At 71.0% G+C, this 57,671-nt stretch carries 47 protein-coding genes and 1 pseudogene (1 of these 48 running past the window's edge); 21 read left to right on the top strand and 27 right to left on the bottom strand.

Annotation, left to right across the window (positions count from 1 at the left end):
- The 3 genes in view from P696_RS0128040 to P696_RS0128030 are tightly spaced (at most 7 nt apart) and all read left to right on the top strand, a layout consistent with a single transcriptional unit that may run on beyond the window.
- Positions 1 to 192 carry the 3' portion of a serpin family protein gene (locus tag P696_RS0128040; protein ID WP_026414920.1) on the top strand. The gene continues 1,056 nt to the left of window position 1, outside the view, so the window shows 192 of its 1,248 coding nt (coding positions 1,057-1,248); its start codon lies off the left edge, out of view; it ends in the stop codon at positions 190 to 192.
- Positions 193 to 199: 7 nt separating this feature from the next.
- Complete coding sequence (locus P696_RS48655; RefSeq protein ID WP_034487404.1) at positions 200 to 781, top strand: hypothetical protein; 582 nt, start codon at positions 200 to 202, stop codon at positions 779 to 781.
- The gene (locus P696_RS0128030; protein ID WP_026414919.1) at positions 778 to 1,227 is read left to right on the top strand and encodes a peroxiredoxin; all 450 of its coding nucleotides are present in this window, start codon (positions 778 to 780) and stop codon (positions 1,225 to 1,227) included. Before P696_RS48655 ends, P696_RS0128030 begins: the two co-directional genes overlap by 4 nt.
- Before the next feature lie 204 nt (positions 1,228 to 1,431).
- On the opposite strand, the gene P696_RS56280 is transcribed toward P696_RS0128030, so the two are convergent.
- Together P696_RS56280 and P696_RS0128020 are read right to left on the bottom strand one after the other, a co-directional pair.
- Positions 1,432 to 1,713, bottom strand: a complete 282-nt coding sequence (locus P696_RS56280) for a hypothetical protein (RefSeq protein ID WP_157429967.1) — start codon at positions 1,711 to 1,713, stop codon at positions 1,432 to 1,434.
- A 493-nt stretch (positions 1,714 to 2,206) separates the two neighbouring features.
- Positions 2,207 to 3,829: a CocE/NonD family hydrolase gene (locus P696_RS0128020; protein ID WP_034487335.1), complete on the bottom strand. Its 1,623-nt coding sequence runs from the start codon at positions 3,827 to 3,829 to the stop codon at positions 2,207 to 2,209.
- Between the two features lie 168 nt (positions 3,830 to 3,997).
- On the opposite strand from P696_RS0128020, the gene P696_RS48650 reads away from it, so the two are divergent.
- Entirely contained in the window at positions 3,998 to 5,068 is a 1,071-nt protein-coding gene (locus tag P696_RS48650) for a mechanosensitive ion channel family protein (protein ID WP_051468271.1), read from the top strand.
- A 128-nt stretch (positions 5,069 to 5,196) separates the two neighbouring features.
- Here the strand turns inward: P696_RS48650 and P696_RS0128010 are convergent, their stop codons facing one another.
- Entirely contained in the window at positions 5,197 to 5,742 is a 546-nt protein-coding gene (locus P696_RS0128010; protein WP_170026599.1) for a TetR/AcrR family transcriptional regulator, read from the bottom strand.
- A gap of 1,087 nt (positions 5,743 to 6,829) precedes the next feature.
- Here P696_RS0128010 and P696_RS48645 point away from each other — a divergent pair.
- Positions 6,830 to 8,287 carry an MFS transporter gene (locus tag P696_RS48645; RefSeq protein ID WP_034487332.1) on the top strand — a complete coding sequence of 486 codons (1,458 nt, stop codon included), beginning with the start codon at positions 6,830 to 6,832 and terminating at the stop codon, positions 8,285 to 8,287.
- 166 nt (positions 8,288 to 8,453) lie between these two features.
- On the opposite strand, the gene P696_RS59125 is transcribed toward P696_RS48645, so the two are convergent.
- The 9 genes and pseudogenes from P696_RS59125 to P696_RS48630 all read right to left on the bottom strand — a co-directional run bounded on the left by P696_RS59125 (position 8,454) and on the right by P696_RS48630 (position 19,429).
- A complete protein-coding gene (locus P696_RS59125; RefSeq protein ID WP_157429966.1) occupies positions 8,454 to 9,389 on the bottom strand; it encodes an ATP-binding protein in 936 nt (311 codons plus the stop codon).
- 150 nt (positions 9,390 to 9,539) lie between these two features.
- Positions 9,540 to 10,136: a 3'-5' exonuclease gene (locus P696_RS0127995; protein ID WP_026414914.1), complete on the bottom strand. Its 597-nt coding sequence runs from the start codon at positions 10,134 to 10,136 to the stop codon at positions 9,540 to 9,542.
- Between the two features lie 127 nt (positions 10,137 to 10,263).
- Positions 10,264 to 10,941 carry a lysophospholipid acyltransferase family protein gene (locus P696_RS0127990; protein ID WP_026414913.1) on the bottom strand — a complete coding sequence of 226 codons (678 nt, stop codon included), beginning with the start codon at positions 10,939 to 10,941 and terminating at the stop codon, positions 10,264 to 10,266.
- Positions 10,942 to 11,268: 327 nt separating this feature from the next.
- Positions 11,269 to 11,901, bottom strand: a complete 633-nt coding sequence (locus P696_RS0127985; RefSeq protein ID WP_026414912.1) for a GOLPH3/VPS74 family protein — start codon at positions 11,899 to 11,901, stop codon at positions 11,269 to 11,271.
- A 164-nt stretch (positions 11,902 to 12,065) separates the two neighbouring features.
- Positions 12,066 to 12,314, bottom strand: a pseudogene (locus P696_RS48640) (type II toxin-antitoxin system antitoxin); the annotation flags it as partial.
- Between the two features lie 3 nt (positions 12,315 to 12,317).
- Positions 12,318 to 13,223: an SPFH domain-containing protein gene (locus P696_RS0127975; protein WP_026414911.1), complete on the bottom strand. Its 906-nt coding sequence runs from the start codon at positions 13,221 to 13,223 to the stop codon at positions 12,318 to 12,320.
- A gap of 107 nt (positions 13,224 to 13,330) precedes the next feature.
- Positions 13,331 to 14,914, bottom strand: coding sequence for an MFS transporter (locus P696_RS48635; protein WP_051468270.1), 1,584 nt, complete (start codon positions 14,912 to 14,914; stop codon positions 13,331 to 13,333).
- Positions 14,915 to 15,057: 143 nt separating this feature from the next.
- The gene (locus tag P696_RS0127965; protein WP_026414910.1) at positions 15,058 to 18,207 is read right to left on the bottom strand and encodes an AfsR/SARP family transcriptional regulator; all 3,150 of its coding nucleotides are present in this window, start codon (positions 18,205 to 18,207) and stop codon (positions 15,058 to 15,060) included.
- 28 nt (positions 18,208 to 18,235) lie between these two features.
- Positions 18,236 to 19,429, bottom strand: a complete 1,194-nt coding sequence (locus P696_RS48630) for an MFS transporter (protein ID WP_051468269.1) — start codon at positions 19,427 to 19,429, stop codon at positions 18,236 to 18,238.
- A 49-nt stretch (positions 19,430 to 19,478) separates the two neighbouring features.
- Here P696_RS48630 and P696_RS0127955 point away from each other — a divergent pair, with 49 nt between their 5' ends.
- A complete protein-coding gene (locus P696_RS0127955; protein ID WP_026414909.1) occupies positions 19,479 to 19,826 on the top strand; it encodes a MerR family transcriptional regulator in 348 nt (115 codons plus the stop codon).
- 98 nt (positions 19,827 to 19,924) lie between these two features.
- Positions 19,925 to 22,033 carry a tetratricopeptide repeat protein gene (locus tag P696_RS0127950; RefSeq protein WP_026414908.1) on the top strand — a complete coding sequence of 703 codons (2,109 nt, stop codon included), beginning with the start codon at positions 19,925 to 19,927 and terminating at the stop codon, positions 22,031 to 22,033.
- Here P696_RS0127950 and P696_RS48625 read toward each other — a convergent pair.
- The 5 genes from P696_RS48625 to P696_RS0127925 all read right to left on the bottom strand — a co-directional run bounded on the left by P696_RS48625 (position 22,026) and on the right by P696_RS0127925 (position 27,723).
- Complete coding sequence (locus tag P696_RS48625; RefSeq protein WP_157429965.1) at positions 22,026 to 23,675, bottom strand: hypothetical protein; 1,650 nt, start codon at positions 23,673 to 23,675, stop codon at positions 22,026 to 22,028. The two genes, P696_RS0127950 and P696_RS48625, sit on opposite strands and share 8 nt — an antisense overlap.
- A 69-nt stretch (positions 23,676 to 23,744) precedes the next feature.
- Positions 23,745 to 25,562 (bottom strand): DUF2075 domain-containing protein, encoded by a 1,818-nt coding sequence (locus tag P696_RS48620; protein ID WP_051468289.1) that lies wholly within the window; start codon positions 25,560 to 25,562, stop codon positions 23,745 to 23,747.
- Positions 25,563 to 25,780: 218 nt separating this feature from the next.
- On the bottom strand, positions 25,781 to 26,143 hold the full coding sequence (locus tag P696_RS0127935; RefSeq protein ID WP_034487329.1) for a nucleotide pyrophosphohydrolase: 363 nt from the start codon (positions 26,141 to 26,143) through the stop codon (positions 25,781 to 25,783).
- 125 nt (positions 26,144 to 26,268) lie between these two features.
- A complete protein-coding gene (locus tag P696_RS0127930) occupies positions 26,269 to 26,523 on the bottom strand; it encodes a hypothetical protein (protein WP_026414906.1) in 255 nt (84 codons plus the stop codon).
- 165 nt (positions 26,524 to 26,688) lie between these two features.
- Positions 26,689 to 27,723 carry an ABC-2 transporter permease gene (locus P696_RS0127925; RefSeq protein ID WP_026414905.1) on the bottom strand — a complete coding sequence of 345 codons (1,035 nt, stop codon included), beginning with the start codon at positions 27,721 to 27,723 and terminating at the stop codon, positions 26,689 to 26,691.
- A 60-nt stretch (positions 27,724 to 27,783) separates the two neighbouring features.
- Between P696_RS0127925 and P696_RS0127920 the strand changes: the two genes are divergently transcribed.
- Genes P696_RS0127920 through P696_RS48615 form a run of 3 tightly spaced genes read left to right on the top strand, consistent with a single transcriptional unit; the run spans position 27,784 to position 31,240 of the window.
- On the top strand, positions 27,784 to 28,236 hold the full coding sequence (locus P696_RS0127920; protein WP_064744136.1) for a MarR family winged helix-turn-helix transcriptional regulator: 453 nt from the start codon (positions 27,784 to 27,786) through the stop codon (positions 28,234 to 28,236).
- Between the two features lie 19 nt (positions 28,237 to 28,255).
- Complete coding sequence (locus P696_RS0127915) at positions 28,256 to 28,972, top strand: nucleotidyltransferase family protein (protein ID WP_051468267.1); 717 nt, start codon at positions 28,256 to 28,258, stop codon at positions 28,970 to 28,972.
- Between the two features lie 60 nt (positions 28,973 to 29,032).
- The gene (locus tag P696_RS48615) at positions 29,033 to 31,240 is read left to right on the top strand and encodes a molybdopterin-dependent oxidoreductase (protein WP_051468266.1); all 2,208 of its coding nucleotides are present in this window, start codon (positions 29,033 to 29,035) and stop codon (positions 31,238 to 31,240) included.
- A 60-nt stretch (positions 31,241 to 31,300) separates the two neighbouring features.
- Here the strand turns inward: P696_RS48615 and P696_RS57025 are convergent, their stop codons facing one another.
- Entirely contained in the window at positions 31,301 to 31,813 is a 513-nt protein-coding gene (locus P696_RS57025; RefSeq protein WP_034487327.1) for a hypothetical protein, read from the bottom strand.
- Between the two features lie 338 nt (positions 31,814 to 32,151).
- On the opposite strand from P696_RS57025, the gene P696_RS54935 reads away from it, so the two are divergent.
- The 4 genes from P696_RS54935 (at position 32,152) to P696_RS0127885 (ending at position 35,561) form a co-directional block, all read left to right on the top strand.
- Positions 32,152 to 33,105, top strand: coding sequence for a DedA family protein (locus tag P696_RS54935; protein ID WP_084338267.1), 954 nt, complete (start codon positions 32,152 to 32,154; stop codon positions 33,103 to 33,105).
- 48 nt (positions 33,106 to 33,153) lie between these two features.
- Positions 33,154 to 34,272: a sensor histidine kinase gene (locus tag P696_RS0127895; protein ID WP_051468265.1), complete on the top strand. Its 1,119-nt coding sequence runs from the start codon at positions 33,154 to 33,156 to the stop codon at positions 34,270 to 34,272.
- Positions 34,273 to 34,300: 28 nt separating this feature from the next.
- Complete coding sequence (locus P696_RS0127890) at positions 34,301 to 34,951, top strand: response regulator transcription factor (protein WP_026414901.1); 651 nt, start codon at positions 34,301 to 34,303, stop codon at positions 34,949 to 34,951.
- A 91-nt stretch (positions 34,952 to 35,042) separates the two neighbouring features.
- Complete coding sequence (locus tag P696_RS0127885; RefSeq protein ID WP_026414900.1) at positions 35,043 to 35,561, top strand: YbaK/EbsC family protein; 519 nt, start codon at positions 35,043 to 35,045, stop codon at positions 35,559 to 35,561.
- A gap of 14 nt (positions 35,562 to 35,575) precedes the next feature.
- On the opposite strand, the gene P696_RS48600 is transcribed toward P696_RS0127885, so the two are convergent.
- On the bottom strand, positions 35,576 to 36,112 hold the full coding sequence (locus tag P696_RS48600) for a MarR family winged helix-turn-helix transcriptional regulator (protein ID WP_084338265.1): 537 nt from the start codon (positions 36,110 to 36,112) through the stop codon (positions 35,576 to 35,578).
- A gap of 131 nt (positions 36,113 to 36,243) precedes the next feature.
- On the opposite strand from P696_RS48600, the gene P696_RS0127875 reads away from it, so the two are divergent.
- Together P696_RS0127875 and P696_RS0127870 are read left to right on the top strand one after the other, a co-directional pair.
- Positions 36,244 to 36,708, top strand: coding sequence for a DoxX family protein (locus P696_RS0127875; RefSeq protein WP_211245881.1), 465 nt, complete (start codon positions 36,244 to 36,246; stop codon positions 36,706 to 36,708).
- A 279-nt stretch (positions 36,709 to 36,987) separates the two neighbouring features.
- Complete coding sequence (locus tag P696_RS0127870) at positions 36,988 to 38,406, top strand: alpha,alpha-trehalose-phosphate synthase (UDP-forming) (RefSeq protein WP_026414898.1); 1,419 nt, start codon at positions 36,988 to 36,990, stop codon at positions 38,404 to 38,406.
- A gap of 166 nt (positions 38,407 to 38,572) precedes the next feature.
- On the opposite strand, the gene P696_RS53040 is transcribed toward P696_RS0127870, so the two are convergent.
- Positions 38,573 to 39,181: an ATP-binding protein gene (locus P696_RS53040; protein WP_026414897.1), complete on the bottom strand. Its 609-nt coding sequence runs from the start codon at positions 39,179 to 39,181 to the stop codon at positions 38,573 to 38,575.
- A 226-nt stretch (positions 39,182 to 39,407) separates the two neighbouring features.
- On the opposite strand from P696_RS53040, the gene P696_RS0127860 reads away from it, so the two are divergent.
- The 3 genes from P696_RS0127860 to P696_RS48590 all read left to right on the top strand — a co-directional run bounded on the left by P696_RS0127860 (position 39,408) and on the right by P696_RS48590 (position 42,363).
- A complete protein-coding gene (locus tag P696_RS0127860; RefSeq protein ID WP_051468263.1) occupies positions 39,408 to 39,638 on the top strand; it encodes a DUF397 domain-containing protein in 231 nt (76 codons plus the stop codon).
- A 320-nt stretch (positions 39,639 to 39,958) separates the two neighbouring features.
- Positions 39,959 to 41,512, top strand: coding sequence for an acyl-CoA synthetase (locus P696_RS0127855; RefSeq protein WP_026414895.1), 1,554 nt, complete (start codon positions 39,959 to 39,961; stop codon positions 41,510 to 41,512).
- An 86-nt stretch (positions 41,513 to 41,598) separates the two neighbouring features.
- Entirely contained in the window at positions 41,599 to 42,363 is a 765-nt protein-coding gene (locus P696_RS48590) for a dienelactone hydrolase family protein (protein WP_051468262.1), read from the top strand.
- A gap of 150 nt (positions 42,364 to 42,513) precedes the next feature.
- Here P696_RS48590 and P696_RS0127845 read toward each other — a convergent pair whose 3' ends face one another.
- Entirely contained in the window at positions 42,514 to 43,986 is a 1,473-nt protein-coding gene (locus P696_RS0127845; RefSeq protein WP_245627841.1) for a DHA2 family efflux MFS transporter permease subunit, read from the bottom strand.
- Positions 43,987 to 44,428: 442 nt separating this feature from the next.
- On the opposite strand from P696_RS0127845, the gene P696_RS0127840 reads away from it, so the two are divergent.
- A complete protein-coding gene (locus P696_RS0127840) occupies positions 44,429 to 47,692 on the top strand; it encodes a S8 family serine peptidase (RefSeq protein ID WP_034487325.1) in 3,264 nt (1,087 codons plus the stop codon).
- Between the two features lie 101 nt (positions 47,693 to 47,793).
- On the opposite strand, the gene P696_RS48585 is transcribed toward P696_RS0127840, so the two are convergent.
- The 5 genes from P696_RS48585 to P696_RS0127815 are packed head-to-tail and all read right to left on the bottom strand — an operon-like array spanning position 47,794 to position 56,786.
- Positions 47,794 to 51,105: an NACHT domain-containing protein gene (locus P696_RS48585; protein ID WP_051468260.1), complete on the bottom strand. Its 3,312-nt coding sequence runs from the start codon at positions 51,103 to 51,105 to the stop codon at positions 47,794 to 47,796.
- 49 nt (positions 51,106 to 51,154) lie between these two features.
- On the bottom strand, positions 51,155 to 52,306 hold the full coding sequence (locus P696_RS0127830; RefSeq protein WP_026414892.1) for an acyl-CoA dehydrogenase family protein: 1,152 nt from the start codon (positions 52,304 to 52,306) through the stop codon (positions 51,155 to 51,157).
- Positions 52,307 to 52,309: 3 nt separating this feature from the next.
- The gene (locus P696_RS0127825) at positions 52,310 to 53,230 is read right to left on the bottom strand and encodes a hydroxymethylglutaryl-CoA lyase (protein ID WP_026414891.1); all 921 of its coding nucleotides are present in this window, start codon (positions 53,228 to 53,230) and stop codon (positions 52,310 to 52,312) included.
- Between the two features lie 5 nt (positions 53,231 to 53,235).
- Positions 53,236 to 55,185 (bottom strand): acetyl/propionyl/methylcrotonyl-CoA carboxylase subunit alpha, encoded by a 1,950-nt coding sequence (locus tag P696_RS0127820; RefSeq protein WP_026414890.1) that lies wholly within the window; start codon positions 55,183 to 55,185, stop codon positions 53,236 to 53,238.
- An 8-nt stretch (positions 55,186 to 55,193) separates the two neighbouring features.
- Positions 55,194 to 56,786: a carboxyl transferase domain-containing protein gene (locus tag P696_RS0127815; RefSeq protein ID WP_026414889.1), complete on the bottom strand. Its 1,593-nt coding sequence runs from the start codon at positions 56,784 to 56,786 to the stop codon at positions 55,194 to 55,196.
- Positions 56,787 to 56,905: 119 nt separating this feature from the next.
- Between P696_RS0127815 and P696_RS0127810 the strand changes: the two genes are divergently transcribed.
- Positions 56,906 to 57,472: an SACE_7040 family transcriptional regulator gene (locus P696_RS0127810; RefSeq protein WP_026414888.1), complete on the top strand. Its 567-nt coding sequence runs from the start codon at positions 56,906 to 56,908 to the stop codon at positions 57,470 to 57,472.
- Positions 57,473 to 57,487: 15 nt separating this feature from the next.
- On the opposite strand, the gene P696_RS0127805 is transcribed toward P696_RS0127810, so the two are convergent.
- Positions 57,488 to 57,671, bottom strand: a 184-nt coding sequence (locus tag P696_RS0127805) for an IS5/IS1182 family transposase (RefSeq protein WP_026411388.1), incomplete at its 5' end; no start/stop codon positions are given.

Raw genomic sequence — 57,671 nt, 5'->3', positions numbered from 1 at the left:
ACCCTCAGGGTGGACGAGAAGGGCACCGAGGGCGCCGCGGCCACCGGCACCGGCATCGAGGCGACCGCCGCGCCCGCGCCCACCAAGAAGATCGAGGTCGCCCTCGACCGCCCGTACCTCATGATCGTCCGCGACACGAAGACCGGAGAGCCGTTCTTCATGGCCCGCGTCGCCGACCCCACCCGACAATGACCGGGTGATGCTCTGGTACGCCGCCTACGGCTCCAACCTGCGCCGCGACCGTTTCCTCTGCTACCTGGAAGGCGGCCGTCCGGAGGGCGGCGCGCGCACCAACACCGGCTGCCGCGACCCGCGACCGCCCGCCGCCGACCGTCCCGTCCTCCTTCCGGGCGGCATCTACTTCGCCCTGGAGTCCCTGGTCTGGGGCGGCGGCATGGCCTTCTACGACCCGACCCTGGACGGCGAGGCCCCGGCCCGCGCCTACCTGCTGACCTCCGGCCAGTTCGGCGACGTCCTCGCCCAGGAGATGCGCCGCGAGGTCGGCGCCGACATCGACCTCACCCCCGCCGTCACCACCGGCCGCCAGACCCTCGGCCCGGGCCGCTACGACACCGTCCTGAAGGTGGGTGAGGTGGCCGGACACCCCATGCTCACCTTCACCTCGCCCCACGGCGCCGCCGAGGCCGACCTCAACGCCCCGTCCGCCGCCTACCTCGCCATGCTCACCGCCGGACTCCGCGAGTCCCACGGCTGGCCCCCCGACCGGATCACCACCTACCTGATGACCCGCCCCGGCGCGCTTGGTACCGTTCGCCCATGAACGTCGGTGATGTGGTGGAAGACTTTGAACTTCCGGACGAGACCGGCACGTCCCGCCGCCTCAGCGACCTGCTGGCGGACGGCCCGGTCGTCCTTTTCTTCTACCCCGCCGCCCTCTCACCCGGCTGCACCGCCGAGGCCTGCCACTTCCGCGACGTGGCCGAGGAACTCGCCGACCTGGGAGCCCGTCCCGTCGGCATCAGCGGCGACGCCCCCGCCAAACAGCACGAGTTCACCAAGCGCCACTCCCTCGGCTACCCCCTGCTCTCCGACCCCGACGGCGCCGTCCGGGCCCTCTTCGGCGTCAAACGCGGCTTCGCCCTGGCCCCCACCCGCCGCCAGACCTTCGTCATCGCCCAGGACCGCCGCATCCTGGAGATCATCAAGTCCGAAGTCCGCATGAACGTCCACGCCGACCGAGCCCTGACCACCCTCCGCAACCTCTAACCCACCCAACCCCCCACGACGGCGCCAGACCGGTGCCCGCCGACCCGCGCACTGTGACGTCGCCGGCGCACCAGACGTGCGAGACCGGTACACGGCAGCGTCGGCTCGACGCGTCGTTCCTGGTGTTCGCGTCGGATCTTGGTTCATCCGCAGAACCTCTGAAAGCACGCGCCGGGCCCGTTGGTGAAGTCACCTGGCCTGCGCTCACGAAGCCGGGCATACCAGTCGTGGAACTTTCCGAAGGGCCTCGGCGATGCCGCAGCCATGCTCCCCGCGGAGCGCTTTCACACCCGCTGCGAGGATGTTGCCGCTGGTGATGAGCCTGTCGATCTCGGCCTGGCGGTCGGACACGTGAGCCCCTTTCATCTCACCACGCCGAACACCGTCGCCCACCTTTTGGCGGACGGCAACCGGGTTTTCGGTGCGGACCGCCCCGGAGGGCCGACGCTCTGACAGCGTCCGCAGGGCGGCGGCGATGGCGAGCACCGCCAAGTCCTGGCGGTGGCGAGCACCGCCAAGTCATGGCGGTGGCGAGCGCCAACGGGACCTGACCGAGTTCCTCGGCGCTCGGCCCGATGGAGGTCGCAGGTCGTCCTCGGGTGCCGTCAGGTGATCGCCGGTCCCACGCCGAGGGCGCGGACGAGGCTGGAGCCGACGTAGCCGGGCCGCGTTCTGGCAGTCCCGCAAGGACGTCCCAGTGAGTGGCCGAGCCGAAAGGACGTCCCGTAGGAGCCCGAGCCGCAGGGACGTCCCAGTGGGGAGCGCGAGCCGCAGGGATGTCCCGGAGAGGGGCCCGAGCTGCGGGGACGTCCCAGTGGGGAGCGCGAGCCGCGGGGACGTCCCGGGGAGGGGCCCGAGCTGCGGGGACGTCCCAGTGGGGAGCGCGAGCCGCGGGGACGTCCCGGGGAGGGGCCCGAGGAAGGAGCCTGCCGGGGACGGGCTCTCGGGGACGGACGGATCGGGTGGGGTTCGGCGGGGGTCAGGCGTGGGGGAGGAGGATGGCGGAGGGGCGGTTCGGGGCGTGGAAGATCTCCTGGTCGGCGGTGAGGTGGTCGGTGGCGGTGCCGATGGGGGCGCCGGTGCCGGGGTTGCGGGAGACGCGGGGGTAGGCGCCGCTGCAGACCTGGACGCGGACGCGATGGCCCTGGCGGAAGCGGTGGCCCACGGGCCAGAGCTCGATCGTGATGCGGCGGACGCCGTCGTCGTCCGGCTCCGGGTCGCCGGGGACGAGGCGGCGCATGCCCTCGCAGAGGTTGACCGACACGCCCTCCTCGTCCACGTCGCACAGACGGACGACGAAGTCGGTGTGCTGCCGGTCGGAACGGACGAACAGGTCGGCGGAGACCGGGCCGATGATCTCCAGGTCCTCGTCCAGCTCGGGTGAGGTGAAGGTGAGGACGTCGCGGCGGCGTTCCAGCTTCGCCTGGTCGGCGACGGGATGGTTGTCGCCGAGCAGCGTCGGGCCGCCGAGGAACGGCGTCGGGTGCTCGGGGTCGTACCGGTAGCGGGCGGGCTCGGACTCGGGCGGCGCGTCCGGGGACAGGGCGCCGTCCGGATGCAGGTGCCACCGCTCCTCGCGCATGCCCGGCACGGGCCAGTCGGGGAACTCGCGCCACTCGTTCGCGCCCGTGACGTACAGCCGGACGGGCATCTCGCGCAGCTCGGACGGGTCGTCGAGCAGGAACGCGCGGAACCAGGTCAGGGACTCGCCGACCGAACCGCGCATCATCCGCTGGTCGGCGTGGAACCAGGGCCCGATGGTCAGGTACGGCTGGTGGCCGCCCGCGCGCAGGGCCGCGTAGTCCTTGATCTGCCACGGCAGGAAGATGTCGTACCAGCCGCCGATCATGTTGACCGGCGCGGACACCTCCGACACCGTGCGGGTGAAGTCGCGGCGGTCCCAGAACGGGGTGTCGGGGCCGTGGGTGAGCAGGTCCTGGAAGAACTTCTGCTGCTCGCCGGTCGCGAGGACGTCCAGCTCCGCGAGCGGCTTGCCGGACAACGCCGCCCGGCGCGCGCGGCGCGGCGACATGATGCCGGTCGTCACCCCCGACAGCGGGTGCTTCATGCGCGCGGTGAGATCGACCCAGGTCAGCGCGGCCTCGAGGGCGAACGTGCCGCCGACGTTCACGGCGTCGCGGAAGGACGACGCGGTGACCTGCATCGACAGCGCGCGCAGCTCCGGCCCGGCCTCGGCGGCGACCGCCCACTGCACGTAACCGAGGTAGCTGGGCCCGTGCATCGCGAACGTCCCGCCGAACCACGGCTGCTCTTTCAGCCACTCGATGGTGGCGAGGCCGTCCTCGCGTTCGTCGAGGGGTTCGAACACCCCGCCGGACCCGAACCCGCCGCGGATGCTCTGCACGACGGCCTGGAACCCGTGCGAGGCGAACGTCTGCCCGCACATCAGCCCGAACGGCCCGCGGCGTCCGTACGGCGAACGCACGAGGATGGTCGGCGGACGTTCCACGTCCACCGGCGCGTAGTGGTCGGCGAGCAGCGTCACGCCGTCACCGGTCGGGACCTCGATGTCCCTCGTGACCTCGACCCGGTGGGGGCCGTTCCGCAGTCCCAGCGCCGTGACCCCCAGGCGGCGCAACATCCCCGTTCCTACCACCTGCCCGATCGTAAACCTTCGCACCGACATTCCCGTCACGCCCCCCTCGCCGTGCCCGCTCGCTCTGTCCCAATGGCCCCGAACGGACGGCGCGACCGGGCTACGATCGATGTTTTGTCTTGAAGGTCCGTCATGTGTGGAGGATGCCGAAGCATGCCTGAGTGGCCCGGTTGGGAACCGATCATCATCGCCTCCGCCGTCATGGTGGTGGCGCTCGTGGTGGCCGTCGCGCTTCGCCTGTTCGCGAAGCGGCTGACGGCGCACGCGGAGGACACCCGCTGGACGTGGGACGACCTGGCCGCCCGCCTGCTGTACGACCTGGCGCTGCCGCTCGCCGTGCTCGGCGGCGGCTGGCTCGCGGCGAACGCCCTGCCCCTCCACCACGGGACGATGGTCGCGACGGGCCGCGTCCTGACCGCCGCGACCGTGCTGGTCGTGTCGCTGGCGCTGGCGCGCCTGGTCGCGGGCATCATCGCCTCGGTCGCGCTCATCCGGCAGGGCACCGCCGCGAACGTCACCATCTTCACCAACATCAGCAAGGTCCTCGTGCTCGGCGTCGGCGTCCTGGTGATGCTGCAGAGCCTCGGAGTCTCCATCACGCCCCTTCTGGGCGCCCTGGGCGTCGGCGGCCTGGCCGTCGCGCTCGCCCTGCAGGACACCCTGGCCAACCTCTTCGCGGGCGTCCACGTCCTGGCGTCCCGGACGATGGAGCCGGGCGACTACATCAAGCTCAGCAGCGGTCAGGAGGGCTACGTCGTCGACATCAACTGGCGCAACACCTCCATCCGCACCCTCTCGGACAACATCGAGGTCATCCCGAACGCCACGTTCTCCAAGACGATCCTCACCAACTACCACCGCCCCGCGCAGGACATGTCCCTGCTCTTCCAGGCGAGCTGCGCGTACGACGCCGACCTGGACCACGTCGAGAAGGTCGTCATCGAGGTCGGCCACGAGGTCATGGCCGAGGTCGAGGGCGGTGTGAAGGACGCCGAGCCGCTCGTCCGCTTCCACACCTTCGACGACTCCCGCATCCACTTCACCGTCATCCTCCGCACCGTCGAGTTCGGCGACCAGTTCCGCATCAAGCACGAGTTCGTCAAACGCCTGCACCGCCGCTTCCGCCTCGAGGGCATCGAGATGCCCCCGCCCACCCGCAAGATCCTCCTCCCCGACTCCCGGCCCCAGCCGCCCTCCGACGCCCGCCCCCACCTCACCGACTGACACCCCGTACAGCGCCCCGGCACCACAAGGCAACCGACACCGACGTCGCAAGCCGGACGTGCCCCACCCCACCGGCTTGCCGAGACGCCATCGCCCACAGGGCCCGCGCCCGGGCCCCGCAGTCCGCGTCAGGCCCTGACGGCAGGGAGCAGAACGTTGTCGACGAGCTCGGTCAGGAAGTCGTCGGTGAGACTCTCCGCGTCGATCGTGCAGCGGTACATCACCATCGCGGGACCGATCTCGGCGCACGTGGACGTGGCGGCGGACGCACGGACGTCGCCACGCTCCACCCCACGCTCCAGGGCCGCGAGCAGTTGCCGCCTGAGCGGATTGACCACCCGCTCCCGGACGACGTCGCGCATCAGGTCCTTGGACTGCTCCCCGTCCTGCTTGAGGACCTGGAAGGCCGTCCCCCGGCTGACGTCCACGATGCGCTGATAGCAGCCCATCAACTCCATGAGGTCGTCACGGATGTTGTCGTGTACGGGCATGTCAGCGGGCACCGGCAGGACGTGCTCGAGCGCGTCCGCGATCAGCTCCTCCTTCCCCGGCCAGCGGCGATAGAGCGCGGCCTTCCCCGTCTGCGCGGCAGCCGCGACCCCCTCCATGGTCAGCCGCAGATACCCGACCTCCGCCAGCTGATCGAGGGCGGCGTTGAGAATCGCACTCTCCAACTCCTCCCCACGCCGCCGCGTAGACATGCTCAAACCCCCACCTCCCCACAAACCCAACCCAGGTCACCCCTCACACGCCCGGACCCCCATTCTCCCCAACAACCCCACCCCACCCAACAGCCCAACCCCACTGACCCGCCCGACCCCGCTCAACCGACCCACCCCTTCCCAATCAAGCCACCCCGCTCAGCATCCCCCAGCCGCGCGGCTCCTCCCGGACGAGCCACCTCGCCGGGCAGGTTGCTCAGCGCCTTAAGCGGGTCTCCTTCGACGTCACGCAGGGCTAGAAGGGCCTGTAGGTGGAGAACATCGTCCCCGCCCCTGATCGCCGAACGCGTATCCACTGACCGAGGTCGGCACCGCCGTCGTGCAGGCCCCGGTTTTGTGCTGGCCACCCAGCTGCGCCGCGTAGGCACCGGCTCCGCGTGAAAGGCCCGCCCTCCCGGCGAGTCACACCGCCCAGCATGCCGCTTCGCCAGCTATATCGCTCCGCCCCAGCGGAGCGGCTCCGTCCAAGACGGCAGCTCCTCCCGAGCGAGTCGCCCTTCGGCCGGGCCTCCCCGCATGGACGTGTCAATTCGCATGGCCTGTCTCCGCATGTACGCGCCACTCCGCATGGACGTGCCACTCCGCATGGACGTGTCTTCGCATGGACGTCGCTCCGCACGGTTGGGGCTCCGTGGGCGGGTGCTCCGCGTGGACGTGTCGCTCCGCGTGGACGTGTCGCTCCGCGTGGACGCGTCGGTCCGCGTGGAATCGTCGCTTTGCACGGATGGGGCTCCGCGGGTGGGTCTTCACATAGGCGCGTTACTCCGCATGGGTAGGGGCTTCGTGCGGGTTGGGCGCTTCGCGCGAAAGTGCCAGGTCGCAGGGTCTTGGTGCGCTGCTTGTTGGAGGGTGCCTCGTGGGCGTGGGCGTGGGCGTGGGCGTGGGCGTGGGAGGGGGCGGTGGGGGCGGGGACGTTGGGTCGGGGATCGGTGAGTGGGGAAATAGTGAACGCGAGCGTTCCCTTCGGCGGGTGTGGGTGGTACGTTCGGCGCATAGTGAACGTTTCCGTTCCTTAAATTCTGGTCCCTCGGAGGTCGTCTTGTCGACTGTTCCGGGCGGACGGGTGAACGCCGAGATGAGCCCGGAGCTCTCCTCGTCGCGCCCGTCGCCTGATTCCCCCCGTCATCCCGGACTCGTTCTCGCGGTCATCGTCGGCTGCCAGCTGATGGTCGGGGTCGACACCTCGGTCGTCACCATCGCCTTGCCGGACATCCGTGGGGCGCTCGATCTGTCCACGGGCGGTCTCGCCTGGGTACAGAACGCCTACACGCTCGCGTTCGGCGGGCTCCTGCTGCTCGGCGGACGGTCGGGCGACATCATCGGCCGCCGCCGCGCGTTCACGGGCGGGATCGTGCTGTTCACACTGGCTTCGCTGCTCGGCGGTGTCGCGTCGGGCGGCGAGGTGCTGATCTGTGCCCGCGCGGCCCAAGGCGTCGGCGCGGCGCTCGCCGCGCCCAGCGCCATGGCGTTGATCGCCACGCTGTTCACCGGCGTCGCCCGAGTGCGCGCGCTCGGTGTCTCGTCCGCCGTGACCGGGGTGGGCGGCGCGCTGGGCATGCTGCTCGGCGGCCTGCTCACGGACCTGTCCTCGTGGAGGCTGGTCTTCTTCATCAACATTCCCATCGGTGTGCTCATCGCCGTGGCGGCGCCCCGGGTGCTCGCCGAGACAACGCGTCGTCAGGTCGGGATCGACTTCGCCGGTGCGGTGACCGGCACTTTCGGGCTGACCGCGCTCGTGTACGGGCTCATCCGCACCGGCTCGGACGGCTGGCATGACGCCCTCGCGCTGGGTGCACTGGGCGCGTCGGCCGTGCTCTTCGTCGCCTTCGTGCTGGTCGAGGCACGGGTGCCACATCCGCTCGTGCCGCTGAGGCTGTTGACCGACCGGCGACGCGCGGGGGCCTTCGTCGGGCTGGCGGTCATGGTCGCCGGGATGTTCGGCGGCTTCTTCTTCCTCACGCAGTACTTCCAGCAGAACCTGGGGTACGGGCCGCTGAAGGCCGGGGCTGCGTTCCTGCCCATCGTCGGCACGCAGTTCGTGGTGCTGCGCTTCGCGCCCGGCCTGCTCGGACGGTTCGGAGCACGCGCGCTGGTGACGACCGGAGCCCTCCTGGTGGCCACGGCCATGCTCTGGCTGACCACGCTCGACGCGCACCAGAGCTACGCGACCGGGCTGCTCGGCCCGTTCCTGCTCTACGGCGCGGGCGGCGGTCTCACCGTGATGCCGCTGATGGCGACCATCCTGTCCAGCGTGACGCCGGAGGACTCGGGTGCCGCCGCCGGCGTCGCCCAGACCGTCCTGTGGTCGGGGGCCAGCCTCGGCGTGTCCATCATGGTGACGGTCTTCGGCGCGGTCGCCGGACACTCCGCCGGGCCCGCCTCCGCCGACGCCCTCTCCAGCACGTTCGTCACCGGAGCCGCCTTCGCCCTGGTCGCCTCGCTCATCGCCTTCTCCACCCTTCGCCCGGCACGGCCGTCGGACCAGCCCGACACCTGATCGGACCGGCACCGGCGACGCCCGCCTCGGACGCGCCGGTGCCTCCATCGTGCCGAGCGCCGAACCCAGGGGGAAGCCGGAGCGTGAGCTGTGGATAACTCTTCGTGTCGCCTGGTCGGCGCTAGAGAAAGTGGTGGGTTCGACAGTTCAACCCAGGGGCGACGGCTCAGGACTCTGCCGGGCGCCGCTCGCCGGTCTTCTCGAACAGGGCCAGCAAGTCGTTGTGACCGAACGTCTTCGCCGTCTCCACGGCGGACGGGTCGCCTGCCCAAGGATCGGCACCCGCGTCCAGAAGCGCGCGCACGACGGTCGGCTCCTTCTTGAACACGGCCCCAGGCAGAGGACGCTGGCCCCGGTCGTTCGCGCGCTCGGGGTCGGCGCCGTGCTCGACCAACGCGCGGACGGTGTCGGCGTGCCCGTGGTAAGCGGCGAGCATCAGCAGCGTGTCGCCCTTCTCGTTGCTGAGGTTCGGGGGCACTCCGGCCTTGAGGTACGGGACGAGGTCGTCGGTCCGTCCCGTCCGGGCCATGGTGAACAGGCGGGTGGCGAACTCCTGGAGTTCGGGGTCGATCTCGTCCACGCTCGGCAGCTCACGAGCCCCCAGCGGCCCGTCCGAACACCCGTTGGAAGCCCCGATGGATCCGTTCTCCGTGGACCAGTCCGCTTCGGACAACCGGCTGCCGAAGCTGCCCTCCCGGTAGCTGAGGTGTTTCTCCAGCGCCACAAGGGAGCCTCGATCGGGGAAGGTGTGGAAGCGCATGTCGTCGGCCAGCACGCGCATGATCTGCAGGCCGCGCCCCGACTCGGCGGTGTGCGACGCCGGCTTCCCGGCCGCCTCGGCGATCCGCTGGTCCACGCCCCGCCCGGAGTCGATCACCCGGATCACGCACCGCTCGTCCACGATGGTCGCGCGCACGGTGTAGTCGTCGCCTGCGCGCGCGTGCCGGATCACGTTGGTGCACGCCTCGGTCAGCATCAGTTCGATGTCGCCGCGGATCGACTCGTCCACCCCGAGCGCGGCCAGCGACGAGTCGAACAGCCGCCGCGCCGCGGGGACGCTCGTGGTGTCCCTGGGCAAACGCAGTTCGAGATTGATCTCCACGCCCCTCAACGCCTCCCGCACGTCTGCTGGACGTATCGGTTGTTATGGGCCTGCCCTGTCCGCAGATCCCAAACCTGTCGCAGCGTCCACACAGCCATACCGTCCCACCACGAGAGCGCGGCGTGGGGGATCGCCACTCCGGAACGGACGTCAGGACGAACGCGGAGCGGGGGCGCCAGGACGCGGTCCGGTGGGCCAGTCACCGCGTTCGACCAGGCGGAGCACCAGTGCGGCGATGTTCCAGGCGTCGTCGGCACCACTGTGGTGCCGTCCTTCCAGGGGCAGCTTGGCGTGCTTGAGCGCGCCCGCCATGCCGAGCTTCTGCGGTAGGCGATGCGCCTCCGACCACAGGGTCTTCACGTTCACATGGCGTCGTCCGAACGGATAGCGGACGCCGACCGACGCTGTCTGCCGCTCGAACTGTTTCCGGTCGTAGTCGCCCCAGCTCGTCCACGCGCGCGTGTGAGCGAAGTGCTCGCGCTCCAGCAGCGCGCACGCCTCGGGGAAGGAGACGCCGGTGTCGACCTCGTCCTGTGTGAGGCCGGTCAGCTCGGTGCAGAACTCGCTCACGCGCGAACGTTCGGGACGGACGAGGATGCGGTGCTTCTCAACCCGCGTGCGCGCGCGGAGGTCCACCACGCAGAGGCCGACTTCGATGATCTCGTTGACCTGGTCTTTCGGCCGACGGCCCTCCCAGCAGGTGGCCTCGACGTCGACCACATTCAAGAAGCGTCCGAAATCCTCCATGCGCGGCACCGTAACGGCGGCCTATGTCGTCCGCGACCGATTTATCCGCCACCAGGCCGCGCCGCCGCATGGATCCAGTCGCGCCGACTTCGTCATGCTGGTCGTGCCACCTTGTCGGCGCGGCGGCTCAGTCGCGCCAGGGCATCGGCGCGTAGGAGCCGACGTACTCCTGTCCGGAGAGCTTCTGGATCGCCTGCATGACCTGGTCGGTCGCGTGCCGGACGTCCTCGCGGTTCCGTTCCCTGCCGGTGAACTCCAGTGGCTCGCCGAACCGGACCTCGACCCGGCCCGGTCTCGGGAGGGCCTGACCGCGTGGCTGCACGCGGTCGGTGCCGACGATGCCGACCGGGATCACCGGCGCGCCCGTCCGCAGCGTGAGCCGCCCGACCCCGGTGTGACCCCGGTACAGGCGTCCGTCGGGGGAGCGGGTGCCCTCGGGATGGAGCGCGAACGCCTCGCCGCGGCGCAGGACGTCCGCCGACGCGTCCATCGCCGCCACCGCCGCTCGTCCGCCAGCGCGGTCGACGGCGATCGCCCCGACGCCGCGGAAGCACGCCGCCTGTGCCCGGCCGAGCCTGCCCGGCCTCGTGAAGTACTCGTGCTTGCCCAGGAAGAACACCTGCCGCGGGACGACCAGGGGCAGGACGAGCGAGTCCCAGACCGCCAGGTGGTTGGCCGCCAGGATCACCGGTCCGGACCGTGGCACATGGTGCAACCCCGACACCTGAGGCCGGAACGCGACCCGCAGGGCGGGCCCGAGGAGAACGTACTTCGCGAGGGGGTAGACGAGGCGTTCGGGGTCCATGCCCAAAACGCTAGGTTGTGCCCGCAAATGCCTGCCCTGTCGTGGCGATACAAGTCGAAGGGGCGTGTTTTTGTAGGCTACGACACTTGCTCGGACGTCTCATGGGCAGAACGCCCGGTAGTCGCATCCAGAGCGAGTCGGCACGCATGCCTCGGCTATGCGTACCGACTCGTTGCCCCCCGTGAACGCTCCACGTGCGCTGAATGCCCCCTGCGCGCCCGCTCCAGCTCCCCGCGCCGCTTCAGCGGTTGCCCGCGCCCGCGTCGGCCGCTCGCGTTGGCCGCCCGCGTCGGCCGCACATGTCGGCCGCGCGCGTTGCTGCTGGCTTCAGCCGCCGGTGCTGGCCATGGCGGCGTGCTGCTGGCGGACGGCCTTGCGGAGCCCCGAGGCCGCGGGCCCGGTACGGGCCGTCAGCTCGGCGATTCGGGCACGGTTGCGACGGTTCTCGGACCTGGAGACGACCGCTCGGACCTCGCCTGCCGCCGCCAGCGCCACCGCCGCCGCGTCCAGGCTGTTGACGTGCGCGACCGGACGTCCACGCAGCGCCGACCGCGCGCCGCCCGACAGCGTCTTCAGCACGCGCGGGTCGCGGACCTCGATCTCGGTGCCGGGGAAGAACAACAGGACGCGGCGCGGACGCAGCCGAATCCAGCCGCCGCTCTCCAGCTCATCCCGGACGGTCCGGACCATCGCCCGCGCGTCCTTGCGCACCCAGTGCTGCCAGGGCCGCGGACGGGAGGCGCCGATCTGCGCGGCCACCCCGTACGGGTCCGGTCCGGGTGTCCCGGCGGAGGGCTTGCCGCGTTCCTCGCCGAGCCGTCCGTCCAGGTAGAGCTCGGTGAGCGCGGCGGCCCGCAGGACGAACCCGAGCCGCTCGCCGCGCATCGTCAGGCGTCGCTTCCGCGTGTCGTAGGCCAGCAGGAACATCCGCTGGGGCAGGGTCTCGGGGATCTGGACCATCGTGACTCGACCTCCACTCTCCGGCCGGAAGCTCCCGCTCGGCTCCCCGGCCGAACGCTCCGGCTCTACTCTCCGGCCGGGTCCCCGGGGGGTTCCCCGGCCGTCCCGGCGGCATCCTCACCGCCGGGTTCACCACCGGCCTCACTGCCCGGTTCACTCCCGGCCTCACCACCGGTCTCAGCGCCGGTCTCAGCGCCGGTCTCAGCGCCGGCCTCGTCGGTCTTGGCCGGACGGCCCGGCCTCCGCATCCGGCCCGCGTCCTTCGGCATCCGTCCCGCGTCCGCGAGCGCGCGCCGGAGCAGGAACTCGATCTGGGCGTTGGTGCTGCGCAACTCGTCCCCGGCCCACCGCGTCAGCGCGTCGTGCACGGCGGGATCGAGCCGCAGCAGGATCTTCTTGCGCTCGGTGGCCACGGCTTACTGGTAGAGCGAGCCGGTGTTCACGACCGGCTGGGCGTCGCGGTCGGCGCAGAGCACGACCAGCAGGTTGCTGACCATCGCGGCCTTGCGCTCCTCGTCCAGCTCGACCACGTGCTCCTCGTCGAGCTTGGTCAGCGCCTGCTGGACCATGCCGACCGCGCCGTCCACGATCCGCTGCCGGGCCGCGACGACCGCGCCCGCCTGCTGACGCCGCAGCATCGCCTGGGCGATCTCCGGCGCGTACGCGAGCCGGGTGATCCGGGATTCGACGATCTTCACACCGGCGGACGCCACCCGCTGGGCGATCTCCTGCGACAGCTGTGCGGTGATCTCGTCGGCGTTCTCCCGCAGCGAGGTCCGGTCGGACGCGTCGTAGGGGAAGGAGCCCGCGATGTGCCGGACGGCCGCCTCGGTCTGGAACGCGATGAACTCGACGAAGTCGTCCACCTCGAACACGGCGCGCGCGGTGTCCTCGACCTGCCAGACGACGACCGCCGAGATGTCGATGGGGTTGCCGTCCAGGTCGTTGACCTTCGCGAGGCCCGTCTCGTGGTTGCGGATCCGGGTGGACACCCGGCGGCGCGCGGTGATCGGGTTCACCCAGCGCAGTCCGTCGTCGCGGACCGTCCCGCTGTAGCGGCCGAGCAGCTGCAGGACCCGTGCCTCGCCCGGCGCGACCGCCGTCAGGCCCGCCGCGAGCACGAGGCCCGCGAGGAAGAGCAGGACTCCGGCGACGGCGGCGACCACCGACGCCGCGCCCTGCGTTCCGACGCCGACGCCGAAGACGGCGACCCCGGCCAGGATCACCAGCAGGGCCAGCCCCGCCATCGGCCATCCGTTCACGTCGCGTGCCGGACGCTCGGCGACCTTCGGCCGCGGCATCTCCACCTGTGCTGTTCCCATCACGCCTCCTTGGCTATGGCATCAATCTAGCAAAGTGATATCACTTTTCCAAGGAGAGGAAGGCCGACGGCCCGCCGAAGCGGGCCGAACGTGGCGAACTCGCCAGGTCAGCGGGCCGCCTCGAACGCAGCCTCGCCGTCCGCGCCACCCTCCGCGCCGCCCGAAGCCTCGCCGTCCGTGTCGTCCTCGATGACCTTCGGGACGGACCGGAGCGTTACCAGCGCGGTCGCCGCCACCAGCGCCGCGAACCCGGCGCTGCACACCAGGGCGGCGTGCATGCCGTCGGTGTAGGCGTCCCGCGCCAGGCCGGTGACCTGCGCGCCGAGCCGCGGCGGGAGCGAGGCCACGGCCCGCAGCGCGGCGGGCAGCGAGTCGCGGACGGCGTGCTCGGCGGGAGCGGACAGCCCGTCCGGGACGCTGATCCGGTCGCGGTACACCGCGGTCAGGACGCTGCCCAGGATCGCCATCCCGAGCGCCCCGCCCAGCTCGGTCGCCGTCTCGGAGATCGCGGACGCCGCGCCCGACCGGTCCTTCGGCACGGACGCGAGGACGGTGTCGCCCGTGACCGTCAGCGCCATGCCCATCCCGATCCCGGACATCGCGATCGGCAGCACCAGCGTCCAGTAGGCCGTCCCCGCGTCCACCAGCGTGAACGAGGCGTAGGCGGCCGCGGCGATCGCGAGCCCGGCGGCCACCGTCCGGGCGCGTCCGATCGCGTTGATCAGCGGCGGGGCCAGCGCCGCGCCGCCGACCATCGCGGCGACCGCGCCGGGCAGCCCGGCGAGCCCGGACCGCAGCGGCGACCATCCGTACACCATCTGGAAGAAGATCGAGAAGATCAGGGACTGCGCGACCAGGGCGAACATCGCGAACATGTTCGTCACGATGGCCCCCGTGAAGGCCGCCCGGCGGAACAGCGCCATGTCGATCAGCGGGTGGGCGACGGTCAGCTGACGCCGGACGAACCACACCAGGGCCACCAGCCCGACGGCCAGCGCGACGCCGATCCGGACGTGCGCGATCCCGTGCGCGGCCGCCTCCTTGATCGCGTACACCGGGCCGAGGACGCCGATCACCGACAGCGGGACGCTCGGCAGGTCCAGGCGTCCCGGGCTCGGGTTCCGCGACTCCGGCAGCACCAGCAGGCCGAGGACCAGCGCCACCAGCATCACCGGCACGTTGATCAGGAACACCGAGCCCCACCAGAAGTGGTTCAGCAGCGCGCCGCCGAGCAGCGGCCCGAGCCCGACCGCCAGGCCGCCGACGCCCATGAACATGCCGACCGCCATCGTCCGCTCCTTCGGCTGGACGAACACGCGCCGCACCAGCGACAGCCCCGACGGCATCAGCGTCGCCCCGGCCGCTCCCAGCACCGCCCGGGCCGCGACGAGCCACTCGGCGGACGGAGCGTACGCGGTGGCGGCGGACGCGGCGGCGAACACCGCGACCCCGCTCAGGAGCACCCGCCTGTGCCCGAGCCGGTCCCCGAGGACGCCCATCGTGATGAGCAGTCCGGACAGCGCGAACCCGTAGGCGTCCGCGATCCAGAGGATCTGGGTGGCCGACGGGTCCAGATCCGCCGACAGCTTCGGCACCGCCTGGTTCAGTGCCGTCAGGTCCACGTTCGGCACGAGCGCCACCAGGGCGCAGACCGCGAATGTGCTCCACTTACGAGCATTGGTGATTTCCATGGCCCGGACTCTCCGCCACGGTCCGCACCGCCCTCGCACCAACCGCGCACCGCCACCGGTGCGCCGCCAAGGGCCGGTTCGCCTCCGGTGCGCTGCCGAAAGCCCATCCGCCCCGGTGTCGGTGCGTGGAGGGCCGGCTCAGGCTAGTCGGCCAAGGCGGTCGCCTTGGCGTCCTCGGGGGAGAGGGCCGCGCCTCGCTCACGGAGCTTCTCGAACGCCTCGTCCCCGATGGACGCGCGGATGCCGGTCTCGACGCGGTTCAGGTCGGGGTCACCATCCGGCAGGATGCCCGCCAGCGACTTGGACGCCCCCACCAGCAACGCCGCACGCTCGGCGTCCCCCTCGGCGAGGGCGACGCCCGCCAGACCGAGCGCGGCCTCCGCCCGACGCATGAAGATCGGATGCTCGAACGACAGGGACAAACCCTCGCGATGCAGTTCTCGCGCGCGCACGAGGTCGCCCTCGCTCGCGGCGATCCAGCCTAGGCCGGACTTCGCGGCGGCCTGGGTGGCGATGGCGAGGAAGCGCTCGGACGCGAATCCGGTGAGCGCCGTCTCGAGCAGCCGCCGCGCCTCCGCCGTCTCGCCGTTCAGGCGGGCCACCCGGCCGAGGCCGACGTAGGCGGCGGCGGTCTTGTCCGGGGTGCCCGCCCGCAGGCTCAGCTCGCGCGCGGCCTCCAGGTCCGCGCGCGCGGCCACGAGGTCGCCGCCGTGGACGTGCACCTCGCCGCGCCGGGACAGCAGATCGGAGGTGTCCTCGAGCGCGTGCAGGTCCCGGGTCAGGGTCAGCGCCTCGTTGAGCAGGTGCAACGCCCGCTCGCGGTCGCCGAGCCGGTCGGCGATGTGCGCCTGCGGGTCCAGGGAGTTCGCGACGCCCCAGCGGTCGCCGAGCGCGCGGAAGCCCTCGACGGCCTCCGCGCAGGCGGCCTCCGCCTCGACCAGTTCGCCGCGGAACTGCAGCATGTACCCGTCGCTCATCCTGATCAGCGCCCGCGTCCACGGCTCGTCCCCGATCCAGTCGGCGTACGCGGGGAGGTCGTCCGGATCGGGGCCCGCGGTCAGCGCCCACAGGACCATCAGCGAGGGCCGCCGCAGCCGTCGGCGGATGCCGTGCACGAGCGCGTCCGCGCGTTCCAGCCAGACCGCCGCGCGCGGGCCGGACGCCCCGGCCGTCACCGCGTTGGCGACGCACAGGACGTACTCCTCGTCCAGCTCCTCCTCCGCGTTGGACGGGACGTCCGCGCCGATCTGGTCCAGCAGCTCGCCGATGAGGGGCGCGGAGTCCACCCGGCCGCGCAGCCACCAGTACCAGGACAGCGCCGCGACCAGCCGCATCGCGCTCGGGCGGTCGTTCCGGACCGTGTGCCGCAGGGCCGCGTGCAGGTTGCCGTGCTCGTCGGTCAGCCGCGCCAGCCACTCCAGCTGGTCGTGCCCGCGCAGCTCGGTGTCGGTGCGTTCGGCCAGGTCGAGGAAGTACCGGACGTGCGCGGCCCGGACGTCGGAGGTCTCCCCGGCCTCGTCCAGTCGTTCGGCGCAGAACGCCCGGATCGTCTCGAGCATCTGGAACCGCACGCCGTCGGACGTCCTGACCAGCGACTTCTCCGCGAGCCCCTCGAGCGGCCACTCCGCGTCGGGGACGCCGCAGACCGCCTCCGCCGCCTCCCGCGTCCAGCCGCCGGAGAAGACCGACAGCCGCCGCGCGAGGGTGCGTTCGTCGTCGTCCAGCAGGTCCCAGCTCCATCCGACGACGGCACGGAGCGTCTGGTGCCGGGGCGCGGCGGCCCGATTCCCACGCGACAGGAGCCGGAACCGGTCGTCCAGTCGCGCCGCGACCTCGGTGACCGGCAGCGACCGCAGCCGCGCCGCCGCCAGCTCGATCGCCAGCGGCAGGCCGTCCAGCGCGGCGCAGATCCGCCGGACGTCCCCCGCGTTCTCCTCGTCCACCACGAAACCGGGACGGACCGCCTCCGCCCGCTCCGCGAACAGCCGCACCGCCGCGAACTCCGCCGCCTCATGCGCGCCCGCGTCCTGGGGCGGCAACGGCAAGGGCGGAATGGGACACAGCATCTCGCCGGTCACACCGAGCGCCTCACGACTGGTCGTCAGCACGCGCAACTCCGGGCAGGACGTCAGGAGCAGATGCGCCAGCCGCGCCGCCTCCTCCACAACCTGCTCGCAGTTATCCAGGACGAGCAGGACGCGCCGTCCCGCAAGCCCCGCCACCAGCCGCTCGACGGGATCGGAGACCTGGTCGTCCCGCCGCATACCGAGCGCCCCGACGAGCGCCGGAGCCACTTCCTCTGTGGCACCCGCTGTGGCCAACTCGACGAAACAGACCTCGCCGTCCTGACGCTTAGCGGCCTCCACCGCCAGCCGCGTCTTGCCAGCGCCACCCGGCCCAAGCAACGTCACGAGCCGTCCGTTCGCCAGCATTTCCCCGACGCGGCGCAGCTCATCGTCTCTGCCTACGAAGCTGGTCAGCTGCGAAGGGATCGTCCTTCGGGCCGGAGCGAGCTCGACCTCGACGGTCTCAATACGCTCCGTACGCGGAGCGGGCTTTTCGAGATCGCCGCGCAGGATCGCCACATGAAGGTCGGCCAGCTCGCCGGACGGATCGGCCCCCAGCTCCTCGGCCAGAACCTGCCGCGCGTTCTCGTAGACCTCCAGTGCCTCGGCCTGCCGTCCGGTCCCGTACAGCGCGCGCATGAGGAGACCTCGCGCGCGCTCGCGAAGCGGATACGCCTCGACCACCTGCCGAAGCCGCTCAACCGCCGCTCCCGGCATACCGGCCGTGACCTGAGCCTCGGCCAGGTCCTCGACGGCCGCGACGCGCGCCTCCTCCAGCCGCGCTGCCTGCCCTTCGGCGAAAGGCGAGTCCCGGACGTCCGCCAGAGCGGGCCCGCGCCACAGGCCGAGCGCCTCCTCCAGCAGCTCGACGGCCCAGGCCGCCTCGCCGCTGCCGAGCGCGCGCCGTCCGTCCCGGGCCAGCTCGGCGAACCGCAACGCGTCCACCTGCGCGTCAGGGGCATTCAGCCGGTATCCGGCCGGATGCCCCTCGACCAGCGACGCGTCCCGGAGCCCGCGCCGCAGCCGCGAAACCTGCGACTGCAGCGCGTTGACCGCCCCGGCCGGCGCGTCCTCGCCGTACAGCCCGTCGATCAGGTGTTCGGTCGTCACCACCCGTCCGGCGGAAAGCGCCAGCATGGCCAGGAGCGCGCGCACACGAGGCCCGCCTACCGCCACGCTCTCCTCGCCGAGCCGCGCCTCGACCGGTCCCAGCACACCGAACTCCATACGACAAGTCTCCCGTATCGGACGCGTGCTACGGCGAGACCTCAACCCTGGGCACCGCCCGTTCCACATCCAGCGACTGAACCCGAGGCCGAGGGAGCACCAGATAGGACAGCCCAAGCCCAGCGAGGCTCAGCACCGCCCCCGCCATCCCAGTCCAACGCGTCCCAATATCCGAGACGACGAGCCCGCCGACCACGGATCCCACTGCGATCCCGATATTGAACGCCGCCACATTCACCGAGATCGCCAGCGTGGGCGCACTACCAGCGTGCCTAAGCAGAAGGCTCTGCAAGGTCGGCGTTGTAGCCGAGGCCAACAACCCGAACGCCAACACGCCCACAACCGCGCCGACCTTCCAGGGCATGGCCAACGCCACCACCACGAGCACGATGGCCAGCCCGGCGAACGTCAGACGCAACGTCAGCTCCAGCGACCGGTCAGCGAACCGTCCAGCCGCCAGCCCGCCCACCAGGCTGCCAAGGCCGTACACGACCAGCAGGCCGGAAACGGCCGCCGCCCCGAACCCCGCGACGTCCCGCAGCGAAGGCGCGAGGTAGGTGAACACGCTCGACACCGCCGCCATCCCGACCGCGGTCGTGGCCACCACCAGCAGAACCGGCCGCGACACCACGGTCCGCACCTCGTCCCGGACCCGCGTCTCGCTCCTCTCGCCCTCCGGCAGCAGAATCCCCAACACCACCGCCATGACCAGCGCCAACCCCGCGATCAGCGCGAACGGCGTCCGCCACCCGGCGCTCTCGCCGACCAGGACCCCGACCGGAACCCCCAGCAGGGTCGCCACCGAGAAACCGGCCGCCACCCCCGCGATCGCCGACCCGACCCGCTCGGGCCGCACGACCTTGGTGGTCAGCATCAACGCCAAGGTCAGGAACGCGGCGTGGCTCAGCGACGCCACCACCCGCCCCAAGATCAGGACCCCATAGGACGGCGCGACCGCGCACAACGCGTTCCCCACCGCGAACACCACCAGCAGCCCCACCGCCAGCATCCGCCGCGGCATCCGGACCGTCGCCGCGGTCACCAACGGCCCGCCCACAACGACTCCGAGCGCGTAGGCCGTCACCGACTGCCCGGCCACCGCCACCGAAACTCCCAGGTCAGAGGCCACCTGCGGCAACAACCCCGCCACGAGGTACTCCGACGTCCCCACCACGAAAACGCTCGCGCCCAAAGCCGCGAGCAACACAAAGAGCCTGCTCATGTGCCGCACGGTAGACTTTCACACCTATGTGAGAGTCAAGGGAGCGTCCATGCGCATCGGCGAACTGTCCCGCCACACCGAGGTCTCCGAACGCCTCCTCCGCTACTACGAGGAGCAGGGCCTCCTGACCCCCGACCGCCTCCCCAGCGGCTACCGCGAATACTCCCGGCAGGACGTCGAGACCGTCCGCCGCATCCGCTCCCTCCTCGCCGCCGGCCTCAACACCGCCACCATCGCCACCGTCCTCCCCTGCCTGGAAGGCGACCCCGACCACCTCACCCCCACCTGCCCCGACCTCCTCGCCGACCTCCGCCGCGAACGAGCCCGCATCACCGCCGCCATCGAAGCCCTGGAAACCTCCCGGACCCTCCTCGACACCGTCATCTCCAGCAAATAACCCAGCCGCCGCCGAACGCTCGTGCGTACGCGACAAGCCTTTGGCAGACTGGGCCCGTCCGGGGGGACGGTTGCCAGGGGCGGAGGCTTCGAGGGCTGATGGGTGCGTCCACCGAGAACGTCTTCACCGGCAGTGCCAACAAGGTTCTGATGGTCGCTCATGCCGACACCATCGTGAACAACTACGGCACGCACCTGGATAGCGCGCTCGCACGGTTCACCCTTCCGGCAGCCCCCGCGCCCTTCGTCGACCGCGTGCCGCAAGCTCGCATCCTGGACGAGGCGTGGGAGCGCCCACGGGAGCCCGGCACGCCCGCACTCGTCCTCCTGCGCGGGCTCTCAGGCATCGGACGACGGTCACTGGCCCTGCGCTGGGCCCACGACCACGCCGAGGACTTCCCCGACGGACGGTTCTTCCTCGACCTTCCCGCAGCGGGCGGACGCGCCGCCGCCTCACCGGACGACCTGCTCGCTCCGCTCCTCCGCGCCAACGACGTCCCCGAGGACGCGATCCAGCGGGAGGGCGCGATTCCGCTCTGGCTGCGCGCGACGGCCGCGAAACGCGTGCTGCTCGTCCTGAACGGCGTCGAACTCCCGGGGCAGCTCGCGCCGTTCCTGCCGCCGTCCAGCGCGTCCATGGTCATCGCCATCACCGACCGCGACCCCGTCCCGCTGCTCGCCGAGCACGGCTGCGAGGACCTCCCGATCGGCGAACTCGAGGACTGGGCGGGCCGCGAGCTCCTCCGCGCCGTCGCGGGAGCCGAGCACCTCGACGCCGACCCGGACGCCGTGGACGACCTCCTGCGCCTCTGCGAAGGCCACCCCGAGACGCTCCGCCTCGCCGCCGCGCACCTCAGGACCAGCAGGCGCGGCGTCGGCCCGGCGGTCCGCCGGTTGCGCCGCGACCTCGCCGGGAACAGTGTGATCATGACGCTGGGGGAGGGCGCGTACGAGTCGCTTCCACCGGCCGCCCAACGCGGGTTCGCCCTGCTCGGCCTGCATCCCGCGGCCGACGACCGGTTCGGGACGGCGGCCGGTCCCGTCTCGTTCGTCCCGGCGGCGGCCGCGGCCCTCCTCGGCACCGACGAGGACACGGCCCTGGACGTCCTGGACGCCCTCGCCGACCATCAGCTGCTGCGCAGCGAGAACGACCGCTTCCACATGCCGGACCGCATCCGGCGCCACGCCAACGCCACCGCGGCCGTCCGCCTGCCCGAGGACGAACGCGACGCGGCCGTCCGCCGCACGATCGAGTGGTACCTGACGACCGCTGCCGCCGCAGACCGCACGGCGAACCCCTACCGCCCGGTCTTTGGCGAGATCTACAAAACCCTGGGTTCCTCACCGTTCGGGACGAAACGACGCGCGCTGAACTGGCTGCAGCTCGAACACCCGAACCTCTGTGCCGTCGCCTACACGTCCCATGACCGCGGCTGGCACGACCTAACGGTCCAGCTATGCGAAGCCCAGTGGGCGCTCCAGCTTTCAGCTCGTCCTTACGGCACCTTCATCCCCGTCCTGGAACGGGGCTTGGAGGCCGCCGAAGCCCTGAACGACCCTCGCTGGCTGTTCCGCCTAACAACGCAGCTGGGCCGCGCCTACTTCGAGACCCGTCAGTTCGCCGCGGCCCGATCGGTCCTGGCCACGGCCCGCGACGCCGCACTCGACACCGGCGACCCCCTCAACCTGGCCTCCGCCGAAGAATTCATGGGCCGCGCCTATCTGGACGCAGGTGACTACGCGGAAGCGCTCCCCTTCCTCGAACGAGCACGTTCCCTGGAAGAACGACACGACCGCCCTCGCGGCGTGGCCATCAACCTGCACCACCTCGCGCGCGTGTCCCTCGGCTTGGGGGAGTGGGAATCGGCCATCGCCTACGCCACCGAGTCCGGCGAGCGCTTCGCCAACGTCCGCGACCACAAAGGCGACCTCAAACCCGACCGGTACAACCAGGGCCGCACCCTCTTCACCCTGGGCCAAGCCCAAGGACAAGCCGGTCGCGCCCCTGACGCATTGGCCACCCTGAAATCGGCCCTAGCCATCATGCGGGACGAGGACCGTCCCTACCAGCAGGCCGAGATCCTGGAAGCCCTGATCCGCCTCGCCGATCCCGCAGACCGGGCGTCCTACCGCGAACAGGCCATCGCCGCCTACGACCGCATCCACAGCGAACGCGCAGACCGCCTTCGCGAGGAACCCCTCAGCTGACGTCCACGTCGATCACGCGTTCCCCGAGACGCAGGCTATTCGGCATGGGCCGCCTGAAGGCCAACGACCCCAGCACACCCAGGTCTGGAACGTCAGCGCGCATCTTCAGGCATGTCCCGTCCCGGAGCCACACCGCGCACCCGTCGTCCCCAACGTCCGCGACAACCGAGCACGAAGGAAGCATCGCGAAGACCCGTTCGGGCGCCACACCGGCCATCGGCCCTGGAGACCCCTCCCGACGCACCACAACGCCCGCGATCCCCCGCGCGCGCACGTCGGTGCAGGCGTCCTCCACAACAACATGAGCCGAAGCCCCGAGCCGAGGCACCTCGCCCATCAACGGCACCCGCTCGACCCGCCCGTCCGCGTCACACGAGGCGATCAGTACCCCGGGCCCCTCCGCACCCCACTCAGCCCTCTCAGCCTCAGCAGGAGGAACCGGAACCACCCGAGCCGCCCGCTCCGGCTCAGGCAACCCCATCAACCGGTACATGGCCTCTCGAAGCACGGCGGCAGCCTCGCCCTGCCGCTCAACCGCCAACCCCGCGAACAACTCACCCAACGCCGGATCGTGCCGCCGGATCGCCTCCTCGATCTGAGGACGCAGCGCGGCTCCGCCCTTCAACCGGGGCGCCACATCGGCCAGAACGTCCATGGCCGTCCCCGGTGATATGTCGTCGGCGTCATAAGCGGCAAGCACAGTAGGACACCCCAAAGCGGCCCCGTACAACGTCACAGACCCGTGATCGCCGACAAGGCAATCCGCCGCCACAAGCGCCGCCCGCCACCCCTCCCGAGGCGGAATCAACAACAATCCGGCCCGTCGGCAATCCGCCAGCCACGACCGAACCTGCCATGCCCCATGGCCATGCCACACATTCGGATGAACAACCGCCGCGACCCGATACTCATCCACGGGCAACTCGCGCAACAGCCGCCCCACGACAGAGGGATCCGCCCCCAACAGCGAGGTGGACCCCCAGGTGGACGAAACAACGACCAGCCGCTGCCCATCCCGAACCCCAAGCCGCTCCCGATAAACCTGGCGCCACTCACCACTGGCCGCCATCCGGTCGAAGCAGACGTCCCCCGCGACCACCGCACGCGGCACAGCCTCCGGACACGACTCCTTCAGCCGGACGAGCTGCTCACCATGCGACAACACCAGAACGGCCGGAACCACCCGCCCATCCCGAACGAGCTGCTCCTCCCCAAGCCCGTAGACCGTTTTCCGTTTTCCGTTTTCCGTTTTCAAATACTTATTGTAACCAATGCCATGTGGCATAACAATGAGCGGCGCCTTGACCAGATGCAGATCACCGCTACTGGACGCGCTCAACGCCAGATCGAAAGTCTCCCTGACCGCCTGCTCCCAAGGAACGACCAGAGCCCCGACGTCCCGCAGAAACTCCTCGACGCCATCCGTGAACGCCGAAGCCGGAATCCGGGTGTAAACAACCTGCACCCGCAATTCACCCTCAAGAACGGCGAGCACATCCAGCAACCGCCCCAACGCCGTGACCGAATGCACGACGACCAGGACCTTCGCCCCCGCAAAAGTCACCCAGCGCTCGGCATCGACCCCCACAGGAACCCGCACAAACCCCTGCGAGCCCCTTTCCGCCGCCACCCGATCCTCCACCGCTCGCGCCCCAAGTTCCCAAGCACTGTAGCCGCGCGAGGGAAGTGCAGGATTCGGCGCCGACGGATGTCAGGCGGAAGCCGCGTCCCCGGCCCCGGAGGCGTCAGCCAGAAGGCCGGCGAGGAACTCCCGCGTCTCCGGATCGGTGGCGTGGATGACGGTCCCCGACATCCCCCGCGTCAGGAGAACCTTGTAGATGTTCCGGATGTGCTGCTCGACCTGGCTGTCGGAGACGCTCCTCCGCGCCAGCACCGGGTCCCGGTTCTCCTCCCGGACGGTGACCAGCCGCCCGTGCCGGGCGATCAGATCAGGCCCGATGATCACGCCCGACCAGTCGTACTCGAAGCCCTGCGCGGTGTAGACGCAGCCGATCTGGCCGAAACCACCGTCCATGGTCGCCCACAGAGCGCTCGGCGGAGCCTGGCCCACCGCACGGTCGCCCCTGACGTTCCACGGACGCGCCCAGTCGCCGATTCTGACGTCCGGCACGAGGGTGTTGTCCTCGCCCAGCTTGCTCCACGGCCAGCAGTACCCCGCCGATATCCGGGCGGTGCCACCGTCGCGCGTCCTCTCCTGCAGGACGTCCTCCAACTCGGCGGGCGACTTCGCCAGGACGACCTCGAAGCCGTCGTCCCCGGTCCAGGGACGCGGCTCGGCGTCCTCGTCCCGGAGACCGAGCAGGTCCAGCACCCACCGTTCGTACTTCGCGCTGCCGCCGCACCGCCACTGCCCCTCCAGGTCGACCTGGTGCACCCGGAAGCCGAGGTTCCGCGCGTGGCTCCGGATGGCCTCGACCGTCCCGGTCTCGCCGGGCTTCACCACCTGGTGCTCGTCCAGGAGGAACACCGGCACCCGCGCGGCCGCGATCAGCTCGTCCACCTGCGGACGGCCGGTGCGCTGCGCCGCCCGCGTGAAGCGGTTCTCGGAGGTCTCCCGGATGCGGTGCGCCTCGTCGCAGATCAGGACGTCGAGCTCGTTCTTCTCGGCGTCCATGAAGCTGTTGAAGTACGTGAAGAGCTCCTGCATCCGCCGGTCGCCCTTGCCCACGTGCTTCCGCATCGTCTGGGTGAACGAGCGGGACCCGGTGGCGTGCAGCACCGAACGCCCCTGCCGGTTCAGCTCGCCCAGCAGCGAAAGGGCGATCACGCTCTTGCCGCTGCCCGGCCCGCCGGTGATGACGACGACCCGCTTGGTGTCCGAGCGGTACGCCTTCCGCACCGCGTGCATCACCATCTCGTAGGCCACGCGCTGCTCGTCCAGCAGGACGAACTGCTCGCGGTTCCGGATCTCCTCGGCCGCGACCTCCATCAGCTTCCTGGACGGCGCGATCGTGCTGTCGAGAAGCCGGTCCGCGGCCCCCGCTCCCGGTTCCGGCGCGAACTGGGCACGCAGATAGTCCAGGAACGCGCCGCGGCGCGTCTTGGTGAACATCCGCGTCCGCTCGTCCTGGACGAGATCGAACAGGTCGTCCACGTCCCTGTCCTCGGCGTTGTGCAGGTAGGCCACGCCTCGCACCGATTCGGGCTCGTCGTGGACGGCCGCGACCGAGTCGGTGATCGCGTCGCAGTAGCCCCGGACCTGGAGCAGCGGATGCTCCGCCTCCCGCGTGTAACCGGGGACGATGACGAGCTTCTCGTTGTCCTCGAACAGCGCGGCCCGGCTCCACTGCTTCAGCTCGACGACCACATAGAGGTCGCGGCCGGTCCGCCGGTCCATTCCGGCGAGCACCACGTCGGCGCGCTTGTTGCTGCGGGGCATCTGGTACTCGACGAGCATCTCGACCTTGCCGAGGCCCGCCTCGACCAGATCGCGGGCGAGAACCGGAAGACTGCGCCGCCAGGACTTCTGCTCGCCCTCACCCGCCGCGCGCCCCGTCATCGCTCTCATGTGGTCGTTGATGACACCGACGAGCTGTCGCTCGAGGGGAGACCCGACCAGGCTTGCGGGGGACGTGCGAAAAGCCGTCGACACGAACCAGCTCCCAGGCAGCACGAAGTTCTCGTGCGGCATGGGAGCGTGTCCGCAGACCGTCCCCAGGGACGCTCAACAGAAGCCCGTCGGGCCGCTAACGCTTACGCGAAGAGATTATCGGTGGACGCCGACGTTCAGGTAGGCCGAAGGGGAGGGGCTTTGCGCGCGGAGCCGCGGTAGGTCTCGGGGTCGTAGCGCAGAGCCCCCTCCGCCATCTTGTCGGCCGCGGCCTCCAGCAGGTCGACGCCCAGGACGTCGGCCAGCCGTGTCAGATAGGAGAACACGTCGCCCAGCTCGGCCCGGACCCGCGCGCCCGCCTCCGGATCGTCCATCACGCGGACGCTCTGCTCGGGCGTGAGCCACTGCAGCTCGGCGACCAGCTCACCGACCTCGCCCGAGAGCGCCATCGCCAGATTCTTGGGCGTGTGGAACTGCTCCCAGTCCCGCTCGGCGGCGAACTCCCGCAACCGCCCGGCCAGCTCCTCGATGCTCTCCACCGAACCAGGCTAGTGCCCCTGAAGAACCCAGCCGGGACCACACGAACGCTCAGGCGGTCCAGGACGGAGACGACGTTCGAACGCCCCTGACAGATGCGACGTGTGAGTCATGATGTGGCAGGGAGTCAGGCGGGGATGGGGCCGCCGTCGGATTCGCCTTTGCGGTTGGGGTCGTCCTCGAGGTACTCGTCCTCGGGCCAGAGGTCGTTGGCCAGCCAGGCGAGGTACTCCTCGTCGCCGGGCGGGAGCTCGGCGGTCATGGACTCGGGGTACGGGGGCGGGGGCTCCGGGGTGCGCGGGGGCATGGCGCGGAGGAGGCGCGGCAGGCACAGGGTGGCGAAAAGGCCGGCGAGCGTGGCAAGGACCAGAGCTGCGATCAACCCCTGCCGTCCTTCCGTACGTAAGGAGCAAAACAGTTGAACGCTACTAGAGGCACCTATCGGACGTCGGAACGACATGCCGCGCATGGGGGAGGGATCTTGCGAAGTTTCACCGGAGTTGGACCATGCCTCGACCCCGGCCGGAACCGGGGGCGAGGAGAGGTGTCACGCGGGGACGGCCTCTTCCAGTTCCTGCTCGAGGTCCTCGCGCGTGGGGACGAGGGCAGGGCGGATCCGGGATTCGTGGAGGGCGGCCAGGCCCACGAGGACGACGCCCGCCAGCAGCCAGAAGGCGAGTGTGAGCAGGTGGCCGCCGAGGGCGTGGCCGTCGAAGTAGACCAGGCCGCGGACGCCCTCGACGAAGCCCGCGCCCGTCCAGAACGAGTGGAGTGAGGCGAAGAAGCCGCTCTGGAGTTCGGGACGGAAGACGCCGCCGGCGGTGGTGAAGTTCAGCATCACGAACAGGACCATCATCGCCAGCATCGTGAAGCGCTTGAGGAAGGTGTGCAGGCCGACGCCGATCAGCAGGATGCCGGTCGAGTACAGGACGGACATCCCGAACAACGCGGGCAGGTCGTGGTCGACGAGGTGGAAGACCGGTCCGGCGAGCAGGGTGCCGATGGCGCCGACGACCACGCCCGTCCCGACGGCGATCAGGGCGCGCAACCGCATGCGGAGGGGCGCGCCGGCGCCCCCGATCGCGGCGACCGAGGTGTAGGAGCCGATGCTCAGCGCGACGAGCAGGAAGAACAGGCCCTGCGCGGTCGGGTCGCCCTTGGCGGGCGGCGCGACGTCGGTGACCTTCAGCGGGGCGTGCTGCGCGGACGCGACGTCGGTGAACACCTTCTGGACGACCGTCGCGGTGGTGTCGGAACCGGCCGAGGCGACCAGGAGCTCGGGGGAGGGGGAGGCGGGCGCGTACGCGCCGAAGATCTTCTGGTCCTTGAGCTGCGCGACGGCGGCGTCGCGGGACGGGACGGTCCGGACGTCGAGGGCGTCGGCCGCCCTGTCCTTCAGCGTCTGCGCGAGGATCTGCGTCTGCGGGCCGCTCCCGACGATCGCGACCCTGAGGTCGTGCGGCTCCGGCTTGTGGAACGCGCCGAGGTAGGCGAGGCCCATCCCGACGCACATCAGCAGCGGGACGAACAGGTGGCCGAAGAGGTGGCGCAGGGTGGCGCGCGTGTCGCCGGAGCTCGTCATGGTCCTCCCATCCAGGTGAGTTGTAAAATACAACTACGCGATAAGTTGTACTATACAACTATGGACGCCGTGACGGAACGTGACGATGGACACCCCCGGGACGAGGCCCTGGAGAAGATCCGCTGGGAGCTGACCGCGCTGGCCCGCCGGGCACGGGCGATCGCCGGGCGCGCCCACCCGGACCTGTCCCTGGTCTCCTACAGCCTGCTCAGCCACCTGACCGAGACCGGCGGGTGCCGCGCGGTCGATCTCGCCGACTACTTCCTGCTCGACAAGTCCACGGTCAGCCGCCAGATCGCCGCGCTCGAACGCCTCGGTTTGGTCGAACGGCACGCCGACCCCGCGCACGCGCGCGGGCAGCGGCTCGCGCCGACCGAGGCGGGCCGCGAACTGCTGGACGAGGCCGTCCGCCGCCGACACGAGGCGATCACTGACCGCCTCCAGGACTGGTCCGACGACGATCTGACCCGGTTCGCCGGATACCTGGTCCGCTACAACGCCGCCGAGGAGTAGAACGGGCAGAATCGTCCCCGTGATCAAAGATGGGGAACGGCCGGAGCCCGTCGAGGCCGCCCGCGGGCTCGCCGAGCACCTCTTCGGCGACGCCCTGACGGTCATCGTGGGCGGCAGCGCGCTCACCGAGCGGCGGACGCCCATGTCCGACCTCGACATGGTGGTGGTCACCGAGACCCGAGAACGCCCCGTGCGGCGATCCCTCGGCTGGGAGGGATGGCCGGTAGAGACGCTGATCCACGATGAGGAGACGCTCGCCGCCTACTGTGACAACAACCTGGCACGCCGATGGCCCGGAATCCCCCGGCTCATCGCCGACGGTGTCATCGTGCGTGACCGCGACGGCCTGGGAGCGCGCCTCCAGGAGGAGATGCGCGACCGCCTGGCGCAGGGCCCGGCCGAGGCGACCCAGGCCGAACTGGACGAGGCGCGCTACGAGGTCACCGATCTGCTCGACGACCTCGCGGGCACCTGGGACCAAGCGGAGATCGCGTTCATCATCGCCAGGCTCATGACCAAGGCCGCGCAGCTCGCGCTTCTGACGGGCCGGCACTGGCAGGGCACCGGCAAGTGGCTCCTGCGCGAACTCCACGATCACGATCCGAACCTGGCCGACCGCCTCGTCGGCGGCCTCCACGACCCGGTGCGGCTGAACGTGACCGTCCGGGAGATCCTCGACCGGGCGGGCGGACGCCTCAGGGAGGGCCACCAGGTCAGCGACCCCCGCCTCCCCTGATCGCCGGAGTTTCCCGGCCCGCCGGGGCGTCGGCGCGGGGGAGGGGGCAGAATCGTGCCCATGGGCGAAGTAGTCACTTACTGCCGGATCTGTGAGCCGCTCTGCGGGTTGACGGCGACCGTCGAGGACGGCGTCGTGACCGCGATCCGCGCCGACCGGGCGCATCCGCTGTCGCGGGGCTTCGCGTGCCCGAAGGGCATAGCGATGACCGAGGTGCAGAACGATCCGGACCGGGTCGTCCAGCCGCTGCGGCGCACGCCGGACGGCGAGTTCGAGCCCGTGACCTGGGACGAGGCGCTCGGCGACATCGCCCGGAGGCTGAACGCCCTGCGCCGCGAGCACGGCGGCGACGCGATCGGCTGGTACTTCGGCAACCCGGCCACGTTCTCGTACACGCATCCGCTGTGGCTGAACGGGTTCATGCGCGCGCTCGGCTCGCCCCACCTCTATTCGGCGGGTTCACAGGACACCAACAGCCGGTTCGCCGCGAGCGCCCTGCTCTACGGCGCGCCGCACCTCGTCCCGCTCCCCGATATCGAGCGGACCGATTTCCTGCTGATGCTCGGCGCGAACCCGCTCGTCTCGCACGGGAGCCTGGTCAGCGTGCCGCGCATCCGCGAGAGCCTGAAGGGGGTCGTCGGGCGAGGCGGACGCGTCGTCGTCGGCGATCCGCGCCGGACCGAGACCGCGCGGGCGTTCGAGCACCTGCCGATCGCGCCGGACGGCGATGCCTGGCTGCTGCTCTCGCTGCTCAACGTGCTCTTCGAGGACGGCCTCGCCGACATCGACACCTGCGCCGGTCAGACCCGGGGACTGGCGACCCTCCGCGCCCTCGTCCGCGGCTTCCCACCCGAGCGGACGCGTGCGCACAGCGGTGTCGCCCCGGACGCGGCGCGAAGCCTGGCGCACGATCTCGCCGCCGCGCCCCACGCCGTCGTTTACGGACGGACCGGAACCTGTCTCGGCGCGCACGCCACACTCGTCGCGTTCCTCATCGACGCGGTCAACGCCGTGACCGGCAACCTCGACCGTCCGGGCGGCGCGATCTTCGGGGAGTCGCCGCTGCCGGTGGACGAGATCGTCAGACTTTCCGGCCTCGGCACCTACGGTCGCACGCGGTCCCGGATCGGTGGCTTCCCCGACGTCCTCGGCACCTTCCCCGCGGGGATCATGGCCGACGAGATCACCACGCCCGGTCCGGGACGGATGCGCGCGCTGATCGTCTCGGCGGGCAACCCGCTGCTGTCGGTCCCCGGAGCGACCGCGCTCGACGCCGCCCTGGACGAGCTCGACCTGCTGGTCTGCATCGATCTCTACGTGACCGAGACCGGCCGCAAGGCGGACTACGTCCTGCCCGCGACCACCTTCCTCGAGCGCGAGGACCTCCCGCTGCCCTTCCTGCAGAACTACCTGACCCCCTACGTCACCTGGACCGAGGCCGTCGTTCCGCCGCGCGGCGAGGCCCGCCAGGAGTGGGAGGTGATCGACGAACTCGCCACGCGCATGGGCATCGGCATCGGCGCGCTCGGTCCGCAACGTCTCGCTCACCGCCTCGGGCTGCGTCCGTCCCCGCGCCTGATGGTGGACGCGCTGCTGCGGACCGGCCCGCGCGGCGACAGGTTCGGGCTTCGGCCGGGTGGCCTGAGCCTCCGGAAACTCCAGAAGAACCCGCACGGGATCGTCCTCGCCGACCATCAGCCGACCGGACGCCTGCGCCGCCGCATCACCCACTCCGACCGCCGCGTCCACCTGGCGCCGGACGTGATCCTCGCCGAGATCGAGCACCTGCGGACCACCCCGCCGACGCCCTCGCACCTTCCGCTCCGCCTGATCGGCCTCCGCGAGCCGCGCTCGCACAACTCCTGGATGCACAACGCGCCGTCCCTCATGCGCGCGCGTACGCACACCGCACGAATCCACCCGCAGGACGCCGCTCGCTACGGCCTCGAAGACGGAGCCCTCTGCGAGATCACGTCCGCACACGGGACGATCCGGCTCCCGGTCGCGATTACGGACGAGGTCACGCCCGGTGTCGTGGCCGTTCCGCACGGGTGGGGACACGGGGGCGGCGGCTGGCGCGTCGCGAACGCGGGCGGCGGCGCGAACGTCAACGTCCTGGCCTCGCCGAAGCCGGATGACCTGGAGAAACCGGCCGGGATGGCCCGCCTGAACGGGATCCCGGTGAAGGTGGGGCCCGTGGTGCGGGAATCGAACACGGAGGACACCGGGGAGCGAACCGGACGCCCGATTACGGACACGGTGAATTAATGATCACCAGTGCCCGAAAGCGGGCCTCTTGGCTAACTCTTTACCTTTGCGTATTGATCGTCAGGAAAGCGGGCCCGACGGGTCCGAGTCGTTCTCGACGTCGAGTCCGACGACCGAGGCGCATCCGGTGCAGATCCACTCGGCCACGACGGCCTCGGGCTCGCTGCCCAGTCCGAGCGCGCGGTACGGCTCGGCGACCGGGCGGCGGCGCATCCCGTGGCCGCAGGACGAGTGCAGCAGGCGCCCGCAGCGGGGGCACGGCCACACGTCCTCGCGGCGCAGCAGGCAGCTCGGGCAGTGCGGGACCTCGGTGAGGTCGAGCATTCCGAGCTCGTGCCGCCACTGCTGTTCCAGGTCGAGGTAGTCGTCGGCGGGCCAGTGGTGGTCGGCGAGCCAGGCGAGGTACTCCTCCGCGGCCGGCTCGAGCTCGGCGGTCAGGGACTCCGGGTGTCCGCCGGCCGCCGTTTCGGTGGCCTGACCAGCCGTGACGGCGGGGTGCGGACGGGGCGCGGCGCGCCGCAACGCGGCCAGCAACGTCAGCAGGCCGACGATCACGATCACGGCCAAGACCATCGCGGAATCCTTTCATGATCGTGCTGCGGGGAAGTCGGATCATGAATTCACTTCACAAAGCCGAGCGAACGCTATCGGAAAGAGTGTTATCGGAAAAGTCGATCACCGTGGAGGTGGAATTCCGATCATGAAACGGCAATGTCCGAAATTCCGCCCAACATGGTCCATAACCCCTATGCCGAACAATCGGGACGGCCCTCCTCCGCGCGCCGCCCGCGACGGACCGACCCGCCCGCCGGTGGTGGGGTTTACCGCAGGTGGCGGGCTCTGGAAGGCCGGAAGAGGGTGGGCGGTGGACCTCATGGTGCGCCGGAACCGCCGTTCCTAACGTTGTGACCATGATCGAAACAACGACGGGATGGACGGTCGCCGCAGCCGGGGCCTCGGCGGGCGAGGGCGGCATCACCGGCTGGGCCATCGACCTGATGGAAAGCCTCGGCGCGCCCGGCGCGGGCATCGCGATCGCCCTGGAGAACCTGTTCCCGCCGCTGCCGAGCGAGGTGATCCTCCCGCTGGCGGGGTTCACGGCGGCGCGCGGCGACATGAACCTGGTCGCGGCGCTGGTCTGGACGACGCTCGGCTCGGTCATGGGCGCCCTCGCGCTCTACGGCATCGGCGGCGCGATCGGCCGCGACCGGGTGCGGGCCATCGTGGACTGGCTGCCCCTGGTGAAGCTGGAGGACCTCGACCGCACCGAGGCGTGGTTCGCCCGGCACGGCACCAAGGCGGTGTTCTTCGGCCGGATGATCCCGATCTTCCGCAGCCTGATCTCCGTCCCCGCCGGGGTGGAGCGGATGGCGCTCGCGCCCTTCCTCCTGCTGACGACGCTGGGCAGCGCGATCTGGAACACCCTGTTCGTGATGGCCGGATACTGGCTCGGCGACAACTGGCATGTGGTCGGGGAGTCCGTCGGCGTCTTCAGCAAGGGCGTCCTGGTGGTCGTCGTCCTGGCGGCCGTCGCGTTCCTGGCCGTCCGCATCGTCCGCAACCGCCGTTCCCGCACGGCCCTCCCCGACACCGGCGTCACCCGTCCCGACATCCCCCTCGCACCCCGCGACCACCGGCCCCACGGCCACCGAGCCCCCAACCACCAGACCCCCGACCACCAGACCCCCAACCACCAGACCCCCAACCACCAGACCCCCTACCACCCGACTCACAACCACCCGACTCACAACCACCCGACTCACAACCACCCGACTCACAACCACGGAGGCCACGACCCCCGCTGGGACGCCGGGTACGGTCGGACCGAACCCCCGAACGATCTTCCGCCGTACCGCCGAGCCTGAGGAATCCCCATTTCACGCCCCACCGACGACGCGCCGGAAGAGCGACGAGTGACAGGCTGGCGAGCCGCCGGACGGATCCTGGGCCGGACCGTCGCGGGCCTGACCCTCGGAGCCGCGACCGCCGTCCTCACCGTCCCCCTGGCTCCCGTCCTCCTCCATGCGGGATCCGCGCGGACGCTGGCCGGGCTGGAACGGCGCAGACTCCTCACCTTCTTCCGCGCGGACGTCCCGCCCCCCGACCGGGACCCGCGCCGCGCGGCGGCCTACCTCCTCGCGCGGGTGCCGATCGGCCTGCTCGGAGGCGTGATCCTGGCGCTGTGCGGGACGGGCGTCGTGTCGGCCGTCCGCCTGGCCGTCGGATGGTGGATCACCGGCCGGAACCTGGACCGGATCCCTCCGTCGCCCACGATCGTCGTGTACTTCGTGCTCGTCGGGATCGTCCTGGCGTTCCTGGCCGCGCAGGGCCTCACCGGAGTGGTGGCGGCGGAACGGCGGCTCGCGGCCCGCTTCCTCGGCCCCGACCAGCTCGAGGCGTACCGGCGGCGCGTCGCGGAGCTCTCGGAGAGCCGCGCCGAGGTCGTCGCCGCCGTGGACGACGAGCGCCGCCGCATCGAACGCGACCTGCACGACGGCGTCCAGCAGCGGCTCGTCGCGCTCGGCATGCTGATCGGCCGGGCCCGTCGCTCGGACGACCCGGACCGCGCCCGCGACCTGCTGCGGCAGGCGCACGACGAGTCGCGCCTGGCCCTCGAGGACCTGCGCGAGACGTCCTGGCGCGTCTTCCCGTCCGCGCTCGACTCCGAGGGCCTCGGCGCGGCGCTCGAGGCGGTCGCCGAGCGCGCCCCGTTCCCGGTGGACGTCCAGGTCGGCCTGGACGCGCCGGGGCGTCCGCCGCGCGAGGTCGAGACGGCCGCGTACTTCGTGGTCTGCGAGGCGGTCACGAACGCGGCGAAGCACGCCGGGGCGTCCCGGGTGTCGGTCCGGGTGACCGGGGACGGCAGAATGCTCGTCGTGAAGATCACCGACGACGGGAGGGGCGGCGCCGAGCCGTCCGGCGGCGGCCTGCGCGGCCTCGCCCGCCGCGCGGCGGCCCTCGACGGGACCTTCAGCGTGGTCAGCCCGCCCGGCGGTCCCACCGAGATCACCGCGGAACTGCCATGCGCCTGACCCCTCCTCCCGAACTCCGAGGACGATCATGCGAGTGACGCTGGCCGAGGACTCCGCCCTGCTCCGCGAGGGCCTGGTCCGCCTGCTGGCCGAGGAGGGGCACGAGGTCGTCGCCGCGGTCGGCGACGCCGAGGCGCTGCTCGCGGCCGTGGCCGCCGACCCGCCGGACGTGGTCGTCGTGGACGTCCGCATGCCGCCCACGCACACCGACGAGGGCCTGCGCGCCGCGCTCGACCTCCGTAGGACCCGTCCCGAGGTGGGCGTTCTGGTCCTGTCGCAGTACGTGGAGCGCAGGTTCGCCACCGAACTGCTCACCTCCAGCGCGAACGGCGTCGGCTACCTGCTGAAGGACCGTGTCGCGCAGGTGGACGAGTTCCTGGACGCCCTGGACCGGGTCCACGCGGGCGGCGCGGCCTTCGATCCGGAGGTCGTCCGGCGGCTGCTCGCGGGCGCCGACCGCGAACGCGCCGACCCCCTCGCCGACCTCACCCCGCGCGAACGGGACGTCCTCGCCGCCATGGCCGAGGGCCTGGCTAACGCGACGATCGCCGAACGCCTGCACGTCTCGCAGAGCGCCGTCGAGAAGCACGCCAACGCGATCTTCGGCAAGCTCGGCCTGGGGGAGTCGCCCGGGTACAGCCGCCGCGTCCTCGCCGTCCTCCGCCACCTGGGCGCGTGACGAGCACGAGCCCCCTCCCGGCCCCGCCGGAACGCGCCCGGACCTGGCAGGCTGACCTCCACGGAACCCGACCGCGACGGAGGAGAACGGCATGACGGACAGGCTCGACTGGATCCCCGCGACAGAGCGTCCCGACCTGCTGGCCGAGCCGGTCGCGGCGGCGATCGCGGACGTCCCGGGCGCCAGGGTCGCCGAGATCGACCCCGAACTGGCCGACACCGCCGCGTTCTGCGAGCGGTACGGCGTCGGGATGGAGATCAGCGCGAACTGCGTGGTCGTCGCGGCCAAGCGCGGCGGCGAGGTGAGCTACGCGGCGTGCATGGTCCTCGCCACCGGCCGCGCGGACGTGAACGGCGTCGTCCGCAAGCACCTGGGGGCACGCAAGGCGTCCTTCGCGCCGATGGCGGACGCGACGGACCTGACCGGCATGGAGTACGGCGGCATCACCCCGGTCGGCCTGCCCGCCGACTGGCCGATCCTCGTGGACGCGGCCGTCGCCGAGGCCGACGAGGTCGTGATCGGCGGGGGAGTGCGCGGCTCGAAGCTCCTCGTCCCGGGCAAGTCCCTGGCCGCCCTGCCGGGCGCGGAGGTCCTCCCGCTGGCCCAGTAGGGAACGTTCACGCACTAACGGTCGGTGCCGCGGAGGTTGTCGGCGACGCGGGTCAGGGCCGTCCCGAGGACGTCCAGCTCCTCGGCGGACAGCTGGTCGATCAGCTCCCGCCGGACGACGCCCCGATGCCCCGGCCGCACCTTGGCGAGGCGCTCCTCGCCCTCGGCGGTGATCTGCGCCCAGATCGCGCGGCGGTCGGTCGGGCAGGGCGTCCGGCGCACCAGCCCGCGCTGCTCGAGCTGGGTGACCTGGTAGGTCAGCCGGCTCTTGGAGATCATCGCGCGGCGGGCGAGCTCGGTCATGCGCAGCCGCCGCTCGTCCGCCCCGCGCAGCGTGACCAGGATCTCGAAGTCGGCGTGGGAGAGCTCGCCGTCCGCCTTGAGCTGCCGCTCGATCTCCTGCTCCAGCAGGTGCGACACGGTGAGGAAGCCCTTCCAGGCGCGCAGTTCGGAGGGCGCGAGCGGGGCGCCGTCGTCTCCGGCGCGTCCGGAATCGACATCCTCGGACGAACCGGAATGTTCGGGACGGTCGGACTGGTCGAGGCGGAACATGAACCCGATTCTATTCGGTTCAGATTTGAATCATCCCCGCGGGAGTGTTAGTACAGGTTTGAACGATCTCGTTCCCCGCCACGAACCCTGCCCGGGCGCTCCCGCCCGGGCGACCCCGCGAAGGAGCTCCCGTGTACCTGTCCCGCAGATTCCCCGCGCTGTCCGACACCGGACTGCTGCTCGGCCGCCTCGTGCTCGGCGTGGTGTTCATCGCGCACGGCTGGCAGAAGTTCCACAAGTACGGCCACGGCGACGTCACCAAGATGTTCGACGGCATGGGCATCCCGCTGCCGAGCGTGGCCGCGTTCTACGCCACGTGGGTCGAGCTGGCCGGCGGCGTCGCGCTGATCGTCGGCGTCCTGGTCCCGCTCGTCGGCGTGCTGCTGTTCGCCGACATGGCGGGCGCGCTCTGGTACGCCCACGCCGACCACGGCTTCTTCTCCGAGAAGGGCGGCTATGAGTACGTGCTCGTGCTCGGCGCCCTCTCCCTGCTCGTGGCCTTCGCCGGTCCGGGACGGCTGTCCCTGGACGCGCTGCTCGGCGGCGGCCTGAGGGGGGACGCCGTCCATGGCGAACGCCGGGCCGTCGAGGTCTGACCCGTCAGAGCCCGACCGAGACGCCGTCCCCGGGTGAGTGCGGGCGCCCGGGGACGGCGCCGACCGGCGAAGGGCCCGGAACCGACCGGCGGGGGTCGGCTCCGGGCCCTTCTCACGCCTCCGCTTTCTGTCATCTCCTGCCTCCATGTCGTGTCGCGCGAAGAATGGGCAGGTAGTGCCCCGTATGATGCGATCTTGTGATCATGTGCCCGCGTGACCGGCTCCCGCGGCGGGTAGAGCACAGGTGATCACGCGGATCATGGAAGGGCAGGTCCTGGGGTGTCGCGCGCTAGTGAGTTCGTCGTGGTGGCCAACCGCCTCCCCGTGGACAGGATCGTCGGCGAGGACGGCGAACCGTCCTGGCGGCGCAGCCCCGGCGGCCTGGTCAGCGCCATCGCGCCGCTGATGCGCCGCCGCCACGGGACCTGGATCGGCTGGTCCGGCGCCCCCGACGAGCGGCTCGAGCCGTTCCGGGAGGACGGCATGTCGCTCGTCCCCGTCCACCAGTCCGCCGAGGAGGTCGAGCTCTACTACGAGGGCTTCTCCAACGCCACCCTCTGGCCGCTCTACCACGACGTCATCGCGCCGCCCGTCTACGACCGGGCGATGTGGGACGCCTACGTCCGCGTCAACGCGCGCTTCGCCGAGGTGGCCGCCGATGTCGCGGGCAAGGGCGCGATGGTCTGGATCCAGGACTACCAGCTCCAGCTCGTCCCCGCGATGCTCCGCCGCCTCCGCCCCGACCTGCGCATCGGGTTCTTCCTGCACATCCCGTTCCCGCCGCTGGAGCTGTTCTGGCAGCTGCCGTGGCGCCGCCAGATCCTCGAGGGGCTGCTCGGCGCCGACCTGGTCGGATTCCAGCTCCCCGGCGCGGCGCAGAACTTCGTCCGGCTGTGCCGCCGCCTGCTCGACGCCCGCACCTTCAAGCAGGACGTGTTCTGGGACGGCCGCACCGTCCGCGCCCGCGCGTTCCCGATCTCGGTGGACGCCGAGGAGCTGGGCCGTCTCATCGCCCAGCCGTCCGTCCGCCGCCGGGCCGCCGAGATCCGCGAGGACGTCCGCGACGCCAAGCTGCTGCTCGGCGTCGACCGGCTCGACTACACCAAGGGCATCACCCAGCGCCTCGAGGCGTTCGGCGAGCTGTTCCGCGACGGCGAGCTGCGCCCCGGCGAGGCCACCTTCATCCAGATCGCCACGCCCAGCCGCGAACGCGTCGAGCAGTACCAGCTGCTCCGCGACCAGATCGAGCAGCAGGTCGGGCACATCAACGGCGAGCACGGCGAGATCGGCACACCGGTCATCCACTACCTGCACACGTCCTACGACCGGCCCGAGCTCGCCGCCCTCTTCCTCGCGGCGGACGTCATGGTCGTCACCCCGCTGCGGGACGGCATGAACCTGGTCGCCAAGGAGTACGTCGCCTGCCGCGAGGACCTGCGCGGCGCCCTCGTCCTCAGCGAGTTCGCCGGCGCCGCCGCCGAGCTCAAGCGCGCCTACCAGGTCAACCCGTACGACATAGACGGCCTGAAGCAGTCCCTGCTGGACGCCCTGCGCGACCACCCGGCCGAGCAGGGCCGCCGGATGCGCTCGATGCGCCGCCGCGTCCTGGAGCACGACGTGGACCGCTGGGCCCACGACTTCCTCGCCGCCCTGGAGGAGCCGACCCCGCCCACCGCCATAGCCCGCGAAGCCGTCTGAACGCCCCGCCCGCTGCTCGCTCAGGAAGGCGAAGCATCGGGCGGACGAACGAGCCCGCTACTCTCGGCCTCCGCGCGCATGAAAGCACGACGGGCGTGCCGTCCGAGTGGAAGAGACGGCACGCCCGTCGCGGGTCCTTCAGGGCGGGAGCGCGGAACCCCGAGAGTCAGGACGCCAGGTTGAAGGCCGCCCAGACGGCCTTGCCTCCGGTGCTGAGCGGCGCCCAACCCCACGCGTCGCTGACACCTGCGACGACGACGAGTCCACGCCCGTCCTCGCTGAAGGCGTCCTCGGGGTGGGCCACGGTGGGCCTGCTGCCGCCGGGGTCCGTCACGGTGACGACCAGGCGACGCGGGTGACCGAGCAGCACCAGCTGTATCGGACGTGACTGAATCTGGTTTACGGACGTCTCCACCCCGTGTCGGAGTGCGTTGGTGACCAGTTCGGAGACGGCCACCAGCACGTCGGAGCCATCGCCGGGCATCCCCCACCCGGCGAGGGTCTCGCGCGCGAACCCGCGGGCCGCGCGGGGCGCCGTGGGGTCGGCCGACAGGACCTTGCGGGCGGTGCGCGGGCTGCCCGCGTGCGGGGTCGGCCAGAGTCCGGCAAAGCCGGACGAAGTGGTCGCATCCCGGTGACTGGACAGCAAGGGGGTTGTGTCCCCGGCCGCGGCGCCGTCGGCCGTCGCGGGGTCGGGGGAGGCGTACGGGAGCTCCAGGGGCCGCCGGCCCCGCTCGATGGAAGCCGCGAGGTCGTCGGCCTGGTCAACGAACATTGGCAACCCCAGGGGCGTGCGGACGGGACGGGTGCGAGCGTTCGCTATCTTGCTCCTCAAGTCGTGCAGATGCAAGACCGTATGCAAGCACGGATGCATGGCTATATGCACAACCAGATGCACGTGCATTTCGTATCATCGCTCTCGGGGCCGGTCCGGTGCCGGGGGTGGGGACAGGGCGGCCCGTCCTCGGGACGGGCCACGAACGCAGCAAGGGGGGCTCACGATGGACGGCGAGTCAGTGCCGACCGTCATGCGCGGACGGCTCGAGTGGCAGAAGAGCCGCCGTAGCAATCCGAACGGCAACTGCGTGGAGCTGGCGGAACTGCCGACGGGGGACATCGCGGTCCGCAACTCCCGCGATCCCGAGGGGCCGATCCTCGTGTACACGCGCGCGGAGGTGGAGGCGTTCGTGGGCGGGGCCAAGGACGGGGACTTCGACCACATGCTGGTCTGAGCGCCGGGCCGCGTTCCGATCGCATCACCCGGAAGCGGCCCGACGTCACCGGCTCGATCCGGCGCTGAGAGCGGGGTCGAGCGCCGCCGTCCGAACCCGATCGGTGCTCGCGCGCCGGAACCGGCCCGTCCAGGGGCCCGGAATGGGCCCCTTCCGGCGGTCCGAATCGGGGCCGTCCCGACAATCCGAAATCGGCGGGCCGTCTTCGGGCGGTCCGTGACCGGCTGTGCGCCGATCCGGGAACCGGCGTCCGGCCGCCGCCCGGGCGGCATACCGAACGGCATTCCATTCCAGGTCCGGGGCCGGTACCGTGCGGTGCCATGCACCTGGGGCAGATCGCCGCTCAGACGCCCGACAAGCCCGCCGTGATCATGGCGGGATCCGGCCGGGTCCTCACCTTCCGGGAGCTGGACGAGGAGTCCACCCGCCTGGCCCGGCTGCTCGCCGCCGCGGGGTTGCGCCCCGGCGACCACATCGCCTTCATGCTGGAGAACCATCCGCTGTTCCTCGCGGTCGCGTGGGCGGCGCAGCGCTCCGGCCTCTACTACACCGCCGTCAGCTCCCGGCTCCAGAGCGACGAACTCGCCTACATCGTCGACAACTGCGAGGCGAAGGCGTTCATCACCAGCGCCGCTCTCGCCGACCGCGCCGCCGCCGTCCCGTCCGAGCGGATCCCGAACGTCACGCTGAAGCTGATGCTCGACGGCGCCGCGCCGGGTTTCGAGTCCTATGAGGAACGTGTCGCCGGGCAGTCGCCGACGCCACTGCCCGACGAGGTCGAGGGCGCCGACATGCTCTACTCGTCCGGCACCACGGGGCGTCCCAAGGGGGTCAGGACCCCGCTCACGCTCGCCCCCGCCGGGACGCCGTCCGGGCTGTTCCAGCTGATCACGCTGCTGTTCCAGCCGGACGCCGACTCGGTGTACCTGTCGCCGGCGCCGCTGTACCACGCGGCACCGCTGCGCTACAGCCTCAACTTCCATCGTTGTGGTTCGACCGTCGTGGTGATGGAGAAGTTCGACCCGGAGGGGGCCCTGGCGGCGATCGAACGGTACGGCGTCACGCACAGCCAGTGGGTGCCGACGATGTTCATCCGGATGCTGAAGCTGTCCGACGAGGTGCGCGGGCGATACGACCTGTCATCGCTGAAGCACGCCGTCCACGCGGCGGCGCCCTGCCCGATCCCCGTCAAGGAGCGGATGCTCGACTGGTGGGGCCCGATCCTGCACGAGTACTACGCGGCGACGGAGGGCAACTGCTTCGTCTACGCGAGTCCGTCCGACTGGATCGCGCACAAGGGCACCGTCGGCCGTCCGATCCTCGGGCGGGCGCACGTGTGCGACGAGGACGGCAACGAGCTTCCGCCCGGTCAGGACGGCACGCTCTACTTCGGTGACGGCGGCTCGTTCGAATACCACGGCGACCCGGACAAGACCGCCGAGTCCCGCGATCCGTGGGGCCATGGCTGGACGACCCTCGGCGACGTCGGCCATGTCGACGAGGACGGGTTCCTCTACCTCACCGACCGGCGCTCCTACATGATCATCAGTGGCGGGGTGAACATCTACCCGCAGGAGGCGGAGAACGTCCTCGCCGTCCACCCGGACGTGGCGGACGTCGCCGTCATCGGTGTCCCGGACGAGGAGATGGGCGAAGCCGTCAAGGCCGTCGTCCAGCCGGTGGATCCGGAGCGGGCGGGACCGGATCTGGAGGCTGAGCTCATCGCCTACTGCCGTGACCGCCTCGCCCACTACAAGTGCCCGCGCTCGATCGACTTCCGCGCCGAACTCCCACGCCATCCCACCGGCAAGCTCTTCAAGCGCCTGCTGAAGGACGAGTACTGGAAGGGGCACACGCCGACCGGGGCCGTTTGACGCGGGTGGGCCAGGGCCCGGGGTGGGTGATCCGCTCAGGGCAAAACGGCGTGCGGGGGAGCTGGCGTCGCCAGCATGATCACTCCATGTCCTATGAGATCACTGCACGACAGGTCGAGATCGAGGTCGGCGGCTCGGGCCGGATGACCGCCTACCTGGCGCGTCCGGACGACGCGGAGACGCGTCCGGTCGTGCTCGTCGGCTCCGAACTGTGGGGGCTGACCGGCGAGGTGCGCGAGATGGTCCGCAACGTCGCGGAGCTGGGCCATGTCGCGATCGCTCCCGACATCTACCACCGGTTCGGCACCGAGGGCGCGTCCGGGATGGAGGAGAACGACGCGAACCGGCAGCGCGGATTCGAGATGATCGGCCGGCTCACGCGCAACGACGTCGCGGACGATCTGAGCGCTGCGCTGGCGTTCGCGCGGGCGGAGGCGAACGGGGGCTCGAAGGCGGGCGCGCTGGGGTTCAGCCTGGGCGGGCACGTCGCCTTCTTCGGCACCGCCCGCCTGGGGCTGACGGCTGCGGCGATCTACTACCCGGGGTGGTTGTCGGTCGCCGGGACCGCGCTGAGCCGTCCCGAGCCGCTGGTGGAGGTCGCGGCGCGGGAGATCGCCGACGGTGGCGGCCGGATGCTGCTGTTCTGGGCCGAACTCGACCACGTCATCGACGCCGAGCAGCGGAGGCGCGTGGACGAGGAGCTGACGGCGGCCGGAGTCCGGCACGAGTCGGTCGTCTATCCGGGCGCCAAGCACGCCTTCTTCTTCCCCGGCCGCGAGATGTACGACAAGGACGCCGCCGAGGACTCGTGGGGGCGCGTCCGGGAGTTCTTCGCCGCCGAGCTGGCCTGACCGGGTTACGCGGGCGGTGAGCTCGCGCGCGGGGTGACGAGAAAGCGGGAAGCCCCGGCGTCCGGTCCCTGTGAGGGGGGCCGGACGCCGGGGCGTCCTCGTGACGGGCGTCCGCTGGTCGCGGACGGTCCGCCGGTGACGGGAGACCCGTCAGTGCATCGGCATCGGGGCCTCGATGTCGGTGTTCTCCGGCTTGCGGCGCGGCAGGAACAGCGCCGGGATGAAGGCGAGGACGAGCAGCGCCGCCGACCACCAGTAGGTGGTCTGGAACGCGTCCGCCATCTTGTGCGGGATCTGCGCCAGGACGTCCGGCGGGAGCTTCGCCATCGCGGCGGCCTGCTGGGCCTGGTCGCCGCCCGACGGGAGCCCGCGGTCCTTCAGCTGGGTGGCCAGCAGGACCGCGATGAACGCGGTGCCGACCGAGCCGGCGACCTGCTGGATGATGTTCAGCGCGGTGCTCGCCCGCGGAACCTCCGCGTGCTGCAGCGTCTGCATCGCGGCGGACATGGTCGGCATCATCGTCATGCCCATGCCCATGCCCATCACGAACAGCGCGCCGCCGAGCGCCCAGAACGAGGAGTCGACGCTGATCTGGGTGGCGAACGCCGCCACACCGATGATCACCGTGGCCAGGCCGACCAGGACGACCTTGCCCGGGCCGAGCTTGTCGGTCAGCTTGCCGCCGACCGGCATGGTGATCATCGCGCCGAAGCCCTGCGGGGCCAGCAGCAGGCCGGCGTGCAGCGCGTTCTGGTGGCGGATCGACTGGTAGTACAGCGGCAGGATCAGCATCGCGCCGAAGAACGCGCAGGCGAACAGCACCATCGTGCCCGCCGCCGCCGCGACCGAGCGGCGCTTGAACAGCCGCAGGTCGATCAGCGGGGCGGCGTTGCGCTTGCTCAGCGCGTGGAAGCCGAACAGCAGGACCAGGATGGCGCCGCCGACCGTGGTGGCCAGCACGTCCGGACGGGCGAAGTCGTTCTTCTCCGCGCCGGTCGCCAGGCCGTAGATCAGCGCGGCGAGACCCGGCGACAGCAGGATCAGGCCGAGGAAGTCGAGCTTCTCGCCCTTGCCCGGCTCGTCCTTCTTCAGGATGCGCGCGGCGAGGACCACGGCCACGGCGCCGATCGGCACGTTGATGTAGAAGATCCAGCGCCAGGACACGTCGTCGACCAGGTAGCCGCCGAGGATCGGGCCGAGGATCGGGCCGAGCAGCATCGGGATGCCGACGATGCTCATGACCTGGCCGACCCGCTGCGGACCGGCCGTCTGGGTCAGGATGGTCATGCCGGCGGGCATGATCATGCCGCCGCCGAGACCCTGCAGGACGCGGAACGCGATCAGGGACGGCGCGTCCCACGCGGTGCCCGCGAGCGCGGAGCCCGCGACGAACAGGATGATCGAGATGATGTACAGCCGCTTGGTGCCGAACCGCGACGCGGCCCAGCCGGTGACCGGGATGACGGTGGCGAGCGCCAGCGTGTAGCCGGTGGCGACCCACTGGATCGTGCCCAGGTCGGTCTTGAAGCTTTCGGAGAGATGACGCAGTGCGACGTTGACGACGGTCACGTCCAGGATGGACATGATCGCGCCCAGGACGACGACCATGGCCACCGCGAGCACGCCTCGATCGAGACCTCCGCTCGAGGCGCCCGCCTCAGGAGGGCCGTCCGTCGTCCGGGGAGACGCGGGAGCGGTCAAGAGAATCTTCCAATCGTTGGGCCCGCGCGCACGGGCAGCGTGAACGGACACGGGGTGGTCCGGGGATCGACCGCGCCAAAATAGTGCAGTCACTGACACTTTCGCGAACCATTAAACCCGGCAGGTTCACGGAGTATTCCAGCGACCTACGACACTTCCGGCAGCTCGCCGCGTCCTGGGAGGTCCTGGAGTTCCCAGGTGAATGTGACCTTCGCTACACCACACCCTCACCGTCTCGCAAGGTGCCCGTGCGCTCGCGGAGCGTGGTCGATCCGGCCTCTTCCGAAATCTCCGATCTCCTCTGAAACATCCGTCGATCTCGCACCACTTCCTGGTGATCGACGATCAGAGAGGAGCCCGGCCGATGAGGCGATGGGCCAAGGGTGCGGTCGCACTCGTGATGGGGGCGGCGGTCGTGCCGCCCGGCGGAGGTGCGGCGGCGTTCGCCGACGAGGCGAAGGGCGCGGGAGGGCGGGACTCCGTCCTGACCCTGGTGACGGGCGACCGCGTGCACGTCGTGACCGGTCCGGACGGGAAACAGCTCGTCCGGGCGGAGGCCGGCGCGGGGCGGGAGAACATCGCCTTCTACCGGAAGGCCCGGGCAGGGGAGCTGACGGTCGTCCCGTCCGATGTCGCCCCGATGGTGATGGCGGGCCGGGTCGACCCCGCGCTGTTCAACGTGACCCGGCTGCTGAAGGACGGGTACGGGGACGCGGACCGGAAGGAGATCCCGCTGATCGTCGGCGGGACGTCCAAGGAGCGGGCCGTGGCTCCGGCCGGGGTGAGCGGTGTCCGGCCGCTCGCGGCGCTGAACGGGACGGCGCTCACCGCCCGTAAGGACAAGGCGGCGTCGGTGTGGGCGTCCCTGACGGGCGGTAAGAGGACGCTGGCCCCGGGGATCGGCCACGTGTGGCTGGACGGCAAGGTGCGCGCGACGCTCGACAAGAGCGTCCCCCGGATCGGCGCGCCGGCGGCGTGGCAGGCCGGATACACCGGCAAGGACGTCACGGTGGGCATTCTCGACACCGGCATCGACGCGACCCATCCGGACCTGGCCGGGGCCGTGGTCGCGGAGCGCGACTTCACCGGCGCCGGGAACGTCCGTGACGGCAACGGGCACGGAACCCACGTGGCCTCGACCATCACCGGGGACGGCGTCGCCGATACGAAGTACCGGGGCGTCGCGCCGGATGCCCGGCTGGTCGTCGGCAAGGTGCTGGACGACCATGCCACGGGCAGCATCTCGTCCGTGATCGCGGGGATGGACTGGATCGCGCAGCAGCACGTCCGCGTGGTGAACATGAGCGTCGGCGCGTGGCTCCCCAGCGACGGCACCGATCCGCTGTCGGCGGCAGCGAACACGCTCACGGCGAGCACCGGCACGCTGTTCGTCGTCGCCGCCGGGAACGACGGGGCGGATCGGGCGGTGTCGGCTCCCGGGATCGCCGATGCGGCGCTGACCGTCGGGGCCGCCGACGCGGACGACGCCGTCGCCGAGTTCTCGAGTCGGGGGCCGCGCGTCGGCGACGGGGCGATCAAGCCCGACGTCATCGCTCCGGGGGTCGACATCACCGCGGCACGGGCCGCGGGCACCTCCATGGGCGAACCGGTGAACGACCGCTACACGACGGCGAGCGGGACCTCGATGGCTGCTCCGCACACGGCGGGGGCCGCCGCCCTCCTCTTCCAGGAGCACCCTGGATGGACGGCCGCCCAGGTCAAGGCTGCACTGATGACGACGGCCAAGCCGAAGAGCGATGTCTCCGTGTTCGCCCAGGGGACCGGCCGGATCGACGTGGGCCGGGCCGCGGCGGCCCGGGTCTTCGCCGATCAGGGCAGCCTCTCGTTCGACCTGACGCGGGCGGCCGGGAACCGGAAGGTTCAGTTCCGCAACGAGGGCGACGCGCCTGTTCGCTTGGACCTGGCGCTGAAGGTGACCGGCCCGGACAGTGAGGCCGCGCCTTCGGGGATGTTCACCGTCAGTCCTGCCGCACTGGATGTCCCTGCCGGTGGCACCGCTGAAGCCACGGTCTCCACCGATCCTGGCAAGGGCGTCGTGGGCCGGTACGGCGGCGGCCTGACGGCCACGCGCGGGGGCGAGGAAGTGCTGCACCTGGCCGTCGGCGGTGTCCGTGAGGCTCCGTCGCACGAGATCCGGCTGGCCGGGATCGACCGCAACGGAAACCCGGCCGGGACAACCGTGGAGACGCTGCCGTGGATGGCCCTGACCAACCTGGCCACGGGTGAACCGGTTGAGAACTACTACAGCGGTAACGGCGTGGTGGCGCGAGTGCCCGCCGGACGGTACTCGGTGAATGCAGTGGTTCCCACCGGGAACGAGGACCAGGCGTTGTTCTCCTATCCTGAGGTGATCGTGGGTGACCGCGATGTGGCGATCACCGCCGACGCCCGCCGGGCCAAGCGGATCGCGGTCCAGGTGGACAGCCGGACGGCCGTGCGCTCGGGCTATGACGAGATCGGCGTCACCGAGACGGTCGCGGGCGTCCAGCAGGCGTTCGGAGTGACCTCCGAAGGCACGGGCGGCTTCTCCGCGGTGCCCACCGCGGCGGTCGCCGGACGTCAGTACGGCTTCTATCACGTGGCGAACCTGGCCGAGCCCAAGGGGCCTCGGGCGTATCACCTGCAACGCCTGGTCGATCACCGGATTCCTGACGACCTGGACTACCGGGTCGCGGACGCGCAGCTCGCGGCGGTGGACTCGGTGTACCACTCCGACCGTCCGCTCACCGGCCTGCGCGAGACCTTCGCGAAGGTGCCGGGTGTCATCTTCGGAGCGGGCTACGGCACGTCCTCCGTCCCGATGCCCGGACGGAGGACCGAGCTCTACACCGCGTCCCCCGGTCTCAGCTGGTCTCGCTGGCTGAGCGGGACAGTGAACGGCGACCAGTTCTGGAACATCGGGACCGCGCCGTCCACGGACAGGCCGGGCCGCACGGCCTTTCACTGGAACGTCGCCGCGCTGGGCTCGGTCGGCGGTGGGATCCGCAAATTCAAGGACGAGCCGATGGTGTTCAACGCCTATCCCCTCGTGTCGTCCGACGCCCGGACCATGCTGAGCGGTCCGATGACCGCGAAGACCGAGGTGTGGCGCAACGGTGAGCTGCTGGGTGCGGCGGACTCCGACAGCGTCCGGGTGACCACACCGTCCGGCGAGGGGCGTTACACCGTCCGCTCGACCGCTGATCGCAACGCGTCCTGGACGGCCCTCGGCACCCACTCCGAGACCGAGTGGACGTTCCCCTACACCCCGACCCTGGCGACCATGGAGGAGCCGCCCATGTTCGCCGCACGCGTCGACGGAGCCTTCGACCAGAAGAACCGAGCCCCGGCCGGACTCCCGTTCGAGCTGGCCCTGCGCATCACGGATGGGCGTCTGAGCACACCCGCCTCGCCGCCGCGCCTCACCCACGCCACCGTCGAGGCGTCCTACGACGACGGCAAGACCTGGCAACCCGCCAAGGTGACGGCGACCGGCGACGACCGCTGGACGGCGTCCCTGACCCACCCGTCCAGCCCCGACGGCTACGTCTCGCTCCGCATCAACGTGTCCAACGACGAGGGAACCTCACTGAAGCAGACGGTCATCCGCGCCTACGGCCTCAGCTGATCTGAAAGCGGGCGGCTGCGGAGACCACCGCGGCCGCCCGCCCGGCGCGACACAGGCGAGCGGCGCATCCGTTCAGCCCTGAAGGGGCGAAACGGGAGCTTTCATATCCAGAGGCCGGCAGGCATCGGCGCGCTCACCGGCGCGTTCAGCCTCTTCAGACGACGCCCCAACGGGGCTTCGCCGATGAGTGCCTGCCCGACGGTGACGTAGATGTTCAGGCCGCGGGTCGAGGCGAAGGGCGTCAGGTCGAGGGGCTGGTCCGTGTTGCCGAGGAGATAAAGCTCGCGGAGGCGCGGCAGGTGAGCCAGTGGAGACAGGTCGCCGAGGTCGGGGCATCGACTGAGGTGGATGATCTCAAGGGCGTCGAGGCCGCGGGCCCAGTCGAGATCGCTGACCTGGGTGTCGGACAGGCTCAGTTGCGTGAGTTGCTTCAAACGGGCGAGCGGGGAGAAGTCCTGGATCTGCTCGCAGCCGTCAAGCTCGAGGTAGTCGAGGGGGAGGTCGGGGACCAAGGCCGGAACGTCGGCCCAGGGAAGGGCCGGGAGGTAGAGCGTTTCGAGGTTGGGCGCACTGCTGAGGGCGTGGCATAGAACCTCCCTGGACTTGAGGTTGCCCAAGCCCAGGACCTCGGTCTTGGCGAGCGAGGGGAGTTGGCCCGCGCTGGACAGACGTTGCGCATTGTGCAGCACGAGCGTGCGCATGGGCTCGAACCGCTGAAGCGGGGAGAAGTCCTCAAGGGGGACGCAGTTCCACAGTCGCAGGTCCCGCACCGCTGGCATCAGATCAAGGAACTCGACGGATCTGACCTCGATCGTCGCGCCCAGGGTGAGTCGTGTGAGGTTGGGCATCTCGGGCAGGCGTCTCGGATCGATGGCCGTGGGCCTGGGGCCGTAGAGCAGCAGCCAGGTCAGCGAGAGCCGGTGATGGGCGAGGAGGTCGAGCTCCGAGGCGTCGTCCAGGTACACGTTCAACTGCTCGCGGGGAGGGAGCGCGAGCAGCGCGCGCAGGCGATCGGCGCTGTCCACCCGGAGCAGGGCGGCGGACGGCATGAAGCGGACGATTCGGTCCGCGAACTCCGCGTCATCGAAGTAGTTCCACGCGTTGGCCAGCTCGGTCGACACCTCGAAGCGCGCGTCCGGGGCATAGCGGGACAGAACCTCGAGCGCTTTCGGGCCGTTGATCATCCAGGCCGCCTGGGCTGTCGCCTGGGCGACTTTCGGGGAGAGGGGGCTCAGGGAGTCGGGGAGGGCGTTCAGGACGGGGTCGCCGGCTGTGGCGAGGGAGCGGGCGGCGGATTCGTCTCGGGGTGGGACGAGGTCTTTCAGGGCGCGGTCGAAGGCTGGGCGTTGGTCGGCTGGGATGGACGGGAGGGTTTCCAGGCAGGCGATCAGGAGGAGTTTCAGGCGGCGGGCCCGGCGGGGTTCGGTGTCGATGCGGGTCAGCAGGCCGGTGATGAGGTCGCGGCGGAGGGGTTCGTTGGCGTGGCCCGCGGCCATGATGACGGTTTCGCGCCACTGATCGCGGTGGGCTTCGCGGACGAGCAGGTCGATGTCGCCGATGTCCGCCGCGTGCTGCGCGGTCAGGTACTCCTGGACGGTCCGGTGGACGAAGTCGATCCGTCCGGGGACCGGCTCGCGGAGGACTCCGCTGCGTTGCAGGAGGGCGTCCAGGACGTCGGGCGCGGTCGCGCCGACGTTGGGCATCGCGGCCAGGCGGTCGGCTATGAGGCGTTCGACCATGGGCTTCGGGAGTTCCACGCGGTTGCTGGTGGACAGGCTCCAGGCCAGGTCGCGGAGGATGCGGATCTTCTGGTCCTTCTCCAGCGCCACCGTCTGGGCACTGGGGACGCCGCGTTTGGCGTCGCGGGTCTCGAGGAGCAGGTCCAGGGCGGCCGAGTAGAGGCCCATGCGGTCGCGGGGGAGGGACTCGCGGTCCAGGTTCAGGGCGCAGAGCATCGCGGCCAGGAGCGGCGTGGACGCCAGGGTGCGCAGGTGGGGAGCCGCTTCGAAGCGGGCCAGGAGGCGGGATTCGTAGCCGGGGAGGCGTTCGGGTTCGCAAGGCAGATCGGCGCAGTCGCGGACGGCCGTGTGCCAGTGGCTGATGAGTTCGCGCAGGTCGGCCGGGCTGAGTTGCTCCAGGAAGGCCGTGCCGAAGCCTTCGGCCCGGAGCCAGTCGGCGGCTGCGGCGGCGGGGCGGGACGTCACGATGACGCGGATGCCGGGGAAGTCGCCCGCCAGGCGGCCCACCCACTCACGGACGGCTTGCCGCTGCGAGTTCGTGATCTCGTCGACGCCGTCCACCAGGACCAGGGCGCGGCCGGACGACAGGACGCGGTGGACCCAGCCGCGTGGCATCAGTCCGGCGAGGTTGCCAGCGGTGTCGTCCAGGAACTCCTCGGGGGACGGGAGCTTGCCACCGGCATGGCTGCGGAGCTTGATGAGGAATGGGACCAAGCCGCGCCAGTCGGCCAGTTCGTCCGAGAAGGAGCCTCGGGCGGCGGCTATGGCGAGCCAGCGGAGGAGGGTGCTTTTGCCGCCGCCCGCTTCCGCGCGCACGAGGAGGAGGCGGTGGTCCTTGAGGACGGTCTCTATGCGGACGGTCCCGCCAGCGCGTTCCTCGCGCCATTCGGAGCGCGGGACGGGTTCCTGCCGCTGCCGGGCCTTCTCGTGCTCCTGGGAGACGTTGAGGCTGATGTAGGCGACGCTGAGGCTCGTCCTAGGACGGCTCAACCGTTCGAAGCGGACGCCGAACAATTCGAGCGTGTCGAGGCCTTCGCTTAGCGACGACAGGTAGCGGCGGGTGAACTCGCCGTCCTCGCCGATTCCCTCAGGGGCGGTCAGGGAACGGGCAGGCATGCGGGCCAGCAGTGTTTCGACCTGTTCGGCCAAGCCGGAGAGGCGGGACAGAGACTCGGCCGAGGCGCGGGGTGCGAACTGGGGGAGGTGGGTGAGGACGCGGGCCAGGCAGTCGCAGCACTCGTCCAGAGCGACTTCGTAGAGGCGTCCGCCCGCTTCGCCCAGTTGGAAGGATGCTTCGCGCGCGGGAAGGGATCGGCGCAGGCGGCGGGCCAGTTTGACCGGGTCGGCGTCGTCCGCGAGGAAGGCCGCGTCGGAGAGGTCGGCCTTGTCCAGGGTGAGGACGATCTGGGCCAGAACCGCTTCGCGGTCGTTGTCGGTGAGGCCGCGGTATTCGGCGCGGCAGAACTTGAGGAGGCGGTCGGCGACCGCGGTGGCGATGTCCTCGAACTGGGAGACGGCCTTGCGGCGCCTCAGCTCGTCCGCGTAGCCGACCCTGATGAGGTCGACCAGGTCGGACGAGCGGTCCAGACGGGACGTCCGGCCGGAGAGCACGCGGCCGAGGACGAGTTTCGCTACGGACTTGCCGACGCCCACGGCGGCCAACTCGACGGACATCCGCTCAGTATCGCCCGTCGAGTTGGGCCGGTGTGGGGCGATTTGCTCGTCAGGCGGAGGCGGGCAGCCCCAGGGCGCGGGCGATCAGCATGCGCTGCACCTCGCTGGTGCCCTCGCCGACCTCCAGGATCTTCGCGTCGCGGTAGAAGCGGCCGACCGCGTACTCGTTCATGAAGCCGTAGCCACCGAAGATCTGGGTGGCGTCGCGCGAGTTGTCCATCGCCGCGTTGGACGCCACGAGCTTGGCGATCGCGGCCTCCTTCTTGAACGGCTCGCCCTTGAGCATCTTGGCCGCGGCGGCGTAGTAGGCGAGGCGGGCGGTGTGCGCGCGCATCTCCATGTCGGCGATCTTGAACTGCATCGCCTGGTACCGGCCGATCTCACGGCCGAACGCCTCGCGCTCGCGCACGTAGCGCAGGCACTCGTCCACGCAGCCCTGGGCGAGACCGACCGACAGCGCGGCGATGGCGATGCGGCCCTCGTCCAGGATGCGGAGGAACTGGGCGTAACCCCGGCCGCGCTCGCCGACGAGGTTCTCCGCCGGGACGCGGACGTCGTCGAAGGACAGCTCGCGGGTGTCGGAGGCCGACCAGCCGACCTTGGAGTACTTGCGGCCGACGGTGAAGCCGGGCGTGCCGTTCGGGACGATGATCGTGGAGATCTCGTTCTCGCCGGTGTACGCCGTGACGGTCACGAACGCGGTGATGTCGGTGCCGGAGTTGGTGATGAACGCCTTGGAACCGTTGATGACCCAGTGGTCACCGTCCAGGCGGGCGGTGGTGCGCATGCCGCCGGGGACGTCCGTGCCGCCGCCCGGCTCGGTCAGGCCGAACGCGGCGAGCCGCTCGGCCGTCACCAGCTTCGGCAGCCACTCCCGCTTCTGCTCCTCCGAGCCGAACCGGTAGATCGGCATCGCGCCGAGCGAGACCCCGGCCTCCAGGGTGATCGCGACGGACGAGTCGACGCGCGCGAGCTCCTCCAGGGCGAGGCAGAGCGTGAAGTAGTCGCCGCCCATGCCGCCGTACTCCTCCGGGAACGGCAGGCCGAACAGCCCCATCTTGCCCATCCCGTCGACGATCTCGTACGGGAACTCGCCGCGCTCGTACAGGTCGCCGATGACGGGGGCGACGGTCTCGCGGGCGAAGCGCTCGACGGTGCGGCGCAGCTCCTCCTGCTCGTCGGAGAGGGTGAAGTCGATCATCGGTTACTCCTTGGGCGCGAGCGCCTGGACGACGCGGGACGGGGACGGGCGGCCGAGCCGGCCGGCCATCCAGAGACTCGTTTCGGCGAGCTTGCGGACGTCGACGCCGGTCTCGATCCCGAGGCCGTCGAGCATCCAGACCAGGTCCTCGGTGGCGAGGTTGCCGGTGGCCGACTCGGCGTACGGGCAGCCGCCGAGACCGCCCGCCGACGCGTCCACGACGGTCACCCCGGCGCGGAGCGCGGCGAGCGTGTTCGCCAGGGCCTGCCCGTAGGTGTCGTGGAAGTGGACGCCGATCCGGTCGAGCGGGATGCCCGCGCCGACGACCTCGTCGATCAGCGCGGTGACCTGCCCGGGTGTGCCGACGCCGATGGTGTCGCCGAGGCTCAGCGCGGAGCAGCCGAGGTCCATCATGCGGCGCGCGACGGACGCGACCTGAGCGAGCGGGACGTCGCCCTCCCACGGGTCGCCGCAGACCATCGACACGTAGGCGCGCACCCACAGGCCCTCGGCGCGGGCGCGCCGGACGACCGGCTCGAACATCGCCAGGGACTCGTCGATCGTGCGGTTCAGGTTGCGCCGGGCGAACGTCTCGGTCGCCGACCCGAAGATCGCGATCTCGGTGACGCCGTTGGCGAGCGCCCGGTCGAGCCCGCGCTCGTTCGGCACCAGCACCGGGTACCGGTTGAGCGGCGAGCGGGGCAGCGCACCGAGCAGCTCCTCGGCGTCGGCGAGCTGCGGGATCCACTTGGGATGGACGAACGAGGTGGTCTCGATCGTGGTCAGCCCGGCATCGGCGAGCCGGGTGATGAACTCGGCCTTCACGTCGACCGGGACGATCGACTTCTCGTTCTGCAGCCCGTCGCGCGGGCCGACCTCGTAGACGGTGACGCGCTCGGGAAGCCCGTCGAGCGGAACGCGCATCTGCCTCAGTCCTCCGACTCGATCACGGCCAGCACCTCGTCCAGGGCGACCTGGGACCCGGTGCGGACCGGCAGGGACGTCACCACTCCGGCGAGCGGCGCGGTGACGGTGTGCTCCATCTTCATCGCCTCGACCACGACGAGCGGCTGGCCCTCCTCGACCGTGTCGCCCTCGGCGGCCTTCACGGCGAGGACCGTCCCGGGCATCGGGCTGCGCAGGACGCCGTCGCCGGTGACGGCGGTCGCGCCGGTGCTCTCGGCGCGTTCGTGTTCGGCCAGCGCCCAGGTCCGTCCGCCGCGTCCGAGCCACAGGGTGCTGTTGTCGCGCGCGCACGAGAAACGGGTCGTCCGGCCGTCGTAGGTCAGAACCAGCTCGGAACCGTCGTCGCGGAGGGACGCCCGTACGGGCTCGCCCTCGCCGACCGAAACCTGCGCGGCGGACGCGCGCCCCTGGACGCGCACCTCGACCGGATCGGATCCGGCCGGGGTGATGAGCCACGGCGTCCAGGCCGGACGTCCGGGACGCCAGCCGTCCGGGATGGCCCACGGGTCAGGGTTCTCGGGCTCCAAGGCGAGCATCCGCTCCAGCGCGGCGGCGGCCAGGACCTCGGCCGGGACGTCGCGCAGGCCGTCGGTCAACTCGTCCAGGGACCGCTCGACCAGACCGGTGTCCAGATCGCCGGACGCGACGGACGGATCCGTCAGCAGGCGCCTCAGGAACGCCACGTTCGTGCCGACGCCCAGCAGGTCGTACGCGCCGAGCGCCCGGTCGAGGCGGGTCAGCGCGGCGGCGCGGTCGGGCGCCCAGGCGATGACCTTGGACAGCATCGGGTCGAACGAGCCGCCGACGACCGTGCCGACCTCGATGCCGGAGTCGACGCGGGCGTCCGAACCCGACGACAGCGCCAGGACGCGACCACCGGTCGGCAGGAAGCCGCGCGCCGGGTCCTCGGCGTAGACGCGCGCCTCGACGGCGTGCCCCTTCAGCTCGACGGCCGACTGGTCGAACGGCAGCGGCTCGCCCGCGGCGGCACGGAGCTGAAGTTCGACCAGGTCAAGGCCGGTGACCAGCTCGGTGACCGGGTGCTCGACCTGGAGTCGGGTGTTCATCTCCATGAAGTAGTACTCGTCGGGGTGGTCGGCCGAGACGATGTACTCGACCGTGCCCGCGCCGACGTAACCGACCGCGCGGGCCGCCGCGACCGCGCTCTCGCCCATGCGCGCCCGCGCGTCGGGCGTCAGCAGCGGCGACGGCGCCTCCTCGATGATCTTCTGGTGGCGGCGCTGCAGCGAGCACTCGCGTTCGCCCAGGTGGACGGCGTTGCCGTGCGCGTCGGCGAAGACCTGGATCTCGATGTGCCGCGGGTTCTCGATGAACCGCTCGGCGAGCAGCGTGTCGTCCCCGAAGGACGTGCGGGCCTCGCGCCGCGCGGACGCGATCGCCTCCGGCAGCTCCTCGGCCGTCCGGACGAGCCGCATGCCCTTGCCGCCGCCGCCCGCGGACGGCTTCAGCAGCACCGGAAGGCCGACCTCCAACGCGGCGGCCTCCAGCTCCGCGTCCGACAGGCCCGGTTCGTTCCGTCCGGGGACGACCGGGACGCCCGCCGCCGCGACGGTCTGCTTCGCGCGGATCTTGTCGCCCATCGCGTCGATCGCGGACGCGGGCGGCCCGACGAAGGCGATGCCGGCGGCCTCGCACGCGCGCGCGAAGGCGGTGTTCTCCGCGAGGAACCCGTAGCCCGGGTGGACCGCGGACGCGCCGCTCGTGCGCGCCGCGTCGAGCACGGCCTCGATGTCCAGGTAGGACGGGATCTCGACGGCCTCGTCCGCGTAAGCCGTGTGGAAGGTGTCGCCCGCCGTGTGGACCGCGACGGTGCGCAGCCCGAGCCGTCGCGCGGTGCGGAACACCCGGACGGCGATCTCACCCCGGTTGGCGACCAGAACGCTTTCGAACATCAAGTCCCTCACATCCGGAAGACGCCGTAGCCGACCGGCTCCAGCGGCGCGTTCGCCGCGGCCGACAGCGCGAGACCCAGCACGCGGCGCGTGTCGCGCGGGTCGATGACACCGTCGTCCCACAGCCGGGCCGTGGAGTAGTACGGGTTGCCCTGGTCCTCGTACTGCTCGCGGATCGGAGCCTTGAACTCCTCTTCGTCCTCGGCCGACCAGGCGTCGCCGAGCTGGTCGCGCCGGACGGTCGCCAGCACGCTCGCGGCCTGCTCGCCGCCCATGACCGAGATCCGGGCGTTCGGCCACATCCAGAGGAAGCGGGGCGAGTACGCCCGTCCGCACATCGCGTAGTTGCCCGCGCCGAACGAGCCGCCGATGACGACGGTGAACTTCGGCACGCGCGCGCACGAGACGGCCGTGACCATCTTCGCGCCGTGCTTGGCGATGCCGCCCGCCTCGTACTCGCGGCCGACCATGAACCCGGTGATGTTCTGCAGGAACACCAGCGGGATGCTGCGCCGGTCGCACAGCTCGATGAAGTGCGCGCCCTTCTGCGCCGACTCGGCGAACAGGATGCCGTTGTTGGCGATGATCCCGACCGGGTGCCCGTGGATGTGGGCGAACCCGGTGACCAGGGTCGTCCCGAACTCCTTCTTGAACTCCTGGAACCGGGAGCCGTCCACCACGCGGGCGATGACCTCGCGCACGTCGTAGGGGGTGCGGGCGTCCGGCGGGACGACGCCGTACAGCTCGTCCGGGGAGTACAGCGGCTCGGCCGGCTCGGCGCTCGTCCAGGGACGCGCCTCGCGCGGGCCGAGCGTGCCGACGATGCTCCGGACGATCGACAGCGCGTGCGCGTCGTTCTCGGCGAGGTGGTCGGTCACGCCGGAGACCCGCGAGTGCAGCTCGCCGCCGCCGAGCTCCTCGGCCGTGACGACCTCGCCGGTCGCGGCCTTCACCAGCGGCGGGCCGCCGAGGAAGATCGTCCCCTGGTTCCGGACGATCACCGCCTCGTCGCTCATCGCCGGGACGTACGCGCCGCCCGCCGTGCAGGACCCGAGCACCGCCGCGATCTGGGGGATGCCGTGCCCGGACATGGTGGCCTGGTTGTAGAAGATGCGGCCGAAGTGCTCGCGGTCGGGGAAGACCTCGTCCTGCTTCGGCAGGAACGCGCCGCCCGAGTCGACCAGGTACACGCACGGGAGGCGGTTGTGGAGGGCGACCTCCTGCGCGCGCAGGTGCTTCTTGACCGTCATCGGGTAGTAGGTGCCGCCCTTGACGGTCGCGTCGTTGGCGACGACCACGCACTCGCGCCCGGAGATCCGACCGACGCCGGTGATCATGCCCGCGCCCGGCGCGTCGTCCCCGTACATGCCGGTCGCGGCGAGCGGCGACAGCTCCAGGAACGGCGAACCCGGGTCGAGCAGCGTGTCCACCCGGTCGCGGGGCAGCAGCTTGCCGCGCTTGACGTGCCGCTCGCGAGCCCGCTCCGGCCCGCCGCGCGCCGCGACGTCCAGCCGGTCGCGCAGCTCGGCGGCCAGGGCCTCGTTGTGCGCGATGTTGGCCTTGAACGCCTCGCCCGCCGGATCGGCGCGCGTGCCCAGCACAGGCCCGGATCCGGTTCCGCTCCCGCTCACCCGGTCATCACCCGCCCTCGTCGACAGTTAATGCTCATTAACAAGTCAGATGTTAACGGTCGTTAACAAGCTTCGTCTACACTCCCATCATGACCGACGCGCGCCAGGCCAGCCCCCGCAGGGCCGAGATCCTCGCGGCGGCCGCCGACCTGTTCGCGCGGCGCGGCTTCCACGGCACGTCCATCGGCGACCTCGGCGGCGCCCTGGGCCTCACCGGACCGGCCCTCTACCGGCACTTCCGCGGCAAGGAGGCCGTCCTCGCCGAGATGCTCGTCGACATCAGCGAGCGGCTGCGCGACGAGGGGGTCCGCCGGGCCGCCGCGTCCGACGCGTCCGCCGCCCTGGACGCCCTGCTCGACTGGCACATCTCCTTCGCGCTCGACAACCCCGCGCTGATCACCGTGCACGAGCGCGAGCTCGACAACGTGCCCGAGCCGCAGCGCCACCAGGTCCGGCGCGTCCAGCGCGCCTACGTCGAGGAGTGGGTCGCCGTCCTGCGCCGCCTGCGCCCGGACGAGCCGGAACCCCGCATCCGGGCCGCCGTCCACGCCTGCTTCGGCCTGCTCAACTCCACCCCGTACAGCGCGACCGGGCTCTCCCGTCCGGCCATGGCCGAGCTCTTGCACGCCATGGGCCGCGCAGCCCTCTGCTGCTAGGGCCTGTCCGGTGGATCATGTGTTGATCCAGAGGAGTGTGCTGACCAGGGTGAGTGCTGCCTGGTAGTTGCGGGCGAGTTTGTCGTAGCGGGTGGCGATGCCTCGCCATTGCTTGAGTCGGCCGATGCAGCGTTCGACGACGTTGCGGCGCCGGTAGAGGGCCGGGTCGAAGGTGGGTGGGCGTCCGCCGCGGGTGCCT

Source organism: Actinomadura oligospora ATCC 43269 (assembly GCF_000518265.1).
In the GTDB taxonomy this organism is placed as follows: domain Bacteria; phylum Actinomycetota; class Actinomycetes; order Streptosporangiales; family Streptosporangiaceae; genus Spirillospora; species Spirillospora oligospora.
This window is presented reverse-complemented; position numbering and strand designations above follow the sequence as displayed.

Excerpts from the sequence above, each read along its gene's own strand:
- P696_RS0127890 (WP_026414901.1), top strand. The coding sequence starts at position 34,301 with ATGCGAGTGACGCTGGCCGAGGACTCCGCCCTGCTCCGCGAGGGCCTG.
- P696_RS0127810 (WP_026414888.1), top strand. The coding sequence starts at position 56,906 with ATGACCGACGCGCGCCAGGCCAGCCCCCGCAGGGCCGAGATCCTCGCG.
- P696_RS48635 (WP_051468270.1), bottom strand. The coding sequence starts at position 14,914 with ATGGAAATCACCAATGCTCGTAAGTGGAGCACATTCGCGGTCTGCGCC.
- P696_RS0127885 (WP_026414900.1), top strand. The coding sequence starts at position 35,043 with ATGACGGACAGGCTCGACTGGATCCCCGCGACAGAGCGTCCCGACCTG.
- P696_RS48630 (WP_051468269.1), bottom strand. The coding sequence starts at position 19,429 with ATGAGCAGGCTCTTTGTGTTGCTCGCGGCTTTGGGCGCGAGCGTTTTC.
- P696_RS0127855 (WP_026414895.1), top strand. The coding sequence starts at position 39,959 with ATGCACCTGGGGCAGATCGCCGCTCAGACGCCCGACAAGCCCGCCGTG.
- P696_RS0127820 (WP_026414890.1), bottom strand. The coding sequence starts at position 55,185 with ATGTTCGAAAGCGTTCTGGTCGCCAACCGGGGTGAGATCGCCGTCCGG.
- P696_RS54935 (WP_084338267.1), top strand. The coding sequence starts at position 32,152 with ATGATCGAAACAACGACGGGATGGACGGTCGCCGCAGCCGGGGCCTCG.
- P696_RS0128020 (WP_034487335.1), bottom strand. The coding sequence starts at position 3,829 with ATGTTGCGCCGCCTGGGGGTCACGGCGCTGGGACTGCGGAACGGCCCC.
- P696_RS0127985 (WP_026414912.1), bottom strand. The coding sequence starts at position 11,901 with ATGGTCCAGATCCCCGAGACCCTGCCCCAGCGGATGTTCCTGCTGGCC.
- P696_RS0127840 (WP_034487325.1), top strand. The coding sequence starts at position 44,429 with ATGAGGCGATGGGCCAAGGGTGCGGTCGCACTCGTGATGGGGGCGGCG.
- P696_RS48615 (WP_051468266.1), top strand. The coding sequence starts at position 29,033 with ATGGGCGAAGTAGTCACTTACTGCCGGATCTGTGAGCCGCTCTGCGGG.
- P696_RS48590 (WP_051468262.1), top strand. The coding sequence starts at position 41,599 with ATGTCCTATGAGATCACTGCACGACAGGTCGAGATCGAGGTCGGCGGC.
- P696_RS0127825 (WP_026414891.1), bottom strand. The coding sequence starts at position 53,230 with ATGCGCGTTCCGCTCGACGGGCTTCCCGAGCGCGTCACCGTCTACGAG.
- P696_RS0127990 (WP_026414913.1), bottom strand. The coding sequence starts at position 10,941 with ATGGACCCCGAACGCCTCGTCTACCCCCTCGCGAAGTACGTTCTCCTC.
- P696_RS0127950 (WP_026414908.1), top strand. The coding sequence starts at position 19,925 with ATGGGTGCGTCCACCGAGAACGTCTTCACCGGCAGTGCCAACAAGGTT.
- P696_RS48585 (WP_051468260.1), bottom strand. The coding sequence starts at position 51,105 with ATGTCCGTCGAGTTGGCCGCCGTGGGCGTCGGCAAGTCCGTAGCGAAA.
- P696_RS0127920 (WP_064744136.1), top strand. The coding sequence starts at position 27,784 with ATGGACGCCGTGACGGAACGTGACGATGGACACCCCCGGGACGAGGCC.
- P696_RS48655 (WP_034487404.1), top strand. The coding sequence starts at position 200 with ATGCTCTGGTACGCCGCCTACGGCTCCAACCTGCGCCGCGACCGTTTC.
- P696_RS53040 (WP_026414897.1), bottom strand. The coding sequence starts at position 39,181 with ATGTTCGTTGACCAGGCCGACGACCTCGCGGCTTCCATCGAGCGGGGC.
- P696_RS48600 (WP_084338265.1), bottom strand. The coding sequence starts at position 36,112 with ATGTTCCGCCTCGACCAGTCCGACCGTCCCGAACATTCCGGTTCGTCC.
- P696_RS0127830 (WP_026414892.1), bottom strand. The coding sequence starts at position 52,306 with ATGATCGACTTCACCCTCTCCGACGAGCAGGAGGAGCTGCGCCGCACC.
- P696_RS0127975 (WP_026414911.1), bottom strand. The coding sequence starts at position 13,223 with ATGGGAACAGCACAGGTGGAGATGCCGCGGCCGAAGGTCGCCGAGCGT.
- P696_RS0127995 (WP_026414914.1), bottom strand. The coding sequence starts at position 10,136 with ATGGAGGATTTCGGACGCTTCTTGAATGTGGTCGACGTCGAGGCCACC.
- P696_RS0127860 (WP_051468263.1), top strand. The coding sequence starts at position 39,408 with ATGGACGGCGAGTCAGTGCCGACCGTCATGCGCGGACGGCTCGAGTGG.
- P696_RS48650 (WP_051468271.1), top strand. The coding sequence starts at position 3,998 with ATGCCTGAGTGGCCCGGTTGGGAACCGATCATCATCGCCTCCGCCGTC.
- P696_RS48620 (WP_051468289.1), bottom strand. The coding sequence starts at position 25,562 with ATGAGAGCGATGACGGGGCGCGCGGCGGGTGAGGGCGAGCAGAAGTCC.
- P696_RS0127955 (WP_026414909.1), top strand. The coding sequence starts at position 19,479 with ATGCGCATCGGCGAACTGTCCCGCCACACCGAGGTCTCCGAACGCCTC.
- P696_RS0128030 (WP_026414919.1), top strand. The coding sequence starts at position 778 with ATGAACGTCGGTGATGTGGTGGAAGACTTTGAACTTCCGGACGAGACC.
- P696_RS0127925 (WP_026414905.1), bottom strand. The coding sequence starts at position 27,723 with ATGACGAGCTCCGGCGACACGCGCGCCACCCTGCGCCACCTCTTCGGC.
- P696_RS0127965 (WP_026414910.1), bottom strand. The coding sequence starts at position 18,207 with ATGGAGTTCGGTGTGCTGGGACCGGTCGAGGCGCGGCTCGGCGAGGAG.
- P696_RS57025 (WP_034487327.1), bottom strand. The coding sequence starts at position 31,813 with ATGGTCTTGGCCGTGATCGTGATCGTCGGCCTGCTGACGTTGCTGGCC.